The following is a 57671-nucleotide window of genomic DNA, read 5'->3' as shown; positions in this document are numbered from 1 at the left end:
CACCGATTGGCTCGGCTGCAGATCCAGTTGCGTCAGACGCTCACTGAAACCACGACGACCACGCTCGGCCAGTTGCGCTTGCTCCTGTTCGATCTGCACGTCCTGACGCATCGCCTTGTGCAGGCCGAACATGAAGAACACCAGCACCACCGAGAACGGCAGACCGGCCAGCACCACCATGGTTTGCATGGCTTCGAAGTTACCGGCAAACAGCAGACCGATGGTCACCAGCGTGATAACTGCCGACCAGAAAATCCGCAGCCAGTGCGGTGCATCTTCGTCGACGTTGCCGCCCTTGCACGAAAGGTTGGCCATCATCACCGCACCGGAATCGGCCGGGGTCAGGAACAGTACGAAGCCCACGAAGATCGACACACCAATGACAATCTTCGACGCCGGGTAATGCTCGAGCAACTGATAGATCGCCATCGACGGCTGTTCCAGCGCCGTCTTGCCGAGTTCCACCGCCCCATGGTTCATCACCAGATCCAGTGCCGAGTTACCGAAAATCGACAACCAGGCCAGCGTAAAGCCCAGTGGAATCAGCAGCACACCGGCGACCAGTTCACGCACGGTCCGACCACGGGAAATCCGCGCGATGAACATGCCGACGAATGGGGCCCAGGAAATCCACCACGCCCAGTAGAACAGCGTCCACAGGCCCATCCAGCGTTCGGTTTTCTCGGCGCTGCCCTCATACACGTAGAGGTCGAAGGTTTTCAGCACGATGCCGTTAAGGTAGTCGCCGATGTTCTGCACGAAGCCATTGAGCAAGTGCAAGGTCGGGCCGAACAGCAGCACGAAAATCAGCAGACCGCTGAACAGCACGATGTTCAGGTTGGACAGACGGCGGATGCCGTTTTCCACACCCGACACCGCCGCGATGGTCGCCACGGTGCTCATCACAATGATCACGATCAGCAGGTTGGTGTTGCTGTGTTCCATGCCGAACAGGTTTTCAAGGCCCGACGACACTTGCAGCGAACCAATCCCCAGGTTGGTCACCAGCCCCAAAAGGGTCACGAACATGCCGAAGCCGTCCACCGCGTGACCGGCCGCACCTTTGACCCAACGCTCGCCTACCAGCGGATACAGCGCCGAACGCAGCGCCAGCGGCTGGTTATGACGGTAAGCAAAGTACGCCACGGCCAGACCGACCAGTGCATAGATCGCCCAGCCGTGCAGGCCCCAGTGCAGGAAAGTCAGCTGTACAGCCTGACGCGCCGCCATGTTGGAGCCGGCAGTGCCTTCCGGCGGATTGAAGTAGTGATCCAGCGGTTCGGAGGCGCCGAAGTACAACAGCGAAATACCGATGCCCGACGAGAACAGCATCCCCGCCCAGGCGCCGTAGCTGAAATCCGGGGTGTCGTCCTTGCTGCCCAGTTTGAGTTTGCCGTAGGAAGAAAACGCCAGGCCCACCACAAACACCAGGTAAGCGGCGATCACCACCATGTAGTACCAGCCGAAGCTGCGCGACAACCAGGCCTGAGCCACACCCAACATCCTGCCGGCCTCTTGCGGGGCGATAATCAGAATGGCGGTCAACAACAGAATCAGCGCGGTAGAGGTGTAAAACACCCAACCGTTGACCGTCACCTTCTCGGGCGGGGTCTTTATTAGCGAGGCAGAACTCATGGCACAAATGCTCCAGGCAGTGCGAGAGAAGAACACAAGGCAACACGGAACCCGACCAATCGGTTAGTTGGCAGCCGACCGGCGGGTGATATAAAGACACCCCGAAAAAAGCCTGAACCTGCCGAAATGGCGCTGCAAATCGCTAGCGTGGCCGAAGATGTACGAACGTTCATCCGAAACCTGGCCGTGAGCGTCTTGCCCTTTCAACACGTCCTTCGAATAGCGAACCGCGCCATGCCCCATACAGGTTTCGAGCATTTTTGGATGTCGGTTTTATCGCCACTTACACGTAGGAAAAATCTGTAGGCAGCGACGATTTGTCGCAGATCTTATTCTTTGTTGATTGAACGTTCAATCAAAACAAAATAGACTGGCCCTCAATCCGATAAGCGTTATTCGCCCGTCGGAAGGCCTAAGGAGATGTGCAAGATGCCCAAGGTCGGTATGCAACCCATCCGCCGCCAACAACTGATCGAAGCCACTTTGCAGGCGGTCGATCAGGTCGGAATGGGGGACGCCAGCATTGCGCTGATCGCCCGTTTGGCCGGTGTCTCGAATGGCATCATCAGTCACTATTTTCAGGACAAGAATGGCCTGATTGCCGCCACGATGCGGTATCTGATGACCGCCCTCAGCGAGAGTGTCACCGCACGTCGTCAGGCGTTGGCAGATGACAGCCCACGGGCGCATCTGCAGGTGATCATCGAAGGCAACTTCGACGCCAGCCAGGTCAATGGCCCGGCAATGAAAACCTGGTTGGCCTTTTGGGCCACCAGCATGCACCAGCCGTCTTTGCACAGGTTGCAGCGGATCAACGATCACCGCTTGTATTCCAACCTGTGCTGCCAGTTCCGCCGTGTGTTGCCGCTCGAAGATGCGCGCAGCGCCGCCCGCGGTCTGGCAGCCCTCATTGACGGGTTGTGGTTGCGCGGCGCGCTGTCGGGAGACGCTTTCGACACCGCGCAGGCGCAACAGATCGCTTACGAATACATGGATTTCCAATTGGCCAAGCAGGTGAGCTAGAGCACTCGAAAAAAGCTCGGCCCCTGAACTGTCACCGACCAGCGATGCCACAGCTATATGGCTCACCCGGTGACCAACGCCAACCACTTATGCACTTGCGAGGACACTATGGCCCGTTTCGAACTGCAAAAACTCTACATCGATGGCGCTTACTCCGACGCCTCCAGCGACGCCACCTTCGAAGCCATCAACCCGGCAACCGGTGAAGTCCTCGCACAAGTACAACGTGCGACCAAAGAAGACGTCGAGCGCGCTGTGGTCAGCGCCGAAAAGGGCCAGAAGATCTGGGCCGCGATGACCGCCATGGAGCGTTCGCGCATCCTGCGTCGTGCCGTCGACATCCTGCGCGAGCGCAACGATGAACTGGCCGCGCTGGAAACCCTGGACACCGGTAAAGCCTTCTCCGAAACCAAGTACGTCGACATCGTTACCGGCGCTGACGTGCTGGAATACTACGCAGGCCTGGTACCTGCCATCGAAGGCGAGCAGATCCCACTGCGTGACACCGCATTCGTTTATACCCGTCGCGAGCCGCTGGGCGTTGTCGCTGGTATCGGCGCGTGGAACTACCCGATCCAGATCGCTCTGTGGAAATCCGCTCCAGCGCTGGCCGCCGGTAACGCGATGATCTTCAAGCCAAGCGAAGTCACCTCGCTGACCACCCTGAAACTGGCTGAAATCTACACCGCAGCCGGCGTTCCGGCTGGCGTGTTCAACGTACTGACCGGCAGCGGCCGTGAAGTCGGCACCTGGCTGACCGAGCACCCGCGCATCGAGAAAATCTCCTTCACCGGCGGCACCGACACTGGCAAGAAAGTCATGGCCAGCGCTTCGGCATCGTCGCTGAAAGACGTGACCATGGAACTGGGCGGCAAGTCGCCGCTGATCATCTTCGACGACGCCGACCTCGATCGCGCCGCCGACACCGCGATGATGGCCAACTTCTACAGCTCGGGTCAGGTCTGCACCAACGGAACTCGCGTGTTCGTGCCGAGCCACCTGAAAGCTGCTTTCGAAGCCAAGATCGTTGAGCGCGTTGCGCGCATCCGCATCGGCAACCCGGAAGATGAAAACACCAACTTCGGTCCGCTGGTGAGCTTCGCGCACATGGAAAGCGTGCTGGGCTACATCGCCAAGGGTAAAGAACAAGGTGCCCGCGTCCTGTGCGGCGGCGAGCGTCTGACCGACGGCGAATTCGCCAAAGGCGCGTTCGTGGCGCCGACCGTGTTCACCGACTGCACCGACGACATGACCATCGTCCGTGAAGAAATCTTTGGCCCGGTCATGGCGATCCTGTCTTACGAGACCGAAGAAGAAGTGATCCGCCGCGCCAACGACACCGACTTCGGCCTGGCCGCCGGTATCGTCACCAAAGACCTGAACCGCGCACACCGCGTGATTCATCAGCTCGAAGCCGGGATCTGCTGGATCAACGCCTGGGGCGAGTCCGACGCAAAAATGCCGGTTGGCGGTTACAAGCAGTCGGGTGTTGGCCGTGAAAACGGGATCAGCTCTCTCAATAACTTCACGCGCATTAAGTCCGTGCAAGTCGAACTGGGCGATTACGCCTCAGTGTTCTGAGGAGCCACCAGCGGCAAGCTTTAAGCTGCAAGTAAAAGCAGTTTGGGCTTGCCGCCCTCCCCCGATTTCGAAGACACAGCTCGCTGCTTTTTCTTGCAGCTTGAAGCTTGTGACTTGTAGCTCCCCCAGGAGAATTTATGACTACAGAATACGACTACATCATCATAGGGGCCGGCTCTGCAGGTAACACACTTGCGACCCGTCTGACTGAAGACGAAGGCGTCACCGTTCTGCTGCTCGAAGCAGGCGGCCCGGATTATCGTCTCGACTTCCGTACGCAAATGCCGGCCGCACTGGCGTTCCCGCTGCAAGGCCGTCGCTACAACTGGGCTTACGAAACCGATCCAGAGCCACACATGGACGGTCGCCGGATGGAATGCGGTCGCGGCAAAGGCCTTGGCGGCTCTTCGCTGATCAACGGCATGTGCTACATCCGCGGCAACGCGATGGACTACGACAACTGGGCCAAGCTGCCGGGCCTTGAAGATTGGGATTACCTGAACTGCCTGCCGTATTTCCGCAAAGCGGAGACCCGTGACATCGGCCCGAACGATTACCACGGTGGCGATGGCCCGGTCAGCGTGACCACGCCTAAGGCTGGCAACAACCCGCTGTTCCACGCGATGGTCGAAGCAGGCGTGCAGGCCGGTTACCCGCGTACCGAAGACTTGAACGGTTATCAGCAGGAAGGCTTCGGCCCGATGGACCGCACTGTAACGCCGAACGGCCGTCGTGCTTCCACCGCCCGTGGTTACCTCGATATCGCTAAAAAGCGTTCGACCCTGACCATCGTCACCCACGCCCTGACCGACAAGATTCTGTTTGAAGGCAAGCGTGCCACCGGTGTGCGTTATCTGGTGGGCGACGCTGAAGAGCGCGTTGAAGCCAAAGCCCGCAAGGAAGTCCTGCTGTGCTCCGGCGCCATCGCCTCGCCACAGGTTCTGCAGCGTTCCGGCGTAGGCCCGGCAAAACTGCTGGAAAGCCTCGACATCCCGGTCGTACACGATCTGCCGGGCGTCGGTGAAAACCTGCAGGATCACCTTGAGCTGTACCTGCAATACGCGTGCACCCAACCGGTTTCGCTGTACCCGTCGCTGCTCTGGTACAACCAGCCGGCTATCGGTGCCGAGTGGCTGTTCAACGGCACCGGCATCGGCGCCAGCAACCAGTTCGAGGCCGGCGGTTTCATCCGTTCGCGTCCGGAATTCGAATGGCCGAACATCCAGTACCACTTCCTGCCGGTAGCGATTAACTACAACGGCAGCAACGGTGTGAAAGAGCACGGTTTCCAGGCGCACATGGGTTCCATGCGTTCGCCGAGCCGTGGCCGCATCCAGGTGAAGTCCAAGGATCCGCGTCAGCACCCGAGCATCCTGTTCAACTACATGGCCACCGAGCAGGACTGGCAGGAATTCCGTGACGGCATCCGCCTGACCCGTGAAATCATGCAACAGCCGGCGCTGGACCAATACCGTGGTCGTGAAATCAGCCCGGGTATCGACGTGCAAACCGATGAGCAGCTGGACAAGTTCATTCGCGAACACGCCGAGACTGCGTTCCACCCGTCCTGCTCGTGCAAGATGGGCACCGACGAAATGGCTGTGGTCGATGGCGAAGGCCGCGTGCATGGCATGCAGGGTTTGCGAGTGGTCGATGCATCGATCATGCCGATCATCACCACCGGCAACCTGAACGCGCCGACGATCATGATCGCCGAGAAAATCGCCGACAAGATCCGTGGCCGCCAGCCGCTGCCGCGCAGCACCGCCGACTACTACGTAGCGGGCGATGCGCCGGTGAAAGGCAAGGCGATGCGTGATATCACGCCTGTTGCTCAGTAATACTTGATACCGCGTCACGGCTAATCGCTGGCAAGCCAGCTCCCACAGGTTTTTGCGTCGTTCACAGATAGTGTGGTCACCGAGAAACCTGTGGGAGCCTGGCTTGCCAGCGATGAGGCCCTACAATTCAACACCCCTCCCCCTGATTCACAGTAAATCCCCCTACACCCCTCTTCACTTGATCCTACCCCCACGCAGGCCTACTCTAGACCTCGCGCAATCGTTTCACCCCTCCCCGCCGTCGCTTTACCGCTTCCCCCCTAACAAGGAGGTTCCCGAATGTTCGATTTCCACCCCCAGCTCAAGCAGCGCTTTGCTGCCTTGCGCACGGGCGCCGAGTTCTTTTCCCTGCGGTATGTACGCGAGTCCGGCCAATACCTGTCGGTGCGCAAGAACGTTGCCGAGCCGCCGAGCCTGAGCCGCGACGAAGGTGCGATGCTCACGGTGCGGGTCAACGGCGTCGAAGCCTACGCTGCGACCAATGACCTCTCGCAACGGGGCCTGCAAGCCGCCCTTGAGCGCGCCGAACAGCAGGCCCGGCGGCTCAAGCCCCACGCCTTGCTCGACCTGCGCGATCAACCGGTCTCCAGCGACCGCGCGGATTACTTTTCGCCCCATCTCGAACAACCCTTCCCGTCGCTGAGCGAATGCTTTGAGCTGCTCGGCGCGGAATCCGCCTCGGTGCCAAAGGATGAGCGCCTGGTGAATTGGGAAGTCAGCATTGGCATCACCCACGTCGAACAGATCTACCTGAGCAGCGCCGGCGCCGAATTGCGCCAGGCCCAGCGCTTTGTCTACCCGAGCCTCGACGTCACCGCCTACGACGGCAGCGACAGCCAGACTCGCAGCCTCGGCCGCGAGAACTCCGGCCAACAGGGTGGCGCAGACGTGATCAGCCGTTGCGGGCTGATCGGTGCCGGCCCGCAGGTCGCCGATCAGGCGCTGCAGCTGTTGCTCGCGCCGAACACCCCGCAAGGCCCGCGCGACCTGCTGCTGATGCCTGACCAGATGATGCTGCAGATCCACGAATCCATCGGTCACCCGCTGGAGCTCGACCGCATCCTCGGCGACGAACGTAATTACGCCGGCACCAGCTTCGTCAAAGCATCTGACTTCGGCAGCCTGCAATACGGCTCGAAACTGCTCAACGTAACGTTCGATCCGGGCATCCCCGAGGAACTGGCCAGCTACGGCCATGACGACGACGGGACCAAAGCCAGCAAACAATTCCTGATTCGTGATGGTCTGCTGCTGCGTCCACTCGGCGGTGCGCTGTCGCAGTTCCGTGCCGGAATGGACGGCGTCGCTAATAGCCGGGCCTGCGGCTGGAACCGTCCACCGATCGATCGCATGGCCAACCTCAACATCGAGCCGGGTGATCAGCCGCTGAACAAACTCATCGAAAGCGTCGAAAACGGCATCCTGATGAGCACCAACCGCTCATGGTCGATTGACGATGCGCGCAACAAATTCCAGTTCGGCTGTGAATGGGGCCAGTTGATTGAAAACGGCGAACTCAAAGGCGTGGTCAAGAATCCCAACTATAGGGCGATTTCTGCGCACTTCTGGAAAAGCCTGCGCGCCGTCGGCGATGCCAACACCGTCAAGGTGCTCGGCACGCCGAACTGCGGCAAGGGCGAACCGAACCAGGTGATCCGCGTCGGCCACGCTTCGCCGGCCTGCGTATTCAGCAACGTTGATGTATTTGGGGGAGACGCCTGATGAGCATTTCGAAGAGTCAGTCCGACGCCTTCAAGGACATGGTCAATTGGCTGCGCGACAGCGTCCGCGAGCCGGAACAGTTCACCCTCAGCTACGCCGCTGAATCTTCGGCGTTCGTGCGTTTCAATCACGCCAAGGTGCGCCAGGCCGGGCAGGTGCAACAAGCCAACATCGTCCTGAAACTGATCAACGATGGTCGCCACGCCGACCTGCAAGTCACCCTCTCCGGCGATCAGGAAGGCGACCTGCAGCGGCTGGCCGAAGGCCTGCAGCAACTGCGCGAAACCCTGCCGCTGCTGCCGCAGGATCCGTATCTGCTGCTCAACCACAATGGCTGGCAGAGCAGTAAAGTACAGGACCATCCGCTGCCGGATACCGAGCAAGTGGTCGACGAAATCTGCGCCGCCGCTGAAGGGCTGGATCTGGTGGGTTTCTATGCCGCAGGCCCGATCAGCCGTGGTTTCGCCAGTTCCTCAGGCGCGTTTGGCTGGCATCAGGCCAACAGCTTCAATTTCGACTTCAGCCTGTTCCACGAAAATGGTGAAGCGGTGAAGGCCAGCTACGCCGGGCACGACTGGAGCAGCGAAGACTTCGCCAAGCGCTTCCGGCAGGCTCGCGAACAACTGGAGTTTCTCGGTCGCCCACTGCGCACCTTGCCGCCAGGACAGTACCGCGCTTATCTGGCGCCAGCCGCGCTGGAAGAAATCATGGGCATGCTGAGCTGGGGCGGCTTCTCCGCGCAGTCGATTGCCAGCAAAAGCAGCCCGTTGCAAAAACTGTATGTCGGCGATCAGGCTTTCAGTCCGCTGGTATCGCTGGATGAGAAAGTCAGCGACTCGCTGAGTCCGGCGTTTTCCGGCGAGGGTTATCCGCGCAGTGATTTGCGCCTGATCATCGAGGGCAAGGCTGGAGATCAGTTGGTCGGTTCGCGCAGTGCGGCCGAGTACGGTCTGGCGGCCAACGGTGCCAGCGGTGGTGAATCACCCAGTGCGCTGAACATGGCCGCCGGCGATTTGCCACAAGCGCAAATCCTCAAGCAGTTGGGCACCGGGCTGTACATCAGCAACCTGTGGTACCTGAACTTCTCGGATCAACCGGCGGCACGCATGACCGGCATGACGCGCTTCGCGACGTTCTGGGTCGAAAACGGCGAGATTCAGGCGCCGGTCAGCACCATGCGATTCGACGACAGCGCCTACAGCCTGCTGGGTCCGCAGCTGGAAGCGTTGACGGCCGAGCGGGAGTTGCTGCTGTCGGCGAGCACGTATAGCCAGCGCAATACGTCGTCGGCGTTGCTGCCGGGGGCGTTGGTGAGCCGACTGACTTTAACCTTGTAACACCGCAGCACCTGTGGGAGCTGGCTTGCCAGCGATGAGGACGGCAGATTCAACATCGTGCTCGTCTGAAAGTCCGCCATCGCTGGCAAGCCAGCTCCCACAGGTTCGCATTCCGCCTGACCCATACTCTTAGAGGTTCCATGCCCGACCGCCCGCCTCTCGACGCCATCACCGCCCGCTGGTTGCCGTGGGTCGTCGCCATTGCGTTCTTCATGCAGTCCCTCGACGGGACCATCCTCAACACCGCCCTGCCGGCCATGGCCCGGGATCTGGCCGAAGACCCCTTGCGCATGCAGGGCGTGGTCATCGCCTACATGCTTACCGTGGCCCTGCTGATCCCCGCTTCCGGCTGGATCGCCGACCGTTTTGGCACCAAGAAAATCTTCTTCGGCGCGATCCTGCTGTTCAGCATCGGCTCGCTGCTTTGTGCACTGTCGAGCACCCTGAGCATGCTGATCGGCGCCCGGGTGATTCAGGGCCTGGGCGGTGCATTGATGTTGCCGGTCGGGCGACTGGTGGTCTTGCGCGCTTATCCGCGATCCGAGCTGGTGCGGATCATGGGGTTCATCACCATTCCCGGATTACTCGGTCCGCTGCTCGGCCCGACCATGGGCGGGTGGATGGTCGAATACCTGACGTGGCACTGGATCTTCCTGATCAACCTTCCGGTGGGCGTCATCGGCTGCTACGCGGTGTGGAAATTCATCCCCGACCTGCGCGGCAGCGAACGCACGCGCTTCGACAGCCTCGGTTTCCTGTTGTTTGGCGCAGCGATGATCCTGATCACCATCGCCATGGAAGGCCTCGGCGAATTGCATCTGCCGCACTTGCGCGTGATGTTGCTGCTGTTCGGTGGCTTTGCCTGTCTGGCCGCGTACTGGCTGCGCGCCGGGCATATCGAAAACCCGTTGTTCTCACCGTCGCTGTTCAAGACCCGCACGTTTGCCGTCGGCATTCTCGGCAACCTGTTCGCCCGTCTCGGCAGCGGCGCCCTGCCGTTTCTGGTGCCGTTGCTGCTGCAAGTAGCGCTGGGTTACTCACCGTCGCAAGCGGGGATGAGCATGTTGCCACTGGCCGCTGCGGCGATGATCGCCAAGTGGGTCGCGCGACCGCTGATCGAACGCCTCGGCTATCGCATCGTGCTCACCGGCAACACGCTGCTGCTGGGGATCATGCTGGCCAGCATGGGCCTGGTCAGCGAACAGACACCGTACTGGCTGCTGCTGTGCCTGCTGGCGGTTCTCGGCGCGATCAACTCGCTGCAATTCACCGCGATGAACACCGTGACCCTGATCGACCTCGACGACGCCAGTGCCAGCAGCGGCAACAGTTTGCTGTCGGTGGTCGCGCAGTTGTCGCTGAGTCTGGGGGTTGCCTGCGCCGGTGCCTTGCTGGGCGGGTTTACCGCCGAGGTCGGCAACGACGGTGTCGAGACGGTGCTGGGCGCATTCCAGTTGACCTTCGTGACCGTCGGGATCATGGCGATGCTCGCCGCGACGATTTTCTCGCAACTGTCGAAAGAAGACGGAAGGCGCGCAAAACGGCCGCAAGAACACATCGAACATTAAGCGCTGTTCGTCCAGAACTTTCGAGAAAAGTGGCACGGGGCTGCTACACTGCGCGACATTTTGTTTTGCAGGCCCGTCCCGTGACCACCATCGCCACCGCTTTTAACACTCTGCCGCTGTCCGCTGCCATGCTGGCTAACCTCGAATCACTCGGTTATGCGCAGATGACGCCGATCCAGGCGCAGAGCTTGCCGGTGATCCTCAAGGGGATGGACCTGATTGCCCAGGCCAAGACCGGCAGCGGCAAGACCGCTGCGTTCGGCATCGGCCTGCTCAACCCGATCAACCCGCGCTACTTCGGTTGCCAGGCACTGGTGATCTGCCCGACGCGCGAATTGGCCGACCAGGTGGCCAAGGAAATCCGTCGCCTGGCCCGTGCCGAAGACAACATCAAGGTCCTGACCCTGTGCGGCGGCGTGTCGTTCGGCCCGCAGATCGCTTCGCTGGAGCACGGCGCGCACATCATCGTCGGCACCCCGGGGCGCATTCAGCAGCACTTGCGTAAAGGTTCGCTGGTACTCGATGGCCTGAACACGCTGATCCTCGACGAAGCCGACCGCATGCTCGACATGGGTTTCTACGACGCCATCGAAGACATCATCGTCAAGACCCCTGAGCGTCGTCAGACCTTGCTGTTCTCGGCAACCTACCCGGTGGGCATCAAGCAGCTTGCGTCGAAGTTCATGCGCGATCCGCAAACGGTGAAAGCCGAAGCGTTCCACGATGACACCCAGATCGAGCAGCGCTTCTACGAGATTTCCCCGGATGAGCGCATGAGCGCGGTGACCAAGGTCCTGCACCACTTCCGTCCGGCATCCTGCGTGGCGTTCTGCTTCACCAAGCAGCAAGTGCAGGAAACCGTTGACCACCTGACGGCCAAAGGCATCTCCGCCGTCGGCCTGCACGGTGATCTGGAACAGCGTGACCGCGACCAGGTGCTGGCGATGTTCGCCAACCGCAGTACTTCGGTACTGGTCGCCACCGACGTTGCCGCCCGTGGTCTGGACATTGATGCCTTGGACATGGTGATCAACGTCGAACTGGCGCGCGATTCGGAAATCCACATTCACCGCGTTGGCCGTACCGGTCGTGCGGGCGAGAAAGGCATTGCCATCAGCCTGGTTGCACCGAGCGAAGCGCACCGCGCGCAAGCCATCGAGCAACTGCAAAAGTCGCCGCTGAACTGGGATCAGGTAGACAACCTCAAGTCCCAGGGCCTGGCTCCGCTGCAGCCGCCGATGACCACCCTGTGCATCGGTGCCGGCCGTAAAGACAAAGTGCGTCCGGGCGACATTCTTGGCGCATTGACTGGCGATGCCGGCATTCCGGGCGCACAGGTCGGCAAAATCGCGATCTTCGACTTCCAGGCCTACGTGGCCGTGGAACGTACCGTGGCCATGCACGCCTTGCAGCGCCTGAACGACGGCAAGATCAAGGGCCGTTCGTTGCGCGTGCGTATTTTGTAAAAACAACGTACTCCCCTGTGGGAGCGAGCCTGCTCGCGAAGGCAATCTGTCAGCCAACATCAATGTTGAATGGCATACCGCTTTCGCGAGCAGGCTCGCTCCCACAATTGGTTTTGTGGTGAAATTTCAGAGGACACCGTTTTGCGCTCTACCGAAGTCGTGATCATTGGCGCTGGCGCCGCGGGTTTGATGTGTGCACTGACCGCCGCCGGGCGCGGCCGTCAGGTATTGCTGCTCGACCATGCGAACAAGGCCGGCAAGAAAATCCTGATGTCGGGCGGTGGCCGCTGCAATTTCACCAACATGTACACCGAACCCAGCAATTTCCTCTCGCAGAACGCGCACTTCTGCAAATCCGCACTGGCGCGCTACACCCAGTGGGATTTCATCGGCATGGTCGGCAAGCACGCGGTGCCGTATCACGAGAAGAAGCTCGGTCAGCTGTTCTGCGATAACAAATCCAGCGACATCCTCGAAATGCTCCTCACCGAATGTGATCAGGCCGGCGTCGAGCTGCACCTCGACACCTCGATCCAGACGATCGAGAAAGTCGAAAGCGGTTACCTGCTCGACACCACCCTCGGCCAGATCCAGTGCCAGTCGCTGGTGATCGCCACCGGCGGCCTGTCGATCCCGACGTTGGGCGCCACCGGTTTCGGCTATCAGGTGGCCAAACAGTTCGGTCACGAACTGCTGCCGACCCGCGCCGGGCTGGTGCCGTTCACCATCACCGACCAGCTCAAGGAACTGTGCACAGAGCTGTCCGGTACCTCGGTGGATTGCCTGGTCAGCTGCAACGATCAGAGTTTTCGCGAGAACATCCTGTTCACTCACCGCGGCCTCAGCGGCCCGGCGATTTTGCAGATCTCCTCGTTCTGGGAATCCGGCGACACGGTGGAGATCAACCTGCTGCCGGATCACGACGCCGCCAGCTGGCTGCAACAGCAAGTGGCCGAGCGTCCGAACAGCGAACTGAAAACGCTGCTCGGTGAGGTCTTCACCAAGAAGATGGCCAATCTGCTGGCGGATAACTGGTTCGTGTCCAAGCCGATGAAACAGTACACCCATGCGGAGCTGGCTGAGATCGCCGAGAAGCTGGGCAGCTGGAAAGTCGTGCCGGCAGGCACTGAAGGTTATCGCACGGCCGAAGTGACACTGGGTGGTGTGGACACGCGCGAAGTGTCGTCCAAGACCATGGAATCGCTGAAAAGCCCGGGCCTGTATTTTGTCGGCGAAGTGCTCGACGTCACCGGGCATTTGGGCGGTTTCAACTTCCAGTGGGCCTGGGCCTCGGGTTACGCGGCTGCGCAGTACGTCTGATCCACGTGTTTCAAATGTGAAATGCAATCCCTGTGGGAGCTGGCTTGCCAGCGATGAGGCCGGCACATCCAACATCGATGTTGAACGCCAGGACGCCATCGCTGGCAAGCCAGCTCCCACAGGATTTTGTGCCAACCCCCAAATTGAGTTCGGCATAAAAGCAGTAAGGAACACTTTTTGCTGTCAGATGTGATCGGCGCCATTGCGTCGGCGTCATTACTGGCTCAATTTAGCGGCATCGCCTCGGAAGGCCCTCGCACTTCATGTCCTCGACTTCGTTTCGTCAGTCTTTGCGGCGCCTGTGGGCGCTGGATAAATTCAGTTATAGCGTGCGGGTGTTCATCGCCCTGACCGGCAGCATGGCGTTGTGTTGGTATCAGGATGAAATGGGCCTGCTGATCCCGTTGTTCCTGGGGATTATCGCCAGCGCCCTGGCCGAGACCGACGACAGTTGGCAGGGTCGCCTCAACGCACTCGCCGTGACGCTGGTGTGTTTCAGCATCGCCGCACTGTCGGTGGAATTGCTCTTCCCTTACCCCATCATCTTTGCGATAGCGCTGGCGCTGGCCAGCTTCGGCCTGACCATGCTCGGGGCGCTGGGCGAGCGTTATGGGGCGATTGCCTCGGCAACCCTGATCCTTTCCGTGTACACGATGATCGGCGTCGACCAGCGCGGCGGCGCGGTGCTCGATTTCTGGCATGAACCGATGCTGCTGGTGGCTGGCGCCGCGTGGTACGGCTTGCTCTCTGTGCTGTGGCAGGCGCTGTTTTCCAACCAGCCGGTGCAACAGAGTCTGGCGCGGCTGTTCCGTGAATTGGGTTTTTACCTGAAGCTGAAATCGTCGCTGTTCGAGCCGATCCGGCAGATGGACGTCGAGGCCCGACGCCTGGAACTGGCACAGCAGAATGGTCGCGTGGTGGCGGCACTGAACAGCGCCAAGGAAATCATCCTGCACCGGGTCGGCAACGGTCGCCCCGGCTCGAAAGTCAGCCGTTACCTGAAGCTGTACTTCCTCGCCCAGGACATCCACGAACGCGCCAGCTCTTCGCACTATCCGTACAACGCGCTGGCCGATGCATTTTTCCACAGCGATGTATTGTTCCGCTGCCAACGCCTGTTGCGCCAGCAGGGTAAAGCCTGCCGGGCGCTGGCCGAATCGATCCAGATGCGTCAGCCGTTCATCTACGACGCCAGTTTCGCCGAAGCCCTGAGCGACCTCGACGCCTCCCTCGAACACCTGCGCATCCAGAGCAACCCGGCATGGCGCGGCCTGCTGCGCTCACTGCGCGCACTGGCGGCCAACCTTGGCACCCTCGACCGTTTGCTCAGCGATGCGAGCAACCCCGATGCCTTGGCCGACGCCACCGACAGCAGCCTGCTCGACCGTTCGCCGCGCAACTTCAAGGACGTGTGGATTCGCTTGCGCACTCAGCTGACGCCGACCTCTTTGCTGTTCCGCCATGCCCTGCGTCTGCCGCTGGCCTTGAGCATCGGCTACGGCATGGTGCATTTGATTCACCCGTCGCAAGGCTACTGGATCATCCTCACCACGCTGTTCGTCTGCCAGCCAAACTACGGCGCGACGCGGCGTAAACTCGGCCAGCGGATTCTCGGTACCGCCATCGGCCTGACCGTGGCGTGGGCGTTGTTCGATCTGTTCCCAAGTCCGCTGGTGCAGTCGTGCTTCGCCATCGCCGCCGGGGTGGTGTTCTTTACCAACCGCACCACTCGCTACACCCTGGCGACCGCCGCGATCACCATCATGGTGCTGTTCTGCTTCAATCAGGTCGGCGACGGTTACGGGCTGTTCCTGCCACGGCTGTTCGATACCTTGCTCGGCAGTCTGATCGCCGGTCTGACGGTGTTCCTGTTCCTGCCCGACTGGCAAGGCCGTCGCCTGAACAAAGTGCTGGCCAACACCCTGACCTGCAACAGCATCTACCTGCGCCAGATCATGCAGCAATACGCCGCCGGCAAGCGTGACGACCTCGCCTATCGCCTGGCCCGACGCAACGCGCACAACGCTGATGCAGCGCTGTCGACGACGCTGGCGAACATGCTCATGGAGCCTGGGCATTTTCGTAAGGAAGCGGACGTCGGTTTCCGCTTTCTGGTGCTGTCGCACACCTTGCTGAGTTATCTGTCAGGGCTGGGAGCGCACCGCGAAACCCAATTGCCCGCCGATGTGCGCGAGCAGTTGATCGAAGGCGCCGGGGTGAAACTGGCGGCGAGCATCGATGAAATCGCCCAAGGCCTGGCGAGCAAACAACCGATTGCGATTCAAAGTGACGAAGAAGAAGCGCTGGCCAATGAGCTGGAGCAGATGCCGGATGAAATCGATGAAGGGCAGCGACTGGTGCAGACGCAACTGGCGCTGATCTGCCGACAGTTGGGGCCGCTGCGGACGTTGGCGGCGCATTTGATCAAGGACACCTCTGAAGCTTGAGTTGGCCCGACTGGCCCCATCGCTGGCAAGCCAGCTCCCACAGGCTTCTTTGGTGAAGCACAATTTTGTGAATCAACCCGACCCAATGTGGGAGCTGGCTTGCCAGCGATGAAGCCCTCAGCAACAACACAACTCCGGGATCAGAAATCTACATCCCATGCTGGCGAAGCAACTTGTCATAACTGCCATCCGCCTTCATCGCCGCAATAGCCCGATCAAACCCCGCGACAATCTGCGCATGCTGCGGATTCTTCAGACTCACCAATATGTGCAGGCTGTTCTCGCTCAACGGCTTGGGCAAAAACTCCACCGCACTGCGTACCTTCGATGATTCCCGCGCCAGGTAATAGCGCGCGACATATTCATCCTCCAGCGTCAGCTTGACCCGATCCGCCGCCAGCATGCGCACGCCCATGGCAAAGTTATGCACAGGGACTTTCTGTAACGCCGTGTCGGCATCAAAGGGTGGCGAGTAGGCGTAACCGCGCACCACCGCTATGGGATACGTGTGCAGTTGCTGCAGATTGTTGTATTCGAGTGGCGTGTCCTTGCGCTTGAGAAAGCGGATGCGGTTGACCAGATACTCACCGGAAAACTGCCCCAGTTTCGTCCGGTCCTCGTTGTACCAGGCATTGACCAGTATGTCGTAACGCCCTTCGCCAACGCCGAGCAGCGCCCGTGCCCAAGGCACTTGCTGATACCCGCTGGCAAACCCGGCCCGGGCCAGCGCGGTGGTGACGATGTCGGTGGCCAGGCCGCCGTTGACCAGTGTGTCATCGGTAAAGGGTGGCCAGATATCAAACACCAGCCGCAACTTCTGCGCCGCTGCGGTCTGAGCCAGCAAGAGTAATCCGATCAAAGCAAAGGCTTGATGCAAACGCGGCATGCTTGAAAATCCTTAGCGGGCCGGAGCCCTGCATGTTTTCAGTCAAAACCCCAAGGCCCCTTACCGGCAAAACCCAGGCACTAACATTAGCTCAAGGGAGCCAGTGCACAGGGCTCACCCGCAGATTACACAAAGACGCCCGTGCTGCGCGAAAGGAATGATGGCATTTTGACCTTTGTCACAGACTCTTACGCCATACAGACATCTGCGACCGGTGCGCTTAGTATCGGACGACGTATTCAAGGAATCGGAAAATGACAATCGAGTGGGTCTGCAAACATCACAGCGATCTGGGCAAAGAGCAGCTGTACGCGCTGTTAAAGCTGCGGTCAGAAGTGTTCGTGGTTGAACAGAAATGCGCCTACCCCGACCTCGACGGCCAGGATCTGGAGGGCGACACCTATCACCTGATGGGTTGGGAGGATGATCAGTTGAAGGCTTATCTGCGTTTGCTCGATCCGCAATCTCAGGGTGGCGACGTGGTGATTGGCCGCGTGATCACCGCGCCGCAAGCCCGAGGCCAAGGGGTGGGCCACGAAATGATGGAGCAGGCGCTGAAGCAGGCCGAGAAACACTGGCCGCAGGTGCCGATCTATCTGTCGGCGCAGGCGCATTTGCAGGGGTATTACGGCAAGTACGGTTTCGTAGTGGCGGGTGAGGAATATCTGGAGGACGACATTCCGCATATCGGGATGCGTCGTTCCTGAAGAGCCCCTCACCCTAGCCCTCTCCCAGAGGGAGAGGGGACTGACCGTGGTGTCTGAAGCCAGACGCCGACCTGAAAAAACAGTGTCGATTATGGATTCAACGGCGCTCGTTCACGTCGGTGTAACTCTCAAATATCCCCCAATCGGCCCCCTCTCCCTCCGGGAGAGGGCTGGGGTGAGGGCATTCAGGGATACTCAAGCACAGCCTTGATCTGCCGCAAATTACGCTCGATCCACCCCCGATCAATCGCCCCCCACTCACGAATCCGGTAACGCCCGGCATGGTTGCGGGCGCCCTCTTCCTGCTCGAACTCGCAAATGATATCCAGATCCGCCAGCGCGGCGATCGTGTCCTGCGCCGTGCGCCGGGGCATGCCGGTCACTTCGGTCAGCGCCGGCACGCTTGGGGCCAGACCGCTGTCGATCAGGTACGCGACGTACAAGCGTCGATAGAAACTGCTTTTGGTCTTGCTGACGTCCATCCACACCTTCCTGGTTGCGACTGTTGTTATTGCATATCTCGCCAGGTCAGATACACCCGCAGATCAAACTCGACCTGGTGATAACCCGGCAGCATGTGTTCGCACAATTTATAAAACGCCTTGTTGTGATCCGACTCTTTGAAATGCGCCAGTTCATGCACGACGATCATTTTCAGAAAGTCCGGCGCAGCGTCCTTGAACAGCGAGGCGATACGAATCTCTTTCTTGGCCTTGAGTTTGCCACCCTGAACACGCGAAACCGTGGTGTGCAACCCGAGAGCACGGTGGGTCAGGTCGAGGCGGTTGTCGAACAGCACTTTGTCGATGGCCGGGGCGTTGCGCAGGTATTCCTGTTTCAGGTCCAGCGCGTAGCTGTACAGCGCCTTGTCGCTTTGCACGTCGTGGCGCCCCGCATAACGCTGGTCCAGGTATTCACCCAGACGCCCGTCGGCGATCAATTGGCGCACCTGATCCTGGAGTTGCGCGGGATAGGCCTGGAGGTACTTCAACACAATCATGGACGGGCGACACGGTTCGAAAAAGGTGCGCCAGTGTAGCGAATTCAGCCGGGCAACGCGCTCCAGTCGAAAGGCTCGGCAAAGCTGGCGGCGTCTTCGGCAATCATCGGACGCGCCACGAGAAAGCCCTGTACGTACTCGCAGCCGTGGGCTTGCAGCCATTGATATTGCTCGATGGTCTCGACACCCTCGGCAATCACAAGCAAACCGTAGTGCTTGCACAGATTGATCACCGTGCTCACCAGGTACGCATCCTTTTTGGAGTCCGGCAATCGAGCGATCAGATGGCGATCGAGCTTGAGTGTGTCCAGTTCCAGGTCACGCAAATGCGTCAGCGAACATGGTCCGGAGCCGAAATCGTCGAGCGCCACCCGCACCCCGAGATTGCGCAGCAAGCGCAGCTGCTTGCGTGTCTCGTCGGGGTTTTGCATCAAGGCCTCCTCGGTGACCTCGACCTCCAGTTGCCGTGGCTGCAAGGCATGCCGCTCCATGACCTGACGCAATTCGGTGACCAGATTAGGCAGGCTGAACTGGGTGTTGCTCAAGCTAACGCCGAGCACCAGGTCTTCGGCAAACAAGGTTTCCCAAGCCTTTCGCTGCCCAGCGCCACGGTGATAAATCCAGCTGCCGAGGCGACTGATCAGCCGCGCCTCCTCCAGCAACGGCAGGAACAACCCCGGCGGCACATCACCCACGCTTGGGTGCTGCCAACGCAGCAGTGCCTCGAAACCACGGATCTGGCCGCTATCAATCGCCACCTGCGGTTGATAGACCAGATTGAAATCACGGTTTTCGATGGCCGTGCGCACACTTTCTTCAAGCATCAACCGCGAGCGCGCACGGCCGTTCATTTCATGATCATAGAAACGATATTGCTGACGCCCGGCGCGTTTGGCTTCGTACATGGCAATGTCCGAGGCGCGCAGCAATCCGTCGAGGTTCGATCCGCAGTCCGGAAAAGTGGCGATGCCGATACTGGCGCCGAGGGCAATATCCATCCCTTCAAGTTGCTGACAGATCGAGACCCGTTCGATCAGCTTCTCGGCAATCTTCGCCGCCTGCTCGGGGAACTCCAGATCCAGCAGCGCAGTAAATTCATCACCGCCCATGCGCGCAAGAATATCGAACGGCCGCAAACACGCCTTCAACTGTTCAGAGACCCAGCGCAACACGCGGTCGCCGGCGTCGTGACCGAGGGAATCGTTGACGCGTTTAAAGCCGTCGAGATCCAGATAAAGCAGCACCCAACTGCCGTCGCTGCGTTCGCCGCGCAGCAGCAGGTTTTCGACGGTTTGATAAAAGCCGCGACGATTGAGCAACCCGGTCAGCGGATCAGTGACTGCCTGATATTCAAGTTGCTGGTGCAAATGACGCACCACCGACATGTCGAGTACCGTCACCACCATCGCATGTTGCTCGGCAGGTAACGGCGCGCAGGACAGCGCCACCGGCACTTGCTGTCCGGGCGCGGTACGCAGCAAAGCGTCGCGCAGACGCAAGGTTTCTCCGCGCTGGTAACTGCTTTTGAATTCGGAATCGGCCCACAACGGGATGTGTGGTTTCTGCAGGTAATCAAGAAACTCCTTACCCTCCAGTTCTTTCACTGGCGCATTGAGCAGCCGTGAAATCGCCGGATTGGCAAAGCGGATCAAGCCGTCCTCGCACAGCACCAAAATGCCTTCGGCAGCGTTATCCAGCACCGAGGCATTAAAAGCCCGCGCCACCTCCAGATCGTGAGTCAGTTGCTGCAAGGCGCGGCGATTGCGCTGGTGCTCCAGCAGTGCTTGCACCTTGGGCTTGAGGATCTGCGGGTCGAAGGGTTTAAACAGGTAATCCACCGCACCACTGGCATAGCCCTTGATCACGGCATCCTGGGATTGCTCGTTGGCGGTGAGGAAGATGATTGGCGTGAGGCGCGTGCGCTGGCTGCCGCGCATCAGCCGCGCGACTTCAAAACCGTCCATGCCCGGCATCTGCACATCCAGCAGGACCAGATCGACGTCGTGTTCGAGGAGAATATTGAGCGCCTCGAACCCGGAGGCGGCGGTCATGACGTGCCAATCCTGACGCTGCAGCAACGCGTGCATGCTGATCAGGTTTTCAGGGTAGTCATCTACGATCAACAGGACGGAGCTGCCTTCACTTGGCGGGGGTTGCGCGCATTCCATGCTGCTTCTCTTGTCGGGACATCAGGTCGTTTCCGGTAAAAACCGCACACATACTGCGCCTTCACTCTAGTCTTGGATCCACAAAAGCAGTAGCTGTCATCAGGCCATCATTTAACGAATGGCAGGTTTAGCCGACTAACGGTCACGCTGGAAGTCCCCTGAAACCGGGAAAGGTGGCATTTCGACAGGATGTTGACGTCAACCGTCCGCCGGACGGCCGTTAACAAATTTTCCCTCTACGCTTATAAAGGCCGCCCCAAAACGCACGGCCTAGAGCATCTGGCACGTGCGTGCAGCGAAACTTGAGTGGAAGAACCGACATGATCGATCTCGCAACCTGGAACCTCAGCGTTCCCGTTGGCAGCCCGCCATATACCGTCGAAACCTCCAAACTGGTGAAAGGCTTCAAGGATCAATACTTCCATTCCGACACCGGCACCCTGTTCTTCTGGTCACCGGTCACCGGGTCAAAAACCGAAAACGCCATCTACCCGCGTACTGAACTGCGGGAGACCTACAGCAACGGCACCCTGCGAAACTGGTATTACCCGGACGCCGACAACCTGCTACGCGCGACCGTTACGGTGAACAAAGTGCCAAGCTCCGGCAAAATCGTCATCGGCCAGATTCATGCTTATGAAAGCCAGAAGCCAATGCTCAAGCTCGAGTACCAATACAAGACTAAAACCGAAACCGGCAACCTTGTAATCAAAGTCCGCATGCGCCCCGATGACGACGAAAGCCGCGTCATCACCCTCGCCACCGGCATCAAACTGGATCGCGAATTCAACTACCTCATCCACCTCAGCCCCGGCGGCGCGTTGGGCGTGAGTGCAGCGGGTTATCAGTGGGATTCACAGATCAGCGCGACGTGGCGCAACAAGCCGCTGTATTTCAAGGCCGGGGTGTATGTGCAGGACAACACCGGCTACACCAGCGAAGGTGGGCAGGTGACCTTCAGCAAACTCGATATCGATCACGACAAATAAACCGCGTTCTCCTGTAGGAGCTGCCGAAGGCTTGGGCCGCGATCGGACGATCTTTTGATCTTGTTTTTGATGCTAGAAAGACAAATCAAAAGATCGCAGCCTTCGGCAGCTCCTACATTTAAACAGGGTTGTTTAGATTGGTCGGCGGTTACTTCCCGAAGCCTACAACAGCTTGCGTCGTTGCCTACGGGTACGCCAGAATCCGCCGGCTTGTGCGCCTGGAGGGCCATCGGTAACTTGATTCGCGTCACTGATTTCCAGTGATCGGGTTTAGTAGCCCGTGGTCACGCGATGCGCATTGGCACCATTCAGTCGGGAGTATCCCGCGCTTGATGGTAGCTGTTCGCAGGGCGCCTTCGGGTGCGCCGGTCGCGTCTCCCCGGTCTACTAACCTGCGTTCAGCTGCCACCCCTTCGTTTAGTAGCGATCCGGTGTCGGCTCCATTTACCGGAGACGAAATATGACCAAATCAACGCCACACCCGCCGGTCACCGACCCGGCCTCCCCGTACGAATCCCCCGACTCAAAAAAACTCAACGACGCCGCCGAACGCGCCCTCGACCACTACCTCAATCCCGCCGCCCACATAATGGCGAGCACCAACAACCCCGAACCCATGTACCTCGCCAACCCGAAGTACAACACCGAGTCCCTGCTGGCCAACGCCAGCGAAACCTTGGGTTCAGCGAGCGAAATGCTCAACAACTTCGCCGCGATGCTCGATACCTCGCACCGCAAGACCGCGCTGGGCATTGCGCAAGTCGTCATGCTCGGTGAACTGGCGGTGAATCAAGCGCTGGATCATGTTGAGTTGAAGGAATAGTCACCCACAAAAAACCCGCCTCTCGGCGGGTTTCTTGATTCAATGGTTTAACGCTAAGGCTTAGTTAACCTTGGCGTTCAACTCACCCTTCAGATAACGCTGATACATCGCTTCCAGCGAGATCGGCTTGATCTTCGAAGCATTGCCCGCAGTACCGAAGGCTTCATAACGAGCGATACATACGTCGCGCATTGCAGTCACGGTGGCGCCGAAGAATTTACGTGGGTCGAATTCGCTCGGGTTGGTGGCCATCAGGCGACGCATTGCGCCGGTGGATGCCAGGCGCAGGTCGGTATCGATGTTGACCTTGCGCACGCCGTACTTGATGCCTTCGACGATTTCTTCAACCGGTACGCCGTAGGTTTCTTTGATGTCGCCGCCGTACTGGTTGATGATCGCCAGCCACTCTTGTGGCACCGACGAGGAACCGTGCATCACCAGGTGGGTGTTCGGGATGCGTTTGTGGATTTCCTTGATGCGGTCGATGGCCAGCACGTCGCCGGTCGGTGGCTTGGTGAACTTGTAGGCGCCGTGGCTGGTGCCGATGGCGATGGCCAATGCGTCGACCTGAGTGCGTTTGACGAAGTCAGCGGCTTCTTCCGGGTCGGTCAGCATTTGGCTGTGATCCAGAACGCCTTCGGCGCCGATGCCGTCTTCTTCACCGGCCATACCGGTTTCCAGGGAACCCAGGCAGCCCAGCTCGCCTTCAACCGACACGCCGCAGGCGTGAGCCATGGCTACGGTCTGCTGAGTGACGCGGACGTTGTAGTCGTAGTCGGTCGGGGTCTTGCCGTCTTCGCCGAGGGAGCCGTCCATCATCACCGAGCTGAAGCCCAGCTGAATCGAGCGCTGGCAGACGTCAGGGCTGGTGCCGTGGTCCTGGTGCATGCACACCGGGATGTGCGGGAATTCTTCGATCGCGGCCAGGATCAGGTGACGCAGGAATGGCGCGCCAGCGTATTTACGGGCGCCGGCCGAAGCCTGGACGATCACCGGGGAGTCAGTCTTGTCAGCGGCTTCCATGATGGCGCGCATCTGCTCAAGGTTGTTGACGTTGAAGGCTGGAACGCCGTAGCCGAACTCGGCTGCGTGGTCCAACATCTGGCGCATGCTGATAAGTGCCATTGTGTGTGTCTCTCCCGGTTTGGGTCGTTAATCGTGCCAGCCTGCCGGAGCGGCGGCGGCTATTCAAGTGATTGCAGATCGGGGGTTGAGGCCCGGCCTGGTGATTCGATAAAGCAAATTTCGGAAACCTGCACAGTCCTTGTGGGAGCGAGCCACTAGTCGGCTTTGCAGCCGCGGCCGATCAGGTCATTGGTGGCGACCCAATACACCAAGCCTTCCTCACCCTTGACGTGAAACGCCAGCATGCCATCGCTGTACAGCGCGCCCGAGGCGCCCGGCTCTTCTTTCAGGCGATAGACCTGATCACCGCCGCCCAGTCGAACGTCGACTTCCTTCTGGCCGGCATCGGCATAACGCCAGAGCACTTTGGCCTGGCTGTCGCAGGTCCAGGTGGTCCAGTCATCCGCAGGGGCGGACGACTGAAACAGGTTCAACTGCGCGCAACCGCCCAACAATGCCAATGCCGCAATGGCGATCAAGCCTTTCATCCGTGTTCCTCGACTGACGACGCACGCCGCCAGTCCTGAGTTAAAGAGTCAGACCCGTCAAGGACAACCATGTTCCTTGGCCGGGGTTTGCGTCTCGTATTTGTCCAGACCGTCCGGCCCGGAACGCTTGTTCAGCACCGGGTTGGTCTCGGCCTGCCAGTCGGCCTGATAACAGCCTTTCTGCACCGCGTCTGGCGCAGGCGTAGGCTCGGCCTTCGGGTTGCTCCCGCAGGCCGCCAGCGTACCGGTCAGCAACAACAATGCTAACGACTTGACCATGTGAACACTCCTTTGCCTGGCCAAACGGGCGGCCTCAGGCCTTGGCCCGGCTTTCCAGGACTTCAACGGCTGGCAGCACTTTGCCTTCGACGAATTCGAGGAACGCGCCGCCACCGGTGGAAATGTAGGAGATCTTTTCAGCCACGCCATATTTATCAATGGCCGCCAGGGTGTCGCCACCGCCGGCAATCGAGAACGCATCGCTGTCGGCGATGGCCTGAGCCAGCACTTTGGTGCCGTTGCCGAACTGATCGAACTCGAACACGCCGACCGGACCGTTCCACAGAATGGTTTTCGATGATTTCAGCAGTTCAGCGAAGTTGGCTGCGGTTTGCGGGCCGATGTCCAGAATCATGTCGTCAGCGGCAACGTCAGCGATGAGCTTGACGGTGGCTTCAGCGGACTCGGCGAACTCCTTGGCAACCACAACATCAACGGGCAGCGGCACGCTGACCTTGGCGGCGATGGCGCGCGCGGTGTCGAGCAGATCCGGCTCGTACAGCGATTTGCCAACCGGATGACCGGCAGCGGCAAGGAAGGTGTTAGCGATGCCGCCACCGACGATCAGTTGATCGCAGATCTGGCTCAGGCTGTTCAGCACGTCGAGTTTGGTCGAGACCTTGGAGCCGGCAACGATGGCGGCCATTGGTTGCGCAGGCGCGCCGAGCGCCTTGCCCAGTGCATCCAGCTCGGCGGCCAGCAGTGGGCCAGCGGCGGCGACTTTGGCAAATTTGGCCACGCCGTGGGTCGAACCCTCGGCGCGGTGAGCGGTGCCGAACGCATCCATCACGAACACGTCGCACAGGGCGGCGTATTGCTGAGCCAGTTCGTCAGCGTTCTTTTTCTCGCCCTTGTTGAAGCGCACGTTTTCGAACAGCACGATGTCGCCGGCCTTGACGTCAACGCCGCCCAGGTAATCGGCTACCAGCGGCACTTCACGGCCGAGAGCCTTGCTCAGGTAGTCAGCGACTGGCTTGAGACTGTTCTCGGCGGAGAACTCGCCTTCGGTCGGACGGCCAAGGTGCGAGCACACCATGACGGCGGCACCTTTTTCCAGGGCCAGCTTGATGGTCGGCAGCGAAGCCAGGATTCGCGCATCGCTGGTGACAACACCGTCCTTGACTGGGACGTTGAGGTCTTCGCGGATCAACACGCGCTTACCTTGCAGATCGAGGTCGGACATCTTCAACACGGTCATGGGTCGCACTTCCTACGGTTTTTTTGAAGTTGCTGTCTGCAGATAGTGTTCTGCAACGTCCAGCATTCGGTTGGCAAAACCCCACTCGTTGTCGAACCAGGCCAGGATGTTCACCAGCCGTGGGCCGGAAACGCGGGTCTGACTGGCATCGACGATGGCCGAATGTGGGTCGTGGTTGAAATCACAACTGGCGTGAGGCAATTCGGTGTAGGCCAAAAGTCCCTTGAGCGGGCCGCTGGTGGCGGCTTCACGCAGGATCCGGTTGACCTCAGTAGCGTCGGTCGCCGTGGCGGTCTGCATCGTGATGTCGAGGCACGACACGTTGACCGTCGGCACGCGTACGGCTTTGGCTTGAATTCGGCCGGCAAGTTCCGGCAGCAGGCGCTCGATACCGCGCGCCAGACCAGTGGACACCGGGATCACCGACTGGAACGCCGAACGGGTGCGGCGCAGGTCTTCGTGGTGATAGGCGTCGATGACCGGCTGATCGTTCATCGCCGAGTGAATCGTGGTGATCGACACGTAATCAAGGCCGATCGCCTTGTCGAGCAGGCGCAACAGCGGCACGCCGCAGTTGGTGGTGCAGGAGGCGTTGGACACCAGCAATTCGTCGCCGGTCAGGCAGTCCTGATTGACGCCGTAAACGATGGTGGCGTCGACATCCGCCTCGCTGGCCATCGGCTGCGAGAACAGCACGCGCGGCGCGCCGGCGTTCAGGAAACGCTGGCCGTCTTCACGGGTGTTGTAGGCGCCGGAGCATTCGAGCACCAGATCGACGTCCAGCGACGCCCAATCGATGCCTTCGGGGGTGGCACTGCGCAGGACCTTCACGCAGTTGCCATTAATATGCAGACAATCGCCCTCGACCCGCACTTCGCCGGGGAACCGGCCATGGGTAGAGTCGAAGCGTGTCAGGTATTCGATGCTGGCCATGTCGGCCAGATCGTTGATCGCGACAATTTCAAACCCGGCTTTCTCGCCTCGCTCAAACAACGCACGCAAGACGCAACGACCAATCCGGCCGTAGCCGTTGAGTGCAACTTTGTAAGGACGCGGTTGAGGCATGGGGTTCTCGATAGTACGCAGGCAGACGTAATGTTTGTTGCAACACAACCCTTGTGGGAGCTGGCTTGCCAGCGATAGGGCCATTCGCATCAACATAAATGCTGACTGAACGGACGCTATCGCTGGCAAGCCAGCTCCCACATGGAACTGCGGTGACCGTTAGATCACCGCGCTGCGCCTTAGTCTTCCAGCAGTTCTTCAGCCTGCCCCAGAATGTTTTCCAGGGTGAAACCGAATTCCTCGAACAGTGCTGGCGCAGGCGCCGATTCACCGTAAGTGGTCATGCCGATCACGCGACCTTCCAGACCCACGTACTTGAACCAGAAGTCGGCGTGAGCCGCTTCGATCGCGATACGCGCGCTGACCTGCAACGGCAGGACGGCTTGCTTGTAGCCCGCATCCTGAGCATCGAACACGCTGGTGCAAGGCATCGAAACCACGCGCACCTTGCGGCCCTGCTCGGTCAGTTTGTCGAAGGCCTGAACAGCCAGGCCGACTTCCGAACCGGTCGCAATCAGGATCAGCTCAGGCTCGCCTGCGCAGTCCTTCAGCACGTAGCCACCGCGGCTGATGTCGGCGATCTGGCCAGCATCACGGGTTTGGTGCTGCAGGTTCTGACGCGAGAAGATCAGCGCCGATGGACCGTCCTTGCGCTCCAGAGCGTTTTTCCAGGCCACAGCCGATTCAACGGCATCGGCTGGACGCCAGGTGTCGAGGTTCGGCGTAGTGCGCAGGCTGGTCAGCTGCTCGATCGGCTGGTGCGTCGGGCCGTCTTCGCCCAGACCGATGGAGTCGTGGGTGTAGACGTGGATCACTTGCTTCTTCATCAGCGCCGACATGCGCACAGCGTTGCGAGCGTACTCCATGAACATCAGGAAGGTCGCGCCGTAAGGCACCAGGCCGCCGTGCAGGGTGACGCCGTTCATGATCGCGGTCATGCCGAACTCGCGCACGCCGTAATACATGTAGTTGCCGCTGGCATCTTCAGCGCTGACGCCCTTGCAACCTTTCCACAGGGTCAGGTTGGAACCGGCCAGGTCAGCCGAACCGCCGAGCAGTTCCGGCAGCAGCGGGCCGAACGCGTTCAGGGTGTTCTGGCTGGCTTTACGGCTGGCGATGGTTTCGCCTTTGGCAGCGACTTCAGCGATGTAAGCCGAGGCTTTTTCGGAGAAGTCTGCTGGCAGTTCACCGCTCAGACGACGGATCAGTTCATTGGCTTCGGTCGGGAATGCAGCGGAGTAAGCAGCGAAACGCTGATCCCACTCGGCTTCTACAGCGCGGCCGGATTCTTTGGCATCCCACTCGGCATAGATGTCGGCCGGGATCTCGAACGGGCCGTGGTTCCAGTTCAGCGCCTGACGGGTCAGAGCGATTTCCGCGTCACCCAGTGGGGCGCCGTGGCAATCTTCTTTGCCTTGCTTGTTCGGCGAACCGAAACCGATGGTGGTCTTGCAGCAGATCAGCGTCGGCTGCGCGCTCTTGCGAGCGGTTTCGATGGCAGTCTTGATCTCTTCCGGGTCGTGACCGTCAACGTTGCGGATCACCTGCCAGTTGTAGGCTTCGAAACGCTTCGGCGTGTCATCGGTGAACCAGCCTTCGACTTCGCCGTCGATGGAAATGCCGTTGTCATCGTAGAAGGCGATCAGCTTGCCCAGACTCAACGTACCGGCCAGGGAAGCGACTTCGTGGGAAATGCCTTCCATCATGCAGCCATCACCCAGGAACACATAGGTGTGGTGGTCAACGATGTTGTGGCTCGGACGGTTGAACTGCGCCGCCAGGACTTTTTCTGCCAGGGCGAAGCCGACAGCGTTGGCCAGGCCCTGACCCAACGGGCCAGTGGTGGTCTCGACGCCTGGGGTGTAACCGAATTCCGGGTGACCCGGGGTACGGCTGTGCAGTTGACGGAACTGCTTGAGGTCTTCGATCGACAGGTCGTAACCGGTCAGGTGCAGCAGCGAATAGATCAACATCGAGCCATGGCCGTTGGACAGCACGAAGCGGTCACGGTCGGCGAAGGATGGATTGCTCGGGTTGTGCTTGAGGTAGTCGCGCCAAAGCACTTCGGCGATATCTGCCATACCCATAGGTGCACCGGGATGGCCGCTGTTGGCTTTTTGCACGGCATCCATGCTGAGGGCACGAATGGCGTTGGCACGCTCACGACGGCTAGGCATCGCTGATCTCCTGGGTGTGAATAGATTGAAACGGAAAAAAGGAGGGCATTTTCCCTCACCGGAGCGCCTCGGGGCAATGACAGATAGTCATCCGGCAGCGTTTTTCCAATGGATAGCAGCGGATTAGGCAGGTGAAACCTTTCCGCTATTCGTTTGTAGAGTTAACCATCCCGTGAGAAGTGCCATCTATCGAGCAATATCAAAACTTTTTGATATTGGCCTTGCGGTGCTTTGAGGCCGTCACTAGACTGCCCACCCTATGAACTTACGCGTGCCTTCCATTCGCCATGACGATTGCGACGAGCTGGCGGCCCTGTGCAAGGCCGGCGGCGATCCGCTGCGCCTGAATGTATTGCGCGCGCTGGCCAACGATTCGTTCGGTGTACTGGAGCTGGCACAAATTTTCGGCATCGGTCAGTCCGGCATGAGTCATCACCTTAAGGTATTGGCGCAAGCCGATCTGGTGGCCACCCGCCGCGAAGGCAACGCGATTTTCTATCGCCGCGCCCTGCCCCACACCGAATTGCTGGGTGGCAAGTTGCACGCCGCATTGTTAGAAGAAGTCGACAACCTGGTGCTGCCTGACGACGTTCAAGCACGAATCACTCAGGTTCACGGGCAACGGGCTGCGGCCAGCCAGGACTTTTTCGCCCGGGTAGCTGAGAAATTTCGCGCCCAGCAAGACTTGATCGCAGGCCTGCCGCAGTACCGCGAAAGCGTGCTGGCGCTGCTCGACAAACTGAATTTCGATGGTGCTGCCACGGCCATTGAAGTCGGCCCCGGTGATGGCGCTTTCCTGCCGGAACTGGCGCGTCGTTTCAGCACCGTCACCGCGCTGGACAACAGCCCGGCGATGCTCGAACTTGCGCGTCAGGTATGCGTTCGTGAACAACTGGCTAACGTCAGCCTGCAATTGGCCGATGCATTGAACGGCACCAGCCTTCAGGCCGATTGCGTGGTGTTGAACATGGTGTTGCACCATTTCGCCGCGCCGGCCGAAGCGCTCAAGCACATGGCCGACTTGCTGCAACCGGGCGGTAGCCTGCTCGTGACAGAGTTATGTAGCCACAACCAGAGTTGGGCCAGGGAGGCCTGCGGTGATCTGTGGTTGGGGTTTGAACAGGACGATTTGGCCCGTTGGGCCACCGCTGCGGGACTCGTTCCCGGGGAAAGCCTCTATGTAGGCTTACGTAATGGTTTCCAGATCCAGGTCCGCCACTTTCAGCGACCGGCTGGCGACACTCACCATCGGTAAATTCAGGAAAAAATCGAGATGAGCGAATACTCCCTCTTCACCTCCGAGTCCGTGTCCGAAGGGCACCCGGACAAAATCGCCGACCAGATTTCCGATGCGGTGCTGGACGCCATTATTGCTGAAGACAAGTTCGCCCGTGTGGCGTGCGAGACTCTGGTAAAGACCGGCGTTGCAATCATCGCCGGTGAAGTGACCACGTCGGCCTGGGTCGATCTGGAAGAAATCGTGCGTAACGTCATTCTGGACATCGGCTACAACAGCTCCGATGTCGGCTTCGACGGCGCAACTTGCGGCGTGATGAACATCATCGGCAAGCAGTCCCCAGACATCAACCAGGGTGTTGACCGTGCCAAGCCTGAAGATCAGGGTGCCGGCGACCAGGGCCTGATGTTCGGCTACGCCAGCAACGAAACCGACGTTTTGATGCCAGCCCCGATCACCTTCTCGCACCAGCTTGTTCAGCGCCAGGCCGAAGCCCGTAAATCGGGTCTGCTGCCTTGGCTGCGCCCGGACGCCAAGTCGCAAGTGACCTGCCGTTACGAAGGCGGCAAGGTTGTCGGTATCGACGCTGTCGTTCTGTCGACCCAGCACAACCCTGACGTGTCGTACAAAGACCTGCGCGAAGGCGTGATGGAGCTGATCGTCAAGCACGTGCTGCCTGCCGAATTGCTGACCAAAGACACCCAGTTCCACATCAACCCGACTGGCCAGTTCATCATCGGCGGCCCGGTTGGCGACTGCGGTCTGACCGGTCGCAAGATCATCGTCGACAGCTACGGCGGCATGGCCCGTCATGGCGGCGGTGCGTTCTCCGGCAAGGATCCATCGAAGGTTGACCGTTCGGCTGCCTACGCGGGCCGTTATGTGGCTAAAAACATCGTCGCTGCCGGCCTGGCCGAGCGTTGCGAGATTCAGGTTTCCTACGCGATCGGTGTGGCCCAGCCTACCTCGATCTCGCTGAACACCTTCGGCACCGGCAAGATCAGCGACGACAAAATCGTCAAACTGGTGCGTGACGTGTTCGACCTGCGTCCATACGCGATCACCACCATGCTCGACCTGCTGCACCCGATGTACCAGGAAACTGCAGCCTACGGCCACTTCGGTCGCACGCCAGAAACCAAGACTGTTGGCGAAGACACCTTCACCACATTCACCTGGGAAAAAACCGACCGCGCCGACGCACTGCGTTCTGCTGCCGGCCTGTAATTCCCTGGCTGCATGAAAAACCCCGCACGGTTTGCGCCGTGCGGGGTTTTTTTATGCCTGACCCAGACCTTGCTCGCGAAGAGGCCCGCACAGCCGACATCAATTTCAAATGGAAACACCCCGCAAAACACCCGCCCCACCGTGCTCAAAATCCTGACTAGCCTTGAGGAACCCCCATGAGCAAGGACGCTCACGATGCGTTTGTTTTTGTTTGTTTTGCTGAACCTCATGTACCTGACGGGCTACGCGTCTCAATGTCCGAACTGGGCCCTCACCCAGGCCCAGCGCGAAATCACCACCCTGCAAAAACAGATCGACCAATGGGACGACGCCTACCACCGTGAAGGCCGTGCATTGATTGCCGACGAACTCTACGATCAATCGCGCCTGCGGCTAAACCAATGGAGGCAGTGTTTCAAATTACCAATGGCGCCCGAGTCTTTGCGCACAGCCTCGGGCGCCATTGCGCACCCCATTGCCCACACGGGACTGGACAAGCTTCATAAAGCCGAGGCCGTGGAGGCATGGCTGAGGAACCGCAAGGACGTCTGGGTACAACCCAAAGTTGATGGCGTCGCCGTGACACTCATCTATCGCGCCGGGGTGTTGCAGCAAGCAATCAGTCGCGGCGACGGCGTCAACGGGCAAGACTGGACGGCATCGGCGCGCAACATCGACGCCATTCCTCAACGCCTGAAACAACCGCTGGATGTGTTGGTGCAAGGCGAACTCTATTGGCGTTTGAACGAGCATGTTCAAGCACGCGCCGGCAGCGTCAACGCACGCGCTGTCGTTGCAGGCTTGATGGGCAGAAAATCCCTGAGTACAGAAGAAGGTGCCGGCATCGGCTTATTCATCTGGGACTGGCCACAAGGGCCTTCGGATTTGCCTGAGCGGCTATCCACACTGGCGGCGCTGGGCTTCGCCACAACGGTGCCCTACAGCTATCCCGTCCAGCAATTGGCAGAGGCGCAAAAATGGCGCGAGCACTGGTATCGCTCACCCCTGCCATTTGCCACTGACGGCATCGTTCTGCGCCAGAGTCAGCGTCCTCCCGCCGAACGCTGGCAGGCCCGCGCACCTTACTGGGCGATCGCCTGGAAATATCCGTTTGCCCAGGCATTGGCCGAAGTACGCAAGGTGCATTTCAAGATCGGTCGCACCGGCCGCATCACGCCGGTACTCGAACTGATACCCGTCATGCTCGATGACCGGGAGATCAAACGGGTCAGCGCCAGTTCACTCAAGCGCTGGCAGGCGCTGGATATCCGCCCCGGCGATCAGGTGGCAATCAGTCTGGCCGGCCTGACGATTCCGCGTCTCGACAGCGCTGTATTGCGCACCAGCGAGCGCGCAGCAATCAATGTCCCGAACGCCAAGGATTTTCATGCCTTGAGTTGCTGGCAGCCGACGCCCGGCTGCGAAAGCCAGTTTCTCTCGCGCCTGACCTGGCTCAGCGGCAAACAAGGACTGGCCATGCAGAATGTCGGGCGCGGTACTTGGGAGAAACTTCTCGAAACAGGCCGCGTGAAACACCTGCTGGATTGGTTGACCCTCGACGAGCCAGAGCTTGCTAACATTGCCGGCTTCGGCGAGCGCAGCAGCGCGCGCCTGATGCACAGCTTTCGCAGCGCCCGCCAACGACCGTTCGCACAATGGCTCAAGGCGCTGGGTATGCCGCCAACGGGCGGGGCAAATCTCCCCGACTCGTGGCAGGCACTGGCACAACGCGATACCGAACAATGGCAGAAGGAAGTCGGTATCGGCGCCGGGCGCGCAGCGCAATTGAGCGCATTCTTCCGCGACGCGCAGGTGCTAGCCTTGAGTGAAATTTTACGCACCGCCGGAATCGACGGTTTCTGAACATGCAATCCCGGCTCACCGGGAACCCAACGGTCGCCGAGGCGCTCCAACAGCGCAGCGCCTCCCGACCCGAATGCCTTTGCACATGGAGCTTTTATGAAATTTTTCGCACCACTCGCCCTGCTGACCCTTTGCGGCGTCATGGCCGCTCCCGTGATGGCTGCCGAGGACGCTCCCGGCCTGACAGGCTGCGCAGCCAAGAAGCAGGGCATCGTGAACCAGATCGAGCAGGCCAAAGCCCGCGGCAACGCCGATCAGCAGGCAGGTCTGGAAACCGCTCTGCGTGAAGTCACTGAACATTGCACTGACGCCGGCCTGAAAAAGGAGCGCGAAAACAAGGTCCTCGAGGCCAAGCATGAAGTGAGTCAGCGCCAGGCCGACCTCGACAAGGCCATGAAGAAAGGTGATCCGGAGAAGATCGACAAGCGCAAGAACAAGCTCGCCGAGTCGCGTAAAGAGCTGCAGGACGCGCTGGACCAGATCGACAAGTAAATGGTGGTGAATTAGGCCGCCATCGCGGGCAAGCCCGCTCCCACAGGAATATCTTATGTACAGCAGAGAAATTTGTGGGAGCGGGCTTGCCCGCGATGGCGTCAGATCAGCCAACAAGTATCAATGATCGCGAAACTCTTTATGGCAAGCGCTGCAGGCATCTTCAACCTTCTGCACCGCAGGCCCCAGGTTGCTGGCCGTGTACGGCTGGACCTTGCTGGCGACCACCAATTCACCGGTGGCGGCTTCAAGGTTGCGGGCCATTTCCTGGAAGCGCGCCTGTTTTTGCCAGACATCGTCTTTGGCGCTCGTGTGATCTTCTTCGCGCACTTGCGGGAAATGTTTCCACGGTTCGCGGGACAACGTATCGAGCTTCACCGCACCTTCGGCAAACTTCGGCCCGTCGAACGGAATGCGTCCACGCAACATGCCGCCCAGCTCTTCGCCGGTCTTGAGCATCTGCTTGAAGATCGTCTTGCGTTGGCCCAGCGGAGAATTCGGGTCGACACCGCCGCAGGCGGACAGGGTCAGACAGGCCAGCAATACAACAGCAATTCTTTTAAGAGTCATGGTGGCTTCAGGTCACGGAAATCGGCGGCCAGTATCCCCGCGTCACCGACAAACACCAATAGCCCTATTAAAAATACGGGTTGCCGGAGCGCATGGAGCACTCTGGCGACCGGCACAGGAATCACTCCATGAACAGCCGTTTCAAGGCCTGGCGTCATCCGCTGATCACCACGCTTCCAATGCTGGCGATTCTCGCCGGTTGTACCGGTGGCGACAGCGACAAGCCGAAAACCCATGCGCTGGCCACTTATTCCAGCGCGACGTGGGAAGCACTGCCGGCGGTGTCCGATAGCGACCTGGTCGCCGGTTTCGGCTCGTGGCGCAGTGCCTGCACCCGCCTCAAGTCCGATGCGGTCTGGGGCACGACCTGCGCCGCAGCAGCCAACGTGCCGCAAAGCGCCAGCGAGATTCGTGCTTTCCTCAAGCAGAACCTCGATGTCTACGGCCTGCGTGCTGAAAACGACAATCCCAATGGCTTGATCACCGGCTACTACGAACCGGTGTACCCCGGCAGCCTGACGCCTACCGATGTGGCGAATGTTCCGGTGTACGGCGTGCCCGAGGACATGATCATCGTCTCGCTCGACAGCATTTATCCCGAGCTCAAAGGCAAACGCCTTCGCGGTCGACTTGAAGGCCGGGTGCTCAAGCCCTACGACGACGCCGCGACGATCGAAAGCAAAGGCGTGAACGCGCCAGTGGTTGCCTACCTTACCGATCCGATGAACCTGCAATTTTTGCAAATCCAGGGGTCCGGGCGGATCCAGACCCAGGACGGCAAGCAGCTACGCATTGCCTACGCCGACCAGAACGGCCACCCGTATCGACCGATTGGCCGTTGGCTCGTCGAGCAAGGCGAACTGAAGAAAGAAGACGTAACGATGGGCGCGATCAGCAACTGGGCCAAGGCCAATCCGTCGCGCATCCCGGAACTGCTGGGCAGCAACCCCAGCTATGTGTTTTTCACCCGCAATCCGGACAGCAACGAAGGCCCGCGCGGTTCGCTGAACGTGCCACTGACCGCCGGCTACAGCGCGGCGGTGGATCGCAAGGTGATTCCTTTGGGTAGCCTGTTGTGGTTGTCGACGACGCGCCCGGATGGCACGGCGCTGGTTCGCCCGGTGGCGGCGCAGGACACGGGCGGTGCGATTGCCGGTGAGGTTCGCGCAGATCTGTTCTGGGGCACTGGTGATGCGGCCGGGCAATTGGCCGGGGACATGAAACAGCAGGGGCAGATCTGGATGCTCTGGCCTAAAGGTGCAGCGTTGCCACAAGTGCCGCAGGTGGCGGATGCACCCAAGAAAAAATCCTGAGAGGTCTTTGCCTGATCAATCGCCATCGCGGGCAAGCCCGCTCCCACAGGCTTATTTGGTGTACACCGAAGTTGTGCTCACCGTTGCTACCTGTGGGAGCGGGCTTGCCCGCGACGAGGCCATCAAAAACAGCAGGGATCAGACAGACACAAAGAAGAACGAAGCAATCAACCCCATCCCCACAAACCACACCAGCGACCGCAGCATCGCCCAGTCCGCCAGATAGCAAATGATGTACAGCAGGCGACTGGTGATAAACAGCACCGCCAGCACATTCACGGTGACCAACTGTGCCGTCCCCACCAGATGCGCAACGATCACCGCAGCGGCAAACGCTGGCATCACTTCAAAGCTGTTCATCTGCGCGGCATGTGCGCGCCTGGCCACACCGTCAACGCTGTCGAGAAAATCCCGCGGATCGTGATTGTCCCGAAGCTTGAAGCCGCCGGAAATCTTGGCCACGATCGTGCACACGTACGGCAAAAAGATCGCGATCAACACACACCAAAGAGCCACCGTCATAACGCCATCCTTTTTTCGAGTTATAGAGTTCGCGAGCCGTCAGAACTTCATCACCAGTATGCCGATCAGCACCAGCCCACAAGCTAAGAGCCGCGACCTGCCGAAAGGTTCTTTGAGGTATCGCATACCGAACAGCACCACCAGAATCACGCTGATCTCGCGCAACGCTGCTGCTTCGGCAATCGAGCCCAACTGCATCGCCCACAGCACCAAAGCGTAGCTGAACAATACGCAAAACCCGACCGTCAGCCCCAGCTTCCACTGCTCACGCCAGAACTGCATGAACGCCGGACGTTTGGCGATCCACGCCAGCAACGGAAACGGCCAGGCGCTGAGCAGCGTGACCCAGACCAGGTAATCCAGCGGATGCGACCAACGCCGCAGCGCCTGGCCGTCGATGTAGGTGTAGCAGCCGATGCACAGCCCGATCAGCGCAACCACCGGCAACATCGACCACGGTAAATGTTTGCCTCCGCCGCCCTGCCACAGCAGACACGCCATGCCAAACGGAATCAGCATGATCCCGAAGATCTGCTGTGTGGTGAGCACTTCACCGGCAAAGATCAGCGTCAGTGCCAGCACCACCAGTGGCGACAAACCGCGCATCAACGGATAGACCAGTCCGAGATCGCCAACGCGATAGGCCTGAATCAACAGATAGCGATAGAGCAGTTCGAATGCTGCCGACGCGAGAATCCATGGCCAGATGTCCATGGGCGGCACGTTCACGAAGGGCAACGCGATGGCGACAACCAGCAGCGCCACGGTGTCCATGCACGCCACCACCAGCAGCCGTTCGGCACTGAACTTGATCAGGGTATTCCACGCCGCATGCAGCAGCGCCGCTACCAACACCAAACCTGTCGCCAACACGTCTTACTCCTTATTATTTTTCACTGTTCCCTGCAGTAATAATCGAATAGTCAGATTATTGATTCTCGATGTGTCAGCAGCTGTTTATACTGCAAGCGACCACGCCGCACTCAATTGCGCACAGACTAATTCCAATAATTGCTGCCTGCCCCGCTCTCTTTCGAGACCGGTCGTTGGCCTGCGTATGCCTGATCACAGCGTCAAGACTACACCGACAGAGACCTTGCGCATGCCACTCGCCTTGTTTGCACTCGCTGTTGCCGCATTCGGCATCGGCACCACTGAATTCGTCATCATGGGCCTGCTGCCCGACGTCGCCCGCGATCTTGCGGTAAGCATTCCTCACGCCGGCCTGCTGATCACCGGTTATGCCCTGGGTGTGGTGTTCGGTGCGCCAATCCTTGCCATCGGCACCGCCAACATGCCGCGTAAAGCCACGCTGTTGGGCATGACGCTGATGTTCATCCTCGGCAACGTGCTCTGCGCGCTGGCGCCGAATTACGCCACGCTCATGGCCGCCCGCGTGGTCACTGCGCTGTGCCACGGCGCGTTTTTCGGTATCGGCTCGGTGGTCGCTGCCGGATTGGTAGCGCCGAACAAACGCGCGCAGGCGATTGCAATGATGTTCACCGGTCTGACCCTGGCCAATGTGCTCGGGGTGCCGCTGGGTACTGCGCTCGGGCAATACGCCGGTTGGCGCTCGACCTTCTGGGCGGTGTCGGTGATCGGTGTTGTTGCCGCCCTCGCGCAATGGTTGTGGTTGCCCAAGCACATCCCGATGGACAAGGCCAACCTCGCCAGCGAGTTCAAAGTGCTGGGCAAGATCAACGTGCTGCTGGCGCTGGGCATGAGTGTGCTGGCGTCGACCAGCCTGTTCAGCGTGTTCACTTACATTGCGCCGATCCTGCAGGACATCACCGGCGTCAGCCCGCACGGCGTGACAGTGATGCTGTTGCTGTTCGGCGTCGGCCTGACCGCTGGCAGCATGCTCGGCGGGCGTTTGGCCGACCGTCGTTTGCTGCCGTCGCTGGTGGGTGTGGCAATGGCGGTGGTGCTGGTTCTCGCGGCGTTCACCCAGACCAGTCACTCGGTGATTCCGGCGGCGATCACGCTGGTGCTGTGGGGGATTTTCGCCTTCGCGCTGTGCCCGATCCTGCAACTGCTGATTATCGATCAAGCTCATGAAGCGCCGAACCTCGGCTCGACCCTGAATCAAAGCGCTTTCAACCTCGGCAACGCGGCCGGTGCCTGGATTGGCGGGTTGGTGGTGGCGAGCGGTGCCGATCTTGCGCAGTTACCGTGGACCGGGGCGCTGGTGGGTGTGTTGACGGTGCTGACGGCGCTTTGGTTTATCTACCTGCAACGTCGCGGGGCTGCTGCGGTCAATGTGTCTGGCTGATCGAGTTGTGCCAGACATTGCCCTCACCCTAACCCTCTCCCAGAGGGAGAGGGGACTGACCGCGCCGTTCCGTAGAATTACGCCGACCTGAAATCGCGAGTCGAGCTCAGTTTGAAAAGCCTGAAGATCGGCTCCCCTTCCCCCCTCTCCCTTTGGGAGAGGGCTGTGATGAGTGGGCTCCTGGTCTCAGCTCAGATTTCCACTGTGTCTTCAGTTGCCTCCAGCCCATCAAACCCCTGCACCAACGATGGTGCGCTTTCTTCCCACCCCTCATCCAAAGGACCCCGGATGCTTGAACTTGTCGCCGCTTTCATCTGCCTCACCACCCTCCTCACCTTCGTTAACTTCCGCTTCATCGGTCTGCCGCCGACCATCGGCGTGATGGTCACCGCGTTGCTGTTTTCCCTGCTGCTGCAAGGCTTGAGCGTGCTCGGCTATCCGGGCCTGGAAGAACGCGTACAGCAACTGATCGGCCAGATCGATTTTGGCGATCTGCTGATGAACTGGATGCTCTCGTTCCTGCTGTTCGCCGGTGCCTTGCACGTTAACCTGAATGATCTGCGCAGCTATCGCTGGCCCATCGGCTTGCTGGCGACTTTCGGTGTATTGATCGCCACGGCGGTGATCGGCAGCCTCGCGTATTACATTTTTGCCCTGTTCGGCTGGCACGTGAGCTTCCTCTACTGCCTGTTGTTCGGCGCGCTGATTTCCCCGACCGACCCGATCGCGGTGCTCGGCGTGTTGCGTACAGCCAACGCCTCGAAACCGCTGAAAACCACCATCGTCGGCGAGTCGCTGTTCAACGACGGCACCGCTGTCGTGGTGTTTACCGTGTTGCTGGGCATCGCCCAACTCGGCGAGACCCCGACCGTCAGTGCCACCGCCATGCTATTCGCCCACGAAGCCATTGGCGGCGTGGTGTTCGGTGGGCTGATCGGTTATCTGGTTTACCTGATGATCAAGAGCATCGAGCAGCACCAGATCGAAGTGATGCTGACCCTTGCGCTGGTCATCGGTGGTTCGGCGCTGGCCTCCGAACTGCACGTTTCCGCACCGATTGCGATGGTGGTTGCCGGCCTGATCATCGGCAACCTGGGGCGCAATCTGGCGATGAACGACATGACCCGAAAATACCTCGACGGCTTCTGGGAACTGCTCGACGACATGCTCAATGCGCTGCTGTTTGCGCTGATCGGCATGGAGCTGTTGCTGCTGCCATTCAACTGGCTGCACCTGGCGGCGGCGAGCTTGCTGGCGGTGGCGATTCTGCTGTCGCGTCTGCTTACCGTGGCCCCGGCAATCCTGCTGCTGCGGCGCTGGCGCACAGTGCCGCGCGGCACGATCCGGGTGCTGACCTGGGGCGGTTTGCGCGGTGGGGTTTCGGTCGCACTGGCGCTGTCGCTGCCACTGGGCGAGCAGCGCGACTTGCTGCTAAGCATCACCTACATCGTGGTGTTGTCGTCGATTCTGATACAGGGCCTGACCATTGGCCGGGTTGTCCGTGGCGTAACGGGCCAGCAAGAAGTCAGCGCTGAAAATTCCTCACACTGACGCGTCACACGGCGCCGTCGCGGAAATACCTCCACGACGGCGCCCCTTCAATTAGCCCGCAGCACCGAATCAACCTCTTGCGCAGCACGCAACAGATGGCTGTCGTCTCTAAACCCTCCAATCATTTGCAGGCCAACGGGTAACGCCCCGGCATTGCGCACGAGCGGAAGGTTGATTTGCGGCAAGCCAAACGCCATCCAGAACTTGCTGAAATCGGAAGGTCCGGTGGCTTCAAGGCCCAACGGGGCGACGATGCCACAGCTCGCCCCCAGGACAGCGTCGAAAGGCTGGAATATCGGCTCCAAAACGGTGGCCAACTTGGCCAGACGCTTCTTTGCCGCTGACTCTTGTTCCCAAGTTGTCAAACGGGCGCGTTCGATCATGGCTAGCAGTTCATCACTGAGTTTGTCCGGATGCATTTGCAGTTCTTTGGACAGTGATCGGGCGCCCTCGCAATCGTTTATCAGCAGATGGTCATCAAAGACCGCCGCAAACTCCTCCGGCAGCAACACCTCGCTCACCTGATGTCCGGCTGAGCGCAGCTCTTCAACTGCAGCTTCCAGAGATCTGGCGACGTCTTCGTCTACCTGATCCCAACGCGCCGTACGACAGAAGCCGAACGAGCATAAATTGCGTTCATGAGCACGCTGCGGGAAACCAGGTATCAAGACCTGAGCCATCACCTCCAGATCGCGAACAGACCTGCCATACCAACCCACCGTGTCAAAGCTCGGCGCTAACGGTTTGACCCCCTCCAGAGAAACCAGACCATAAGAAGGCTTGAAGGCATACAGTCCGCAATAGGCCGCCGGTTTGATCAATGAGCCGGCCGTCTGAGTCCCCACCGCAAGCGGGAAAAACCCGGCCGCCATCCCCGCTGCCGACCCGGCACTCGAACTGCCGGGGGTTCTGGCAAGATCATGGGGATTGCGGGTTGGACCTGTGTGCATATAGGCGAATTCGGTGGTATGGGTCTTGCCCATGATGAGGGCCCCGGCCTGGCGCAGCAGCGCAACGACATGGGCGTCACGCGAGGGACGGTTTTGCTCATAGATAGGCGAGTAAAAACGGGTGGGATGATCGACCGTGTCATAGACGTCTTTGATCCCCACGGGCACACCTGCCAAGAGGCCTTTCGCGTTACCGTTTTTCAATGGGCACGCCTGACTGCGCACCGCGTCCGGATCGAACGAAACGAAGGCCTTTATGCTGCGCTCACCCGCTTCGACACAGCCAATAAAGTGCTCGGCTACTGCCTCTGCGCTCACGACATCCGCACGAACCATTTCAGAAATTGCGGCGGCATCAGCTTGATTGAAATTGGGCATATCGCTCCTTGGACTTCCCTTCTAAAGGCACTTGAGGGAAGTGCGCTTTTTGGACGTTTCAAGTTGCATAAACCGATTGCAAGTCAGTGAAGCCTTTTATCTCGATAGGGTTTCCGGCGGGGTCCAGGAAGAACATGGTCGCTTGCTCGCCGGGCTCTCCCGGAAAACGAATGGTGGGTGAAAGAACAAATTTCACTTGGCCTTCGATCAAACGGTCCTTCAAGGCAACCCAGTCCGACATCTTCAATATCACCCCAAGGTGGGGCATCGGCACGTTGTGCTCACCTACTTTCCCGGTGTTCGTTACCGCAAACGGTTCGCCCAGATGCAACGACAACTGATGCCCGAAAAAATTGAAGTCAACCCAGGTCTCGGTGCTGCGCCCTTCTTCACATCCCAGAAGATCACCATAGAACTGGCGGGAAACCTGCAAATCGCGGACGTGAATAGCGAGATGAAAAATTGACTGCATCGGTAGCTCCTGAACGTCGCCGGTAAGTGAGAATGACTGGCTGAGCTGAAGACTGTGCGGTTTTCATCAAAAGAGATAGCATGTAATTTTTTCGCTATCGAAAGAATTTTTTATGGATACGCGTTATTTGAAAAGCCTCATTACAGTCGTGGAATGTGGCTCCATCGCACACGCCGCGCGCGTGGAAGGTTTGACGGCAGCAGCGATCAGTCAACGAATTCTCGCGCTGGAACGGCAGCTCGGCTTTGAACTGCTATCGCGCGTTGGGCACGCAGCCAAGCCGACTCACGCCTGCCTCGGTTTACTGCCGAGGGCTAAACGCATCGTTCGCGAGATTGCATTGCTGGCGGGAGATGCCGACGAGGGCGGGCTTACGGGGCAGTTACGAATAGGCGCTATTTCAACTGTGCTGACCGGTCTGCTACCCGGCGCATTGCGCGCACTGACCGAACTGGCGCCGGGGCTGACGCCGGTCATCGTGCCGGGGACATCGCGCGCGTTGTATCAGTCGCTTCTCTGCGGGGAAATCGACGCGGCCATCCTGGTGGTTCCGCCGTTCGAATTGCCGAAAGCCCTGCAGGCGGTATCGCTTCGCAAGGAACCTCTGGTTTTTCTCTCAAAGGAAAAATCCTCGGAGAGCATCCCGGCTCAACTGAAAACCCAACCGTATATCCGCTACGACCCTGACTCGTGGGGCGGAAGGCATGCCGAGCACTATCTGGCGGACAACGGATTACTGCCGACGCCGCTGGTGGATCTGGATGCACTGGAGACCATTGCCATGCTTGTGACGGAAGGCCTGGGCGTGAGCCTTGTGCCTTACTGGTCCGGCTTCGAACACTGGGGCCACAAGTGTGTTGTGACCCCGCTTGGCAACGATCGCTACGACAGAGAGATCGCGCTGATCAGCCACGTTCAGACTGACCGGCCCAGGATGATGAGCGCTTTGTCCAACGTGCTTTCACTGGCACAAGCCTGACGGGATTCAATCTGGCCTGGACTCGGCATGTTCCTTCTCAGGGCTATCCGCTTTCGGCGCCCCGCTTTCGCTGCGGATCTGCGCATGGCTGATCAGGGCGAAGATAAAACTGCCGCCGATGATATTGCCGGCCAGCGTCGGCCCCGCAAACACCGCCCAGAAATCGCTCCACGGCAACTCGCCAGCAAACACCAGATAGGACACCTCCGCCGAACCGACGACGATGTGGGTGAAGTCACCGAGCGCCATGAAGTAGGTGATGAGGATGATGATCCACATCTTCGCGCTCTCCATCGACGGGATCATCCAGACCATGGTGGCGATCATCCAGCCGGAAACAATGCCTTTGGCGAACATCTGGCTGGCGCTGTGCTCCATCACCTTGCGGCCGATTTCGAGGAAGGCGTGGTCGGTCTTGGCGTCGAAAATCGGCAGCTCCAGCATCACGTAAGCCACCAGAATCGTGCCGCACAGATTGCCGGCCAGCACCACTGTCCAGAGGCGGATGAGCCGTCCGAAGTTAAGCAGCGTGGGTTTGGTCATGACCGGCAGCACCGCGGTCAAGGTGTTTTCGGTGAACAGTTGCTGGCGGGCGAGGATCACCGCGAGGAAACCTGCGCAGTAGCCAAAACTGGCAATCACCTTGAATTCGTCGCCCTCGGGCAATCGCGAATTGAGCAGGCCCATGCCCATCAGCGACAGGCCCATGGTCAGCCCTGCAGCGAGCGCCGACCACCATAGCGCAGCGATACTGCGTTCAAGCTCCTGATCGCCTTGGGAGCGGATGATTTCATGCAGAACCGCCGCGCGGGGCGGCTGGCTTTTCTCGACTTCGTGTTGCTCTTTGGCCGAGAGATCGGGGGTCTTGCCGTCGGTGGGCGTGGTCATGGCGTGGGAACCGGTGGGGGGTGGTGTTTACCTACGACCCCGGCGGTTCAAGGCTGTTCAGTGGCCAGATGAATCTTCGGTGACAGGACAATCGCTTTCGCGAGCAAGCTCGCTCCCACAGGTACAGGGTGATCCTTGTGGGAGCGCGCTTGCTCGCGAAGAAAGCGGCGCCGATGTTATTGGGTGACTAACTCATCGTCCTGGAACTGGTCTTTCACATACCTGATCTCGGTCCGCCCGTGCGGTGCCGGCAGGCCGTCTTCACCGAGGTTGACGAAAACCATCTTCTCCACAGTCAGAATGCTCTTGCGGGTGATCTTGTTGCGTACTTCGCAGGTCAGGGTGATCGAGGTGCGGCCGAACTCGGTGGCAGTGATGCCCAGTTCGATGATGTCGCCCTGGCGCGAGGCGCTGACGAAGTTGATTTCGGAAATGTACTTGGTGACCACGCGCTGATTGCCCAGCTGGACGATGGCGTAGATCGCTGCTTCCTCGTCGATCCAGCGCAACAGACTGCCGCCGAACAGGGTGCCGTTGGGGTTGAGGTCTTCGGGTTTTACCCATTTGCGGGTGTGGAAATTCATGTTCACTCCTGAGCGTTTGCCGAAAGATGGGCGGTATCTTGGCAGACCGAGCGGTCATGCTCCATGAGCCTTCTACTATGGTCGTGATTGGTGATCTTCATTTGGCCGACAGAAAGCCTTTGGAAGATCAGTCTAGACGGCTATAATCGCCACCGTTTCAAAACGGTAACTTCCACTTGATACCGTTTTCCCGCCACCTGTCCGAGGGGCGCTGCAGCAGGTTCAACCTGTCAGGCTCGGATGGGGCGTTGACTGGCCTAGGCCGGACACTAAACGCACAACGGCGCCCATTCGCATACATTACGAATGGAGGCTCTTCATGAGCGCTGTTATCACGCCTGCAGATTTTAACGATTACAAAGTTGCCGACATGTCCCTGGCTGCCTGGGGCCGTCGCGAAACCATCATCGCCGAATCGGAAATGCCGGCTCTGATGGGTCTGCGTCGCAAGTACTCCGGCGAACAGCCGTTGAAAGGCGCGAAGATTCTCGGCTGCATCCACATGACCATTCAGACTGCCGTGCTGATCGAAACCCTGGTTGCCCTGGGTGCCGAAGTACGCTGGTCGTCCTGCAACATTTTCTCGACTCAGGATCAGGCTGCTGCCGCTATCGCTGCTGCCGGCATCCCGGTTTTCGCCTGGAAAGGCGAAACTGAAGAAGAGTACGAGTGGTGCCTGGAGCAGACCATCCTGAAAGATGGCCAGCCATGGGACGCCAACATGATCCTCGACGACGGCGGCGACCTGACCGAGCTGCTGCACAAGAAATACCCACAGGTTCTGGATCGCGTTCACGGCGTGACTGAAGAAACCACCACTGGCGTACACCGTCTGCTGGACATGCTGGCCAAGGGCGAGCTGAAAATCCCGGCCATCAACGTCAACGACTCGGTGACCAAGTCCAAGAACGACAACAAGTACGGCTGCCGTCACAGCCTGAACGACGCGATCAAGCGCGGCACCGACCACCTGCTGTCCGGCAAGCAAGCGCTGGTCATCGGTTACGGTGACGTGGGCAAGGGCTCCGCCCAGTCCCTGCGCCAGGAAGGCATGATCGTTAAAGTGTCCGAAGTCGACCCGATCTGCGCCATGCAGGCTTGCATGGACGGCTACGAGCTGGTTTCGCCATTCATCGACGGCATCAACGACGGTACCGAAGCGAGCATCGACAAAGCGCTGCTGGGCAAGATCGACCTGATCGTGACCACCACCGGTAACGTCAATGTTTGCGACTCGAACATGCTCAAAGCCCTGAAGAAACGCGCCGTTGTCTGCAACATCGGTCACTTCGACAACGAAATCGACACCGCTTTCATGCGCAAGAACTGGGCATGGGAAGAAGTGAAGCCGCAGGTACACAAGATTCATCGTACCGGTGCTGGCGCTTTCGACGCTCAGAACGACGACTACCTGATCCTGCTGGCCGAAGGCCGTCTGGTGAACCTGGGCAACGCTACCGGTCACCCGAGCCGCATCATGGATGGTTCGTTCGCCAACCAGGTGCTGGCACAGATTTTCCTGTTCGACCAGAAGTACGCCGACCTGTCGCCAGCCCAGAAAGCCGAGCGCCTGACCGTTGAAGTACTGCCGAAGAAACTCGACGAAGAAGTGGCCCTGGAAATGGTTCGCGGCTTCGGCGGCGTGGTCACTCAACTGACCAAGCAACAGGCTGACTACATCGGCGTCACCGTCGAAGGCCCGTTCAAGCCGCACGCTTACCGCTACTAAGTTTAGAGCAGCTGCGAGCATCCAGCTTCAAGCGGCAAGCGAGGTCAAAAGCCGGACTTGCCGTGTAAAGCGTGAGGCTCTGCCCCTATTTCAAAACAGTGTCAGGCAGCAGGCTCCAGGCACAAGAGACAAGCGCACCTCCGCTTCTCTTGCAGCTTGAAGCTTGCCGCTTGTAGCTGGAGGTCCCCTCCGATGTCCCAAGACCGTCGCTACAGCTTCGAGTTCTTCCCGACCAAGACCGATGCTGGGCATGAAAAGCTGCTCAACGTTGCCCGTCATTTGGCAACGTACAATCCCGACTTCTTCTCCTGCACCTATGGCGCAGGTGGTTCGACGCGTGATCGCACCCTCAACACCGTTTTGCAGCTGGAAAGCGAAGTCAAAGTACCGGCCGCACCGCACCTGTCGTGCGTCGGCGACAGCAAGGACGACCTGCGCGGCCTGCTGAACGAGTACAAGGCTGCCGGCATCAAGCGCATTGTTGCCCTGCGTGGCGACTTGCCGTCCGGCATGGGCATGACCAGCGGTGAGCTGCGTCACGCCAATGAACTGGTTGAATTCATTCGTGAAGAAACCGGCGACCATTTCCACATCGAAGTCGCCGCTTACCCGGAGATGCATCCGCAAGCGCGCAATTACGAAGACGATCTCGCCAACTTCGTGCGCAAGGCTCGCGCCGGCGCCGACAGCGCGATCACCCAGTATTTCTTCAACGCCGACAGCTACTTCTACTTTGTCGATCGTTTGCAGGCGCTGGGCGTGGATATTCCGGTGGTGCCGGGGATCATGCCGATCACCAACTACAGCAAACTCGCGCGCTTTTCCGATGCCTGCGGTGCGGAAATCCCGCGCTGGATCCGCAAGCAACTGGAAGCCTATGGCGATGACACTCAAAGCATTCAGCGCTTTGGTGAGCAAGTCGTCAGCGAGATGTGCGAACGCCTGTTGCAGGGCGGCGCACCGGGGCTGCACTTCTATTCCATGAACCAGGCTGAACCTAGCCTGGCGATCTGGAATAACCTGAAGTTGCCGCGCTGAAGCAGCTACACGCTTCAAGCTGAAAGCTACACGCCAGATCAAAAGATCGCAGCCTGCGGCAGCTCCTTGGGATTTAGTTCTCCCGGCAGGAGCTGCCGAAGGCTGCGATTTTTTGCTTTTAAAGGCCCGAGGCAGAGCTTGTAAAGGCCGTTTCTGGCTCTTTATGGTTTCTCGTCGTAATCTCAAGCCATGCCTTTGATCACGCAACTATTCGCCGTGCTGGTTTTTGCTTGCCTGAGCTTCGCCGCTCGGGGCGAGAAGCTGCGTATTGTCACCGAGCCGTGGGCGCCTTACGTCTATGAAGAGAACGGTAAAAAGCTCGGACTGGACTACGAAACCACCGCCATTGTGTTCAAGCGCCTGGGCATTGAAGTCGAATGGCAGTTCCTGCCGTGGAAACGCTGCCTGTCGATGCTCGAAGCCGGCCAGGCCGACGGTGCGCTGGATATTTTTCACAGCGACGAGCGCGACGCCACCCTGCTCTACCCCAGCGAGCCGCTGTCGGATGTCGAGTTCGTGATGTTCTACGCCAACGAGCGACCCCACCCGTTCACCAAGCTCGACGACCTCAAAGGCCTGACCATCGGCACTTCACCGGGCTATCTGTACAGCCCCGACTTCAGCGAATCGACCCTGTTTACCCGCGAGCCCGCGCCGACCCATGAAGCCAACTTCGGCAAACTGGTGCGAGGACGCATCGATTTGTTGATCACTGATCGCCGTGTCGGCCAGCATTTGCTCGATGAGTTGAATATTCGCGATCTGATCAGCGAAAACCCCACGGTTATTAGCCGCCAGAGCCAGTTTCTTGCAGTTCGGCGCAATGCCGGGATGGATTTGCTGGTCCAGCGCTTCGGCGCCGAACTCAAGCGTTTCAAGCGCGAACCAGCCTACGCCGAGCTGAGCGCACGCTATGGCGCAGCCCCTGGCCAGACGGTGCCATTGAGTAGTGCGTCGGCGGACAGCCAAACCGTTGAGCAGCAGGAAAGCGGCGCGCAGTGATTGCTCTGTTATACTCCGGCGTTCCCGCCAGGCTCACGCCCGGACGCCCGGAACCTTAACAGGCCTCTCGACCCGCTACAGCGCAGCTTTCAGCCCGCGCGAGCACTCCAGACGTGTCTTTGGAACCGCAGCAGGACCGGACGGGATTGCGTCCTCTTAAACGTGATTCGCGCCAGGCAAGATTCCCATTGGGCCAAGCCCTAACTAAAACAGGATTACTCATGTCCTTTGCTTCCCTCGGTCTCTCCGAGGCTTTAGTCCGCGCCATCGAAGATGCGGGCTATACCGAGCCTACTCCGGTGCAACAGCGGGCCATTCCCGCCGTGTTGCAAGGTCGCGACCTGATGGTTGCGGCGCAGACAGGTACTGGTAAAACCGGCGGTTTCGCCCTTCCGATCCTGGAGCGGTTGTTCCCCAACGGTCACCCGGACAAATCCCAGCGTCACGGCCCGCGCCAACCGCGCGTACTGGTCCTGACCCCGACCCGCGAACTCGCGGCCCAGGTTCACGAGAGCTTCAAGATTTACGCCCGTGACCTGAAATTCGTCAGCGCCTGCATCTTCGGCGGCGTCGGCACGAACCCACAGGTTCAGGCCATGGCCCGTGGCGTCGACGTGCTGGTGGCGTGCCCGGGTCGTTTGCTCGACCTGTGCGGCCAGGGCAGCGTCGATCTGTCCCACGTTGAAATCCTCGTCCTCGACGAAGCCGACCGCATGCTCGACATGGGCTTCGTGCACGACGTGAAGAAAGTCCTCGCACGTCTGCCGTCCAAGCGTCAGAACCTGCTTTTCTCGGCGACGTTCTCCAAAGACATCACCGACCTTGCCGGCAAACTGCTGCACAACCCGGAACGCATCGAAGTCACGCCGCCGAACACCACGGTCGAGCGCATCGAACAGCGCGTATTCCGTCTGCCGGCCAGCCACAAGCGTGCGCTGCTGGCGCACCTGATCACCGCCGGCGCGTGGGAACAGGTGCTGGTGTTCACCCGTACCAAGCACGGCGCCAACCGTCTGGCCGAGTACCTCGACAAGCACGGTCTGCCGGCTGTCGCGATTCACGGCAACAAGAGCCAGAACGCTCGCACCAAAGCCCTGGCCGACTTCAAGGCTGGCGACGTGCGCATTCTGGTTGCCACCGACATCGCCGCGCGCGGTCTGGACATCGACCAGTTGCCACACGTGGTCAACTTCGAACTGCCGAACGTCGATGAAGACTACGTGCACCGTATCGGCCGAACTGGCCGTGCCGGTCGTTCGGGTGAGGCGATCTCGCTGGTCGCACCGGACGAAGAAAAACTGCTGAAAAGCATCGAGCGCATGACCAAGCAGAAAATCGCCGACGGCGACCTGATGGGCTTCGACTCGAGCACCATTGAAGCCGAGAAACCGGAAGTGCGTGAACGTCCGGACGTGCGCAACCCGCGCAATCCTCGTGGCCCGCGTGGCGACGGTCCGAATGGCGGCGGCGGTGGCGGCGGTCGTAAAGACAAGGGCAAGGAAAAGAGCAAGGAAAAGCCAGCCGGCGAACGCGGCGAGCGTCCTGCCCGTCAGCAAAAGCCTCGCGAAGGCACACCGGTCCGTGACCAGCGTCCGAGCCAGCCGCCACGTGCTGCTGCTGACCGCGCTCCGGACGAGTTCCTCGACGACGACGTGGATAACTTCGGCAACCGCGTTGACTACGTGCCCAAGCCAGCCCCTGCCGGCGGTCGCGGTCGTCGTCCAGGCGCACCGGCCCAGGGCGCAGGCGCAGGTTCGGGCGCACCACGCGGCGGTCAGTCGCAGGGTCGCCAGAACGCTCCGCGCAACACCAACGGCTCGAGCACCGGCACCCCGCCAGCCAAGCGTAGCGGTCCACGCAATGGTGCACCGCGTGACGGTCAGTCGGGTCGTCGCGACGACTCTTCCTCGTCCTCGCGCAACCGCCGCCCGGCCCGTGACGATCAGCCTCGTAGCGAGCCAGCCGTGCAGGCCCCGCGCAGCAATGGCCCGAAGATCATGCACAAGGAATCGAAAGCCGACCGCTTCCCGACTCCTGAGCAGCTCGATCAACTGCCAAGCCGCCCACGTGGCGAAAAACCGGCCTTGCTGACGCGCAATCGCTGATGTGATGCCGCAATGAAAAAATGCCCCGGTTCGCAAGAGCCGGGGCATTTTTTATGCGCAACGCCAACCCTGTACACACCTCCCACAGGGGGATGTGTGTGTGGCAGGCAATAAAAAACGCCCCCGGCTTTCCAACCGGGGGCGTTTTTGTGTGGCTGGCGAAAAATTACTTCGCTTTCACGCCTTCAAACGAAACGTACAGCTCGACCGCGTCGGACTTGGGACCCAGGTCTTTTTGCTTGCCGAAATCGGAACGCTTGATGCTGGTGGTGCCTTCGAAGCCGGCACGGTAGCCGCCCCATGGATCCTTGCCTTCACCCAGGAAAGTGGCTTTGACAACCACTGGCTTGGTGACGCCCAGAAGGGTCAGGTCGCCAGTCACGTCAGCGGTGTTCGCGCCGGTGGACTTGACGCTGGTGGAGACGAACGTCGCTTTGCCAAACTTGCTGGCATTGAGGAAGTCTGCGCTGGCGATGTGCTTGTCGCGTTCGGCGTGATTGGTGAACACGCTGGCGGTGTTGACGTTGAACTCGATCTTGCTGTCTTCAGGCTTGGCCGCGTCAAAGCTGAACTTGCCGTCGATGTCCTTGAAAGTACCGGTGATGAAGCTGTAGCCCAGGTGGCTGATCTTGAAGTCGACGAAGGCGTGCTGGCCTTCTTTATCAACGACGTAGTCAGCTGCCATTACGTTGGCGGACAGAACGGCAGAACCGATTGCCAGAGCGGCCAGAGTCTTTTTCAACATGCTTTGTTTTCCTTTGGAGTCGAGGTTGAATTTCAGGCTTTGCGACCGAGCATTCGAGTGAGGGTCGCATCACGATCGATAAAGTGGTGCTTCAATGCTGCCAACGCATGGAGACCGGAAAAAATTACCAGCGCCCACGCGAGCCAGAGATGAATCACCCCAGCGGTATCTGCCTGATCCGGTAGCCCGGAAACCAGTGCAGGAACTTCAAACAGGCCAAACACCGGAATACCGACACCGTCTGCGGTGGAAATCAGGTAACCGGCAAGCATCACAGCGAACAGCGCGAGATACAGAAACCCGTGGCCGAATTTAGCGCCGATACGGGTCATGCGGCTGTAGCTTTGCAGCGTCGGCGGCGGTGGGCTGATAAAACGCCACAACACCCGCAACACCATCACAGCCAGCAGCACCAGACCAATGCTCTTGTGCAGATCCGGCGCGTCTTTACGCCAGGTGCTGTAGTAATCCAGCCCTACCATCCACAGGCCCAGCGCGAACAGTCCGAAGACCACCAGCGCCACACCCCAGTGCATGAAGATGCTGACCCAACCATAGCGCGAAGAAGAGTTACGTAGCTGCATTGCCCAAATCCTGTGAGAACTGCGAACCAAGACTAGCGAGTTATCTATCGAATTAAAGCGGAAAATTTCGCTTTGAAATATCGAGAAATACGATGAAGAGTCTGAAAGTGGCGTGTTAAGGAAAGATTAAAGGAGAAAGGGTGGCGGGAGGTTAGGTGGCAGACCCTGATGATTCGCTGTTTGGACAGGCCTCATCGCGGGCAAGCCCGCTCCGACAGTGGTCGCTGGCGGGCATAAATTCTGCGTTCATCGCAAAAATCTGTGGGAGCGGGCTTGCCCGCGATGAGGCCCTTACAGGCAAAAAAAAGCGCGGCATAAGCGCCGCGCTTCTTCATTTACCGCAAGGCTTTACTGCGCCTTGGTCTCGGTCGTTGCCGCAGGCTTGGCTGCTGGCTTGGCTGCTGGCTTCTTCGCCGGTTCAGCCTTTTTTGCCGCCGGTTTGGCCGCTGGCTTTTTCGCTTCGGTTTTCGCCGCAGGTTTCTTCGCTGCTGGCTTGGCCGCCGCTTTCTTTGCAGGCTCGGCTTTTACCGGTGCGGCTGGCTTCGGTGCTTCCACCGGCGCTGGCGCAGGGGTCGGCGCAGGCGCTGGAGCCACTGGAACTGGAGCCGGCTCTGGAGCTTTCACAGGCTCTGGCTTCCTCTCATCATCCGAACCACCGAACAGATTGCTGAAGAAGTTGCCCTTCTTCGCTGCCACGGCACCGGCCGCGCCCGCCGCTGCTGCCGGGATCACTTTGGCCGGTTCAAATGATTTGCCTGCCGCCAGATCTTCAACCTGGCTGGCCGCACGCTGACCGGTGCGCAGCGCGCCTTCCAGAGTGCCCGGGTACAAGGTGTCGGTGTGTTCGCCGGCAAACGCTACGCGTTGCAGCGGACGCTCCCAGACGCGCCAGAACTTGCTGATCTGGCCCGGGCCGTAGGCGAGGTACGCGCCGCCCATCGACGGGTCGGTGCTGTAGCGACGGATCTCATAACCGGTGAACGAGCCACGGGCCTGTGGATAAAACGCGTGCAGACGAATCAGCACCTGATCGACCATCTGCTTGTCGCCAAATGCCTGCATCACGCGGGCATTGTCGCCGGACAGGTTGATCACCACGTTGGCGCCGCCCTTCAGCGCGGGCTCGATCCACAACATGCCGAGACCGGTGTTGCTGTAGATCTCGCCGGACATGCGCGACTTGCTTTCCCACACCGGCGTCTTGAACTTCAGCATGATCTGGTCGCGCCAACCGTAGTTGGTGCCCTTGATCGCCGCCAGACGCTGAGCATCCAGCGCCGGGGTCAGCTGAATCTTGTTCAAGGCACGCAACGGTACAGCCAGCACGACGTAATCGGCCTGGTAACCGACGCTGCCGACCTTGACGGTCACGCCGTCCTTGTCCTGATTGATGGCCGATACCGGCGAATTGGTCTTGATGACCTTGATCTGTTTGACGAACGCTTGCGCCAGCACCTGACTGCCGCCGACCAGACGCGAGGCGCGCAGGTCACGGTCGGAGACGCCGCGATACACGCGGTTCTGCTGGGCGAAATACAGCAGCGACAGACGCGAAGGCTCGTCGTAGTGAGTGCGGATGTCCTGGTTGATCAACTGTCGCGCAGTGGCTGGCAGATTCTGTTTGTCGAGCCAGCTCGACACGGTGATCTGGTCCAGTGCGTGCAGGGTGTTGGTCGCTGCCGGGTTCTGTGGATCGTCGATCGAGCGCGCCAGATCGTCGAGGGTTTTCTGATAGCGCTTGAGCGCATCGGCGGTGGCTGGTTGCTTGGTCGCCAGGTCGGCAGCGGAGAAATACTCGCCGTCGATCAGATAACCGGGCGTGCGCACGAATTCCGGCGCAGGCGTGGTGCCGAGCTTGAACGTCGAGACGTACTTGTTCAGTACCGGCTGGGTTTTGTCATTGCCGATCCACTCGCTGGTGGCCATGCCCGAGCGACCGCCCAGGCTTGGTTTGGCTTCGAGCAGCGTGACCTGCCAGCCTTTGTTTTGCAGCTCATAAGCAGCGGTCAGGCCCGACAGGCCGCCGCCGATCACGATTGCAGTTTTATCCTTGGCCAGCGCCGTAACGCTGAACAGCCCCAACATCACCAGCGCACAGGCGCGCAGCCAACCGACAGACATTCAGCGAACTCCGGAAATACACAGAAAAAAGCAGTTGTGCGGGTCAGACGACCCAAAGAACCGCGAAGAATACGTTAGCCATCAAAACGCCGCCAGCGACGTCTATCGGCTCATACAAAGTAGCTCAATCGACACAATGGGTTGTTCCCGCGCGATGCATTGCATAGGCTTGCGCGATTGTTTGCCCGCGCCTGTCGCGAGCCGCCTCGAGGAGACTGTAAATGGGCCTTAATAATCAGTGGATGCAACGCGATCTCGCGGTGTTGTGGCATCCCTGCACCCAGATGAAAGACCACGAACAACTGCCGCTGATCCCGATCAAGCGCGGCGAAGGCGTCTGGCTCGAAGATTTCGAAGGCAAGCGCTACCTCGACGCAGTCAGCTCGTGGTGGGTCAACGTGTTCGGCCACGCCAACCCGCGGATCAACCAGCGCATCAAGGATCAGGTCGATCAACTGGAGCACGTGATTCTCGCCGGTTTCAGCCATCAACCGGTGATCGAGCTGTCCGAGCGTCTGGTGAAAATGACGCCGGAAGGCCTGAACCGGGTGTTCTACGCCGATAACGGTTCGTCCTGCATCGAAGTCGCGCTGAAAATGAGCTTTCACTACTGGCTCAACCGCGGCATGCCGGGCAAGAAACGCTTCGTCACCCTGACCAACAGCTACCACGGCGAAACCATGGCGGCGATGGCGGTCGGCGACGTGCCGCTGTTCACCGAAACCTACAAAGCCCTGCTGATGGACACCCTCAAGGTGCCGAGCCCGGATTGCTACGGGCGTCCGCAAGGGATGAGCTGGGAAGAGCACTCGCGCAACATGTTCGCGGCAATGGAACAGACATTGGCCGAGAACCATGACAGCGTTGCGGCAGTGATCGTCGAGCCACTGATTCAGGGTGCCGGCGGCATGCGCATGTATCACCCGGTGTACCTCAAGCTGCTGCGCGAGGCCTGCGACCGTTACGGCGTGCACCTGATCCTCGACGAAATCGCCGTCGGCTTTGGCCGCACCGGGACGATGTTCGCCTGCGAGCAGGCCGGCATTCGTCCGGACTTCCTCTGCCTGTCCAAGGCCCTGACCGGCGGCTACCTGCCGCTGGCCGCGTGCCTGACCACCGACGATGTCTACAGCGCGTTCTACGACGACTATCCAACTCTGCGCGCCTTCCTCCACTCGCACAGCTACACCGGCAACCCGCTGGCGTGTGCGGCGGCGCTGGCGACGCTGGATATCTTCGAGCAGGACAACGTGATCGAGAACAACAAGGCACTCGCTCAGCGCATGACGTCGGCGACGGCGCACCTGGTCGATCACCCGAACGTCAGCGAAGTGCGTCAGACCGGCATGGTCCTGGCTATCGAGATGGTCAAGGATAAAGCCACCAAAGAAGCCTACCCTTGGCAGGAGCGCCGCGGTCTGAAGGTGTTCCAGCATGCGCTGGAGCGTGGCGCACTGCTGCGTCCGCTCGGCAGCGTGGTGTACTTCCTGCCGCCGTACGTGATCACGCCGGAGCAGATCGACTTCCTCGCCGAAGTCGCCAGCGAAGGCATCGACATCGCCACCCGTGACAGCGTCAGCGTGGCCGTGCCGAAAGATTTCCACCCCGGTTTCCGTGATCCGGGCTGATCTATTTCACTTAAGCTTCAGCGGTGACCGAACTACCGTCATCGCTGGCAAGCCAGCGCCCACAGGGTCTGCGCAAGTCCTTGTGGGAGCTGGCTTGCCAGCGATGGGGCCGCCAGACTTTTACACTTTTTACAGAGACCCCGCATGAGACTGTCCCGCTTCTTTATCGATGCCCCGCTAAGCACCGGCCAACACGAACTGCCGGAAGCGCAGGCGCATTACATCAGCCGCGTGCTGCGCATGGCCGAGGGCGATGCGGTGCAGATGTTCGACGGTTCCGGCCATGAGTTTCGCGGTTCCTTGCTGGAAGTCGGGAAGAAACGCGTGGTAGTGCAGATCGACGAGCAGTTCGCCGGACAGATCGAATCACCACTGCACATCCATCTCGGCCAGGGCCTGTCCCGCGGCGAGCGGATGGACTGGGCGATCCAGAAAGCCACCGAACTGGGCGTCAATGAAATCACGCCGATCTTCAGCGATCGCTGTGAAGTTCGCCTCAAAGACGAGCGCGCTGACAAACGCCTGCAGCATTGGCGTCAGGTGGCGATCAGCGCGTGTGAGCAATGTGGTCGTTCGCGGGTCCCGGTGATTCATCCACCGGTACTGCTGGCGGACTGGATCAAGCAGACCGAAGCCGAGTTGAAACTGGTGCTGCACCCGGTGGCCGAGCCACTGGTGAGCCATGCCAAACCTTCGACACTGGCGTTTCTGATCGGGCCGGAGGGCGGCTTGTCCGAGGCCGAGGTCGAGCAGGCCAAAACCAACGGCTTCCACGCTGCACGCCTCGGTCCGCGCGTGTTGCGGACCGAGACGGCGCCGGTGGTTGCGTTGGCGGTGGCACAACAGTTGTGGGGTGATTTCTAGGACCCCATCGCTGGCAAGCCAGCTCCCACAGGGTTCAGTGTTGTTCACAAATGTTGTGGCCAACAACGCACCTGTGGGAGCTGGCTTGCCAGCGATTAGCCGCGCCTCGGCCTACAGGACGTAAAACATGATCGCGACAAAGTGCAGCAGGCTCCCGGCAATCACGAACAAATGCCAGATCCCGTGGGCATGCCGCAGACGATGATCCAGGGCAAAAAAGATAATCCCCACGGTGTACAGAACCCCGCCCGTCGCCAGCCACGCGAAACCCGTCGCGCCTAACGCCGCCAGTAACGGCTTGACTGCCACCAGCACGATCCAGCCCATCACCGCATAGATCACGATGGACAGAATCCGCGCCTCGGAACGCGGTTTGATCTCTTGCACAATGCCGATCAGCGCCAGCCCCCAGACAATCCCGAACAACGTCCAGCCCCACACCCCGCGCAAAGTCACCAGACAAAACGGCGTGTAGCTGCCGGCGATCAGCAGATAGATCGAAAAGTGATCGACCTTCTTCATGATCTCTTTCTTGCGCCCGCGCACGCTGTGGTACACGGTCGATGCGCTGTACAACACCAGCAGGGTAAACGCGTAAATCGCCACACTGACGATCTTCCATGGACTGCCATCGAGGCAGGCGATGACCAGCATCCACACTCCACCGATAAAAGCCGCCACTGCCCCGACCAGATGCGTCCAGGCGTTCAATCGTTCTCCGTGATACATCTATTGCTCACCTCAAAATTCATTACCGCAGTGCGCAAGGCTCGGGCCTTGAGCGTAAAAGCGCAATGTTTCCGTTCAACATGAATCCGCGTAGGAGCTGCCGCAGGCTGCGATCTTTTGATCTTCAAAGGCAAAAGATCGCAGCCTGCGGCAGCTCCTACAAAGGGCCGCGTTTACCGTGCACAATCGGCCGATACCAAAAAGAGTCCGCGCCATGCTGATCGACGAAGAGTTGACCCTGAAAAAACTCGAGGTGTTCCTCGCTTTCATGCGCACCGGCAATCTCGCCCGTGCCGCTGCCGAGTTGCAAACCAGCAACGTCAGCGTGCACCGCGCGATTCACTCGCTGGAAAACGCCCTGCGCTGCCCGCTGTTCAAACACGAAGGCCGCAACCTGACGCCGCTGGAAAGCGCCTATGTACTGGAGGAATGCGCGCAGAAGCTGATCCAGGACGTGGTCGAAAGCGTACGCCTGACCCGCGAGGCCGCCGGGTTCTCCGCCGAACGCTTCAAGCTCGGCTCGCTGTATTCACTGACCGTGAAAACCGTGCCGCAACTGATCATGGGCCTGAAGATCCGCCGCAGCGAACTCAACATCGACCTGATTCTTGGCTCGAACATCGACCTGCTCTACAAGCTGAAAAACATGGAAGTCGACGCGATTCTGGTGTCGCTGGACGACAGCATCAACGACCCGGATTGCGAGCAGATTGCGCTGTTCTCCGATGACATTTTCCTCGCCACCCCTGCCGATTCAAGATTTGCCCAGCGCAGTGAAGTTGATCTGGCGGACGTACGCGATGAAACCTTCATCACCTTGACCCAGGGCTTTGCCACGCATCAGGACGGCAATCGGGTGTTCAGGCAGGCGGGGTTCGAGCCGAAGGTGGCGATGCAGGTGAATGACATCTTCACGCTGCTGAGCATGGTCAGTTCCGGGGTAGGTTATGCGTTGCTGCCGGGGCGGATTGCGGCGGTGTACG

At 59.7% G+C, this 57671-nt stretch carries 49 protein-coding genes and 1 riboswitch (2 of these 50 cut by a window edge); of the genes, 27 read left to right on the top strand and 22 right to left on the bottom strand.

Annotated features, from left to right (window positions below; all coding sequences use genetic code 11):
• Positions 1 to 1578 carry the 5' portion of a BCCT family transporter gene (locus tag AB4P91_RS07870; protein ID WP_395604947.1) on the bottom strand. 363 nt of this gene lie to the left of the window's left edge, so only the first 1578 of its 1941 coding nucleotides appear in the window; the start codon lies at positions 1576 to 1578; the stop codon falls past the left edge of the window.
• Positions 1579 to 2064: 486 nt separating this feature from the next.
• Here AB4P91_RS07870 and betI point away from each other — a divergent pair, with 486 nt between their 5' ends.
• From betI to yccS, 9 genes are all read left to right on the top strand, one after another.
• Positions 2065 to 2658 (top strand): transcriptional regulator BetI, encoded by a 594-nt coding sequence (gene betI / locus AB4P91_RS07865; protein WP_042561476.1) that lies wholly within the window; start codon positions 2065 to 2067, stop codon positions 2656 to 2658.
• A gap of 108 nt (positions 2659 to 2766) precedes the next feature.
• Complete coding sequence (gene betB / locus AB4P91_RS07860; RefSeq protein ID WP_395604593.1) at positions 2767 to 4239, top strand: betaine-aldehyde dehydrogenase; 1473 nt, start codon at positions 2767 to 2769, stop codon at positions 4237 to 4239.
• Positions 4240 to 4376: 137 nt separating this feature from the next.
• Positions 4377 to 6080: a choline dehydrogenase gene (gene betA, locus AB4P91_RS07855; protein ID WP_150597539.1), complete on the top strand. Its 1704-nt coding sequence runs from the start codon at positions 4377 to 4379 to the stop codon at positions 6078 to 6080.
• Positions 6081 to 6359: 279 nt separating this feature from the next.
• Positions 6360 to 7802, top strand: coding sequence for a TldD/PmbA family protein (locus AB4P91_RS07850; protein WP_395604592.1), 1443 nt, complete (start codon positions 6360 to 6362; stop codon positions 7800 to 7802).
• Positions 7802 to 9139 carry a TldD/PmbA family protein gene (locus AB4P91_RS07845; protein WP_395604591.1) on the top strand — a complete coding sequence of 446 codons (1338 nt, stop codon included), beginning with the start codon at positions 7802 to 7804 and terminating at the stop codon, positions 9137 to 9139. Before AB4P91_RS07850 ends, AB4P91_RS07845 begins: the two co-directional genes overlap by 1 nt.
• 140 nt (positions 9140 to 9279) lie before the next feature.
• Positions 9280 to 10707, top strand: a complete 1428-nt coding sequence (gene mdtD / locus AB4P91_RS07840; RefSeq protein WP_395604590.1) for a multidrug transporter subunit MdtD — start codon at positions 9280 to 9282, stop codon at positions 10705 to 10707.
• A 128-nt stretch (positions 10708 to 10835) separates the two neighbouring features.
• A complete protein-coding gene (gene dbpA / locus AB4P91_RS07835; RefSeq protein ID WP_395604946.1) occupies positions 10836 to 12173 on the top strand; it encodes an ATP-dependent RNA helicase DbpA in 1338 nt (445 codons plus the stop codon).
• A 141-nt stretch (positions 12174 to 12314) separates the two neighbouring features.
• Positions 12315 to 13493, top strand: coding sequence for an NAD(P)/FAD-dependent oxidoreductase (locus AB4P91_RS07830; protein WP_150688000.1), 1179 nt, complete (start codon positions 12315 to 12317; stop codon positions 13491 to 13493).
• A gap of 263 nt (positions 13494 to 13756) precedes the next feature.
• A complete protein-coding gene (gene yccS / locus AB4P91_RS07825) occupies positions 13757 to 15940 on the top strand; it encodes a YccS family putative transporter (RefSeq protein ID WP_150593640.1) in 2184 nt (727 codons plus the stop codon).
• Between the two features lie 148 nt (positions 15941 to 16088).
• On the opposite strand, the gene AB4P91_RS07820 is transcribed toward yccS, so the two are convergent.
• Positions 16089 to 16826, bottom strand: a complete 738-nt coding sequence (locus AB4P91_RS07820) for an ABC transporter substrate-binding protein (protein WP_150593639.1) — start codon at positions 16824 to 16826, stop codon at positions 16089 to 16091.
• Positions 16827 to 17080: 254 nt separating this feature from the next.
• On the opposite strand from AB4P91_RS07820, the gene AB4P91_RS07815 reads away from it, so the two are divergent.
• Positions 17081 to 17533, top strand: coding sequence for a GNAT family N-acetyltransferase (locus AB4P91_RS07815; RefSeq protein ID WP_042561485.1), 453 nt, complete (start codon positions 17081 to 17083; stop codon positions 17531 to 17533).
• Between the two features lie 185 nt (positions 17534 to 17718).
• Here the strand turns inward: AB4P91_RS07815 and AB4P91_RS07810 are convergent, their stop codons facing one another.
• From AB4P91_RS07810 to AB4P91_RS07800, 3 genes are read right to left on the bottom strand one after another with little or no spacing between them, the layout of a single operon-like run.
• On the bottom strand, positions 17719 to 18015 hold the full coding sequence (locus AB4P91_RS07810; RefSeq protein ID WP_027610630.1) for a helix-turn-helix domain-containing protein: 297 nt from the start codon (positions 18013 to 18015) through the stop codon (positions 17719 to 17721).
• A 26-nt stretch (positions 18016 to 18041) separates the two neighbouring features.
• Positions 18042 to 18533, bottom strand: a complete 492-nt coding sequence (locus tag AB4P91_RS07805) for a M48 family metallopeptidase (protein ID WP_150597543.1) — start codon at positions 18531 to 18533, stop codon at positions 18042 to 18044.
• Between the two features lie 44 nt (positions 18534 to 18577).
• Positions 18578 to 20701: a bifunctional diguanylate cyclase/phosphodiesterase gene (locus AB4P91_RS07800; RefSeq protein WP_150593637.1), complete on the bottom strand. Its 2124-nt coding sequence runs from the start codon at positions 20699 to 20701 to the stop codon at positions 18578 to 18580.
• A 320-nt stretch (positions 20702 to 21021) separates the two neighbouring features.
• On the opposite strand from AB4P91_RS07800, the gene AB4P91_RS07795 reads away from it, so the two are divergent.
• Both AB4P91_RS07795 and AB4P91_RS07790 read left to right on the top strand, forming a co-directional pair.
• Entirely contained in the window at positions 21022 to 21690 is a 669-nt protein-coding gene (locus AB4P91_RS07795; RefSeq protein WP_042561488.1) for a polysaccharide lyase family 7 protein, read from the top strand.
• 460 nt (positions 21691 to 22150) lie between these two features.
• Entirely contained in the window at positions 22151 to 22513 is a 363-nt protein-coding gene (locus AB4P91_RS07790) for a DUF6124 family protein (RefSeq protein WP_395604589.1), read from the top strand.
• 60 nt (positions 22514 to 22573) lie between these two features.
• On the opposite strand, the gene fba is transcribed toward AB4P91_RS07790, so the two are convergent.
• From fba to tkt, 6 genes are all read right to left on the bottom strand, one after another.
• The gene (fba, locus tag AB4P91_RS07785; protein WP_007913760.1) at positions 22574 to 23638 is read right to left on the bottom strand and encodes a class II fructose-bisphosphate aldolase; all 1065 of its coding nucleotides are present in this window, start codon (positions 23636 to 23638) and stop codon (positions 22574 to 22576) included.
• 155 nt (positions 23639 to 23793) lie between these two features.
• Positions 23794 to 24126 carry an MliC family protein gene (locus tag AB4P91_RS07780; RefSeq protein WP_150597545.1) on the bottom strand — a complete coding sequence of 111 codons (333 nt, stop codon included), beginning with the start codon at positions 24124 to 24126 and terminating at the stop codon, positions 23794 to 23796.
• A 57-nt stretch (positions 24127 to 24183) separates the two neighbouring features.
• Positions 24184 to 24405 carry a hypothetical protein gene (locus AB4P91_RS07775; RefSeq protein ID WP_150593635.1) on the bottom strand — a complete coding sequence of 74 codons (222 nt, stop codon included), beginning with the start codon at positions 24403 to 24405 and terminating at the stop codon, positions 24184 to 24186.
• 34 nt (positions 24406 to 24439) lie between these two features.
• Positions 24440 to 25603, bottom strand: a complete 1164-nt coding sequence (locus AB4P91_RS07770) for a phosphoglycerate kinase (RefSeq protein ID WP_047303881.1) — start codon at positions 25601 to 25603, stop codon at positions 24440 to 24442.
• Between the two features lie 12 nt (positions 25604 to 25615).
• The gene (gene epd / locus AB4P91_RS07765) at positions 25616 to 26668 is read right to left on the bottom strand and encodes an erythrose-4-phosphate dehydrogenase (protein WP_150593634.1); all 1053 of its coding nucleotides are present in this window, start codon (positions 26666 to 26668) and stop codon (positions 25616 to 25618) included.
• Between the two features lie 179 nt (positions 26669 to 26847).
• On the bottom strand, positions 26848 to 28845 hold the full coding sequence (tkt, locus tag AB4P91_RS07760; protein ID WP_395604588.1) for a transketolase: 1998 nt from the start codon (positions 28843 to 28845) through the stop codon (positions 26848 to 26850).
• Between the two features lie 259 nt (positions 28846 to 29104).
• Between tkt and AB4P91_RS07755 the strand changes: the two genes are divergently transcribed.
• From AB4P91_RS07755 to AB4P91_RS07740, 4 genes are all read left to right on the top strand, one after another.
• Positions 29105 to 30100 (top strand): metalloregulator ArsR/SmtB family transcription factor, encoded by a 996-nt coding sequence (locus tag AB4P91_RS07755; RefSeq protein WP_042561495.1) that lies wholly within the window; start codon positions 29105 to 29107, stop codon positions 30098 to 30100.
• Between the two features lie 18 nt (positions 30101 to 30118).
• Entirely contained in the window at positions 30119 to 31309 is a 1191-nt protein-coding gene (metK, locus tag AB4P91_RS07750) for a methionine adenosyltransferase (protein ID WP_042561496.1), read from the top strand.
• A 195-nt stretch (positions 31310 to 31504) separates the two neighbouring features.
• The gene (gene ligB / locus AB4P91_RS07745; protein WP_395604587.1) at positions 31505 to 33172 is read left to right on the top strand and encodes an NAD-dependent DNA ligase LigB; all 1668 of its coding nucleotides are present in this window, start codon (positions 31505 to 31507) and stop codon (positions 33170 to 33172) included.
• Between the two features lie 96 nt (positions 33173 to 33268).
• Entirely contained in the window at positions 33269 to 33664 is a 396-nt protein-coding gene (locus tag AB4P91_RS07740) for a DUF1090 domain-containing protein (RefSeq protein ID WP_042561498.1), read from the top strand.
• 120 nt (positions 33665 to 33784) lie between these two features.
• Here the strand turns inward: AB4P91_RS07740 and AB4P91_RS07735 are convergent, their stop codons facing one another.
• Positions 33785 to 34234: a c-type cytochrome gene (locus tag AB4P91_RS07735; protein WP_395604586.1), complete on the bottom strand. Its 450-nt coding sequence runs from the start codon at positions 34232 to 34234 to the stop codon at positions 33785 to 33787.
• Between the two features lie 128 nt (positions 34235 to 34362).
• Here AB4P91_RS07735 and AB4P91_RS07730 point away from each other — a divergent pair, with 128 nt between their 5' ends.
• Positions 34363 to 35547: a murein transglycosylase A gene (locus tag AB4P91_RS07730; RefSeq protein WP_150593629.1), complete on the top strand. Its 1185-nt coding sequence runs from the start codon at positions 34363 to 34365 to the stop codon at positions 35545 to 35547.
• Positions 35548 to 35685: 138 nt separating this feature from the next.
• On the opposite strand, the gene AB4P91_RS07725 is transcribed toward AB4P91_RS07730, so the two are convergent.
• Together AB4P91_RS07725 and AB4P91_RS07720 are read right to left on the bottom strand one after the other, a co-directional pair.
• Positions 35686 to 36069 (bottom strand): MAPEG family protein, encoded by a 384-nt coding sequence (locus tag AB4P91_RS07725; RefSeq protein ID WP_150593628.1) that lies wholly within the window; start codon positions 36067 to 36069, stop codon positions 35686 to 35688.
• Between the two features lie 39 nt (positions 36070 to 36108).
• Positions 36109 to 36942: an EamA family transporter gene (locus AB4P91_RS07720; protein ID WP_395604585.1), complete on the bottom strand. Its 834-nt coding sequence runs from the start codon at positions 36940 to 36942 to the stop codon at positions 36109 to 36111.
• A gap of 229 nt (positions 36943 to 37171) precedes the next feature.
• On the opposite strand from AB4P91_RS07720, the gene AB4P91_RS07715 reads away from it, so the two are divergent.
• On the top strand, positions 37172 to 38341 hold the full coding sequence (locus tag AB4P91_RS07715) for an MFS transporter (protein ID WP_150687991.1): 1170 nt from the start codon (positions 37172 to 37174) through the stop codon (positions 38339 to 38341).
• Positions 38342 to 38629: 288 nt separating this feature from the next.
• Positions 38630 to 39892, top strand: a complete 1263-nt coding sequence (locus AB4P91_RS07710) for a sodium:proton antiporter (protein WP_150593626.1) — start codon at positions 38630 to 38632, stop codon at positions 39890 to 39892.
• A gap of 47 nt (positions 39893 to 39939) precedes the next feature.
• On the opposite strand, the gene AB4P91_RS07705 is transcribed toward AB4P91_RS07710, so the two are convergent.
• On the bottom strand, positions 39940 to 41220 hold the full coding sequence (locus tag AB4P91_RS07705) for an amidase (RefSeq protein ID WP_395604584.1): 1281 nt from the start codon (positions 41218 to 41220) through the stop codon (positions 39940 to 39942).
• Positions 41221 to 41278: 58 nt separating this feature from the next.
• The gene (locus tag AB4P91_RS07700) at positions 41279 to 41692 is read right to left on the bottom strand and encodes a VOC family protein (protein WP_150593624.1); all 414 of its coding nucleotides are present in this window, start codon (positions 41690 to 41692) and stop codon (positions 41279 to 41281) included.
• Positions 41693 to 41804: 112 nt separating this feature from the next.
• On the opposite strand from AB4P91_RS07700, the gene AB4P91_RS07695 reads away from it, so the two are divergent.
• Positions 41805 to 42671, top strand: coding sequence for a LysR family transcriptional regulator (locus AB4P91_RS07695; RefSeq protein WP_150593623.1), 867 nt, complete (start codon positions 41805 to 41807; stop codon positions 42669 to 42671).
• Positions 42672 to 42677: 6 nt separating this feature from the next.
• Here AB4P91_RS07695 and AB4P91_RS07690 read toward each other — a convergent pair whose 3' ends face one another.
• Together AB4P91_RS07690 and AB4P91_RS07685 are read right to left on the bottom strand one after the other, a co-directional pair.
• A complete protein-coding gene (locus AB4P91_RS07690; protein WP_150593622.1) occupies positions 42678 to 43559 on the bottom strand; it encodes a formate/nitrite transporter family protein in 882 nt (293 codons plus the stop codon).
• Between the two features lie 176 nt (positions 43560 to 43735).
• On the bottom strand, positions 43736 to 44143 hold the full coding sequence (locus AB4P91_RS07685; protein WP_150593621.1) for an acyl-CoA thioesterase: 408 nt from the start codon (positions 44141 to 44143) through the stop codon (positions 43736 to 43738).
• Positions 44144 to 44340: 197 nt separating this feature from the next.
• A riboswitch (S-adenosyl-L-homocysteine riboswitch) is annotated at positions 44341 to 44439 on the top strand.
• A gap of 23 nt (positions 44440 to 44462) precedes the next feature.
• Here AB4P91_RS07685 and ahcY point away from each other — a divergent pair.
• The 4 genes from ahcY (at position 44463) to AB4P91_RS07665 (ending at position 50017) form a co-directional block, all read left to right on the top strand.
• Complete coding sequence (gene ahcY / locus AB4P91_RS07680; protein ID WP_047303898.1) at positions 44463 to 45872, top strand: adenosylhomocysteinase; 1410 nt, start codon at positions 44463 to 44465, stop codon at positions 45870 to 45872.
• Positions 45873 to 46064: 192 nt separating this feature from the next.
• Positions 46065 to 46910 (top strand): methylenetetrahydrofolate reductase [NAD(P)H], encoded by an 846-nt coding sequence (metF, locus tag AB4P91_RS07675; RefSeq protein ID WP_150593620.1) that lies wholly within the window; start codon positions 46065 to 46067, stop codon positions 46908 to 46910.
• 189 nt (positions 46911 to 47099) lie between these two features.
• On the top strand, positions 47100 to 47912 hold the full coding sequence (locus AB4P91_RS07670) for an ABC transporter substrate-binding protein (RefSeq protein ID WP_150597551.1): 813 nt from the start codon (positions 47100 to 47102) through the stop codon (positions 47910 to 47912).
• 221 nt (positions 47913 to 48133) lie between these two features.
• Complete coding sequence (locus AB4P91_RS07665; protein WP_395604583.1) at positions 48134 to 50017, top strand: DEAD/DEAH box helicase; 1884 nt, start codon at positions 48134 to 48136, stop codon at positions 50015 to 50017.
• A 166-nt stretch (positions 50018 to 50183) separates the two neighbouring features.
• Here the strand turns inward: AB4P91_RS07665 and AB4P91_RS07660 are convergent, their stop codons facing one another.
• The 3 genes from AB4P91_RS07660 to AB4P91_RS07650 form a co-directional block, all read right to left on the bottom strand.
• Positions 50184 to 50762, bottom strand: coding sequence for a YceI family protein (locus AB4P91_RS07660; protein WP_042561513.1), 579 nt, complete (start codon positions 50760 to 50762; stop codon positions 50184 to 50186).
• Positions 50763 to 50794: 32 nt separating this feature from the next.
• Positions 50795 to 51346 (bottom strand): cytochrome b, encoded by a 552-nt coding sequence (locus AB4P91_RS07655; RefSeq protein WP_150593617.1) that lies wholly within the window; start codon positions 51344 to 51346, stop codon positions 50795 to 50797.
• A gap of 348 nt (positions 51347 to 51694) precedes the next feature.
• Positions 51695 to 53467, bottom strand: a complete 1773-nt coding sequence (locus AB4P91_RS07650; RefSeq protein WP_395604582.1) for a flavin monoamine oxidase family protein — start codon at positions 53465 to 53467, stop codon at positions 51695 to 51697.
• A 221-nt stretch (positions 53468 to 53688) separates the two neighbouring features.
• Here AB4P91_RS07650 and AB4P91_RS07645 point away from each other — a divergent pair, with 221 nt between their 5' ends.
• Both AB4P91_RS07645 and AB4P91_RS07640 read left to right on the top strand, forming a co-directional pair.
• Positions 53689 to 55095: an adenosylmethionine--8-amino-7-oxononanoate transaminase gene (locus AB4P91_RS07645; protein WP_395604581.1), complete on the top strand. Its 1407-nt coding sequence runs from the start codon at positions 53689 to 53691 to the stop codon at positions 55093 to 55095.
• Between the two features lie 144 nt (positions 55096 to 55239).
• Complete coding sequence (locus AB4P91_RS07640) at positions 55240 to 55959, top strand: 16S rRNA (uracil(1498)-N(3))-methyltransferase (protein WP_395604580.1); 720 nt, start codon at positions 55240 to 55242, stop codon at positions 55957 to 55959.
• 111 nt (positions 55960 to 56070) lie between these two features.
• On the opposite strand, the gene AB4P91_RS07635 is transcribed toward AB4P91_RS07640, so the two are convergent.
• The gene (locus AB4P91_RS07635) at positions 56071 to 56688 is read right to left on the bottom strand and encodes a hemolysin III family protein (RefSeq protein WP_150593613.1); all 618 of its coding nucleotides are present in this window, start codon (positions 56686 to 56688) and stop codon (positions 56071 to 56073) included.
• 214 nt (positions 56689 to 56902) lie between these two features.
• Between AB4P91_RS07635 and AB4P91_RS07630 the strand changes: the two genes are divergently transcribed.
• Positions 56903 to 57671: the 5' portion of a LysR substrate-binding domain-containing protein gene (locus AB4P91_RS07630; RefSeq protein ID WP_150597557.1), read on the top strand. Its footprint extends 146 nt past the window's final position; only the first 769 of its 915 coding nucleotides appear in the window; the start codon lies at positions 56903 to 56905; its stop codon lies off the right edge, out of view.

Source organism: Pseudomonas sp. B21128 (assembly GCF_044218865.1).
GTDB lineage: Bacteria > Pseudomonadota > Gammaproteobacteria > Pseudomonadales > Pseudomonadaceae > Aquipseudomonas > Aquipseudomonas iridis.
This window is presented reverse-complemented; position numbering and strand designations above follow the sequence as displayed.

Excerpts from the sequence above, each read along its gene's own strand:
- metK (WP_042561496.1), top strand. The coding sequence starts at position 30,119 with ATGAGCGAATACTCCCTCTTCACCTCCGAGTCCGTGTCCGAAGGGCAC.
- AB4P91_RS07755 (WP_042561495.1), top strand. The coding sequence starts at position 29,105 with ATGAACTTACGCGTGCCTTCCATTCGCCATGACGATTGCGACGAGCTG.
- AB4P91_RS07665 (WP_395604583.1), top strand. The coding sequence starts at position 48,134 with ATGTCCTTTGCTTCCCTCGGTCTCTCCGAGGCTTTAGTCCGCGCCATC.
- AB4P91_RS07685 (WP_150593621.1), bottom strand. The coding sequence starts at position 44,143 with ATGAATTTCCACACCCGCAAATGGGTAAAACCCGAAGACCTCAACCCC.
- AB4P91_RS07790 (WP_395604589.1), top strand. The coding sequence starts at position 22,151 with ATGACCAAATCAACGCCACACCCGCCGGTCACCGACCCGGCCTCCCCG.
- AB4P91_RS07705 (WP_395604584.1), bottom strand. The coding sequence starts at position 41,220 with ATGCCCAATTTCAATCAAGCTGATGCCGCCGCAATTTCTGAAATGGTT.
- AB4P91_RS07640 (WP_395604580.1), top strand. The coding sequence starts at position 55,240 with ATGAGACTGTCCCGCTTCTTTATCGATGCCCCGCTAAGCACCGGCCAA.
- betA (WP_150597539.1), top strand. The coding sequence starts at position 4,377 with ATGACTACAGAATACGACTACATCATCATAGGGGCCGGCTCTGCAGGT.
- AB4P91_RS07660 (WP_042561513.1), bottom strand. The coding sequence starts at position 50,762 with ATGTTGAAAAAGACTCTGGCCGCTCTGGCAATCGGTTCTGCCGTTCTG.
- AB4P91_RS07735 (WP_395604586.1), bottom strand. The coding sequence starts at position 34,234 with ATGACTCTTAAAAGAATTGCTGTTGTATTGCTGGCCTGTCTGACCCTG.
- yccS (WP_150593640.1), top strand. The coding sequence starts at position 13,757 with ATGTCCTCGACTTCGTTTCGTCAGTCTTTGCGGCGCCTGTGGGCGCTG.
- AB4P91_RS07725 (WP_150593628.1), bottom strand. The coding sequence starts at position 36,069 with ATGACGGTGGCTCTTTGGTGTGTGTTGATCGCGATCTTTTTGCCGTAC.
- tkt (WP_395604588.1), bottom strand. The coding sequence starts at position 28,845 with ATGCCTAGCCGTCGTGAGCGTGCCAACGCCATTCGTGCCCTCAGCATG.
- AB4P91_RS07645 (WP_395604581.1), top strand. The coding sequence starts at position 53,689 with ATGGGCCTTAATAATCAGTGGATGCAACGCGATCTCGCGGTGTTGTGG.
- AB4P91_RS07820 (WP_150593639.1), bottom strand. The coding sequence starts at position 16,826 with ATGCCGCGTTTGCATCAAGCCTTTGCTTTGATCGGATTACTCTTGCTG.
- dbpA (WP_395604946.1), top strand. The coding sequence starts at position 10,836 with ATGCTGGCTAACCTCGAATCACTCGGTTATGCGCAGATGACGCCGATC.
- AB4P91_RS07845 (WP_395604591.1), top strand. The coding sequence starts at position 7,802 with ATGAGCATTTCGAAGAGTCAGTCCGACGCCTTCAAGGACATGGTCAAT.
- betI (WP_042561476.1), top strand. The coding sequence starts at position 2,065 with ATGCCCAAGGTCGGTATGCAACCCATCCGCCGCCAACAACTGATCGAA.
- AB4P91_RS07815 (WP_042561485.1), top strand. The coding sequence starts at position 17,081 with ATGACAATCGAGTGGGTCTGCAAACATCACAGCGATCTGGGCAAAGAG.
- AB4P91_RS07710 (WP_150593626.1), top strand. The coding sequence starts at position 38,630 with ATGCTTGAACTTGTCGCCGCTTTCATCTGCCTCACCACCCTCCTCACC.
- mdtD (WP_395604590.1), top strand. The coding sequence starts at position 9,280 with ATGCCCGACCGCCCGCCTCTCGACGCCATCACCGCCCGCTGGTTGCCG.
- betB (WP_395604593.1), top strand. The coding sequence starts at position 2,767 with ATGGCCCGTTTCGAACTGCAAAAACTCTACATCGATGGCGCTTACTCC.
- AB4P91_RS07635 (WP_150593613.1), bottom strand. The coding sequence starts at position 56,688 with ATGTATCACGGAGAACGATTGAACGCCTGGACGCATCTGGTCGGGGCA.
- AB4P91_RS07775 (WP_150593635.1), bottom strand. The coding sequence starts at position 24,405 with ATGGTCAAGTCGTTAGCATTGTTGTTGCTGACCGGTACGCTGGCGGCC.
- epd (WP_150593634.1), bottom strand. The coding sequence starts at position 26,668 with ATGCCTCAACCGCGTCCTTACAAAGTTGCACTCAACGGCTACGGCCGG.
- ligB (WP_395604587.1), top strand. The coding sequence starts at position 31,505 with ATGCGTTTGTTTTTGTTTGTTTTGCTGAACCTCATGTACCTGACGGGC.
- AB4P91_RS07690 (WP_150593622.1), bottom strand. The coding sequence starts at position 43,559 with ATGACCACGCCCACCGACGGCAAGACCCCCGATCTCTCGGCCAAAGAG.
- AB4P91_RS07850 (WP_395604592.1), top strand. The coding sequence starts at position 6,360 with ATGTTCGATTTCCACCCCCAGCTCAAGCAGCGCTTTGCTGCCTTGCGC.
- AB4P91_RS07730 (WP_150593629.1), top strand. The coding sequence starts at position 34,363 with ATGAACAGCCGTTTCAAGGCCTGGCGTCATCCGCTGATCACCACGCTT.
- AB4P91_RS07650 (WP_395604582.1), bottom strand. The coding sequence starts at position 53,467 with ATGTCTGTCGGTTGGCTGCGCGCCTGTGCGCTGGTGATGTTGGGGCTG.
- metF (WP_150593620.1), top strand. The coding sequence starts at position 46,065 with ATGTCCCAAGACCGTCGCTACAGCTTCGAGTTCTTCCCGACCAAGACC.
- AB4P91_RS07740 (WP_042561498.1), top strand. The coding sequence starts at position 33,269 with ATGAAATTTTTCGCACCACTCGCCCTGCTGACCCTTTGCGGCGTCATG.
- ahcY (WP_047303898.1), top strand. The coding sequence starts at position 44,463 with ATGAGCGCTGTTATCACGCCTGCAGATTTTAACGATTACAAAGTTGCC.
- AB4P91_RS07715 (WP_150687991.1), top strand. The coding sequence starts at position 37,172 with ATGCCACTCGCCTTGTTTGCACTCGCTGTTGCCGCATTCGGCATCGGC.
- AB4P91_RS07780 (WP_150597545.1), bottom strand. The coding sequence starts at position 24,126 with ATGAAAGGCTTGATCGCCATTGCGGCATTGGCATTGTTGGGCGGTTGC.
- AB4P91_RS07810 (WP_027610630.1), bottom strand. The coding sequence starts at position 18,015 with ATGGACGTCAGCAAGACCAAAAGCAGTTTCTATCGACGCTTGTACGTC.
- AB4P91_RS07770 (WP_047303881.1), bottom strand. The coding sequence starts at position 25,603 with ATGACCGTGTTGAAGATGTCCGACCTCGATCTGCAAGGTAAGCGCGTG.
- AB4P91_RS07795 (WP_042561488.1), top strand. The coding sequence starts at position 21,022 with ATGATCGATCTCGCAACCTGGAACCTCAGCGTTCCCGTTGGCAGCCCG.
- AB4P91_RS07695 (WP_150593623.1), top strand. The coding sequence starts at position 41,805 with ATGGATACGCGTTATTTGAAAAGCCTCATTACAGTCGTGGAATGTGGC.
- AB4P91_RS07805 (WP_150597543.1), bottom strand. The coding sequence starts at position 18,533 with ATGATTGTGTTGAAGTACCTCCAGGCCTATCCCGCGCAACTCCAGGAT.
- AB4P91_RS07670 (WP_150597551.1), top strand. The coding sequence starts at position 47,100 with ATGCCTTTGATCACGCAACTATTCGCCGTGCTGGTTTTTGCTTGCCTG.
- AB4P91_RS07800 (WP_150593637.1), bottom strand. The coding sequence starts at position 20,701 with ATGGAATGCGCGCAACCCCCGCCAAGTGAAGGCAGCTCCGTCCTGTTG.
- AB4P91_RS07700 (WP_150593624.1), bottom strand. The coding sequence starts at position 41,692 with ATGCAGTCAATTTTTCATCTCGCTATTCACGTCCGCGATTTGCAGGTT.
- AB4P91_RS07655 (WP_150593617.1), bottom strand. The coding sequence starts at position 51,346 with ATGCAGCTACGTAACTCTTCTTCGCGCTATGGTTGGGTCAGCATCTTC.
- fba (WP_007913760.1), bottom strand. The coding sequence starts at position 23,638 with ATGGCACTTATCAGCATGCGCCAGATGTTGGACCACGCAGCCGAGTTC.